General features: G+C 70.8%; 52 protein-coding genes and 6 pseudogenes (1 of these 58 running past the window's edge). 52 read left to right on the top strand and 6 right to left on the bottom strand.

The annotated features are described in order from the left end of the window. Positions 1-1,137, bottom strand: partial view of a cell wall-binding repeat-containing protein gene (locus tag ACRAWB_RS17870; RefSeq protein ID WP_431354588.1) — the 5' portion only. It extends 1,131 nt beyond the left edge of the window; 1,137 of the gene's 2,268 nt are visible here — the first part of the coding sequence; the start codon lies at positions 1,135-1,137; the stop codon falls past the left edge of the window. Between the two features lie 204 nt (positions 1,138-1,341). Between ACRAWB_RS17870 and thrS the strand changes: the two genes are divergently transcribed. Both thrS and ACRAWB_RS17860 read left to right on the top strand, forming a co-directional pair. Next, complete coding sequence (gene thrS, locus ACRAWB_RS17865; RefSeq protein ID WP_431354587.1) at positions 1,342-3,324, top strand: threonine--tRNA ligase; 1,983 nt, start codon at positions 1,342-1,344, stop codon at positions 3,322-3,324. Next, on the top strand, positions 3,312-3,905 hold the full coding sequence (locus tag ACRAWB_RS17860; RefSeq protein WP_431354586.1) for an HIT family protein: 594 nt from the start codon (positions 3,312-3,314) through the stop codon (positions 3,903-3,905). The genes thrS and ACRAWB_RS17860 overlap by 13 nt, the downstream gene beginning before the upstream one ends. Here ACRAWB_RS17860 and pdxY read toward each other — a convergent pair. Both pdxY and ACRAWB_RS17850 read right to left on the bottom strand, forming a co-directional pair. Next, entirely contained in the window at positions 3,902-4,753 is an 852-nt protein-coding gene (gene pdxY / locus ACRAWB_RS17855) for a pyridoxal kinase PdxY (RefSeq protein WP_431354585.1), read from the bottom strand. The genes ACRAWB_RS17860 and pdxY overlap by 4 nt on opposite strands. 28 nt (positions 4,754-4,781) lie before the next feature. Further along, positions 4,782-6,091, bottom strand: a pseudogene (locus ACRAWB_RS17850) (aminotransferase class I/II-fold pyridoxal phosphate-dependent enzyme). A 113-nt stretch (positions 6,092-6,204) separates the two neighbouring features. On the opposite strand from ACRAWB_RS17850, the gene pdxS reads away from it, so the two are divergent. The 12 genes from pdxS to ACRAWB_RS17790 all read left to right on the top strand — a co-directional run bounded on the left by pdxS (position 6,205) and on the right by ACRAWB_RS17790 (position 17,311). After that, positions 6,205-7,104, top strand: coding sequence for a pyridoxal 5'-phosphate synthase lyase subunit PdxS (gene pdxS / locus ACRAWB_RS17845; protein ID WP_363809237.1), 900 nt, complete (start codon positions 6,205-6,207; stop codon positions 7,102-7,104). Then, positions 7,094-7,705, top strand: coding sequence for a pyridoxal 5'-phosphate synthase glutaminase subunit PdxT (gene pdxT, locus ACRAWB_RS17840; protein WP_431354584.1), 612 nt, complete (start codon positions 7,094-7,096; stop codon positions 7,703-7,705). Before pdxS ends, pdxT begins: the two co-directional genes overlap by 11 nt. Further along, on the top strand, positions 7,702-8,226 hold the full coding sequence (locus ACRAWB_RS17835; RefSeq protein WP_431354583.1) for an AAA family ATPase: 525 nt from the start codon (positions 7,702-7,704) through the stop codon (positions 8,224-8,226). The genes pdxT and ACRAWB_RS17835 overlap by 4 nt, the downstream gene beginning before the upstream one ends. Before the next feature lie 78 nt (positions 8,227-8,304). Continuing rightward, the gene (locus ACRAWB_RS17830) at positions 8,305-9,069 is read left to right on the top strand and encodes a YebC/PmpR family DNA-binding transcriptional regulator (RefSeq protein ID WP_431354582.1); all 765 of its coding nucleotides are present in this window, start codon (positions 8,305-8,307) and stop codon (positions 9,067-9,069) included. A 15-nt stretch (positions 9,070-9,084) separates the two neighbouring features. Beyond that, positions 9,085-9,672, top strand: a complete 588-nt coding sequence (ruvC, locus tag ACRAWB_RS17825) for a crossover junction endodeoxyribonuclease RuvC (protein WP_431354811.1) — start codon at positions 9,085-9,087, stop codon at positions 9,670-9,672. After that, the gene (gene ruvA, locus ACRAWB_RS17820; RefSeq protein ID WP_431354581.1) at positions 9,669-10,289 is read left to right on the top strand and encodes a Holliday junction branch migration protein RuvA; all 621 of its coding nucleotides are present in this window, start codon (positions 9,669-9,671) and stop codon (positions 10,287-10,289) included. Before ruvC ends, ruvA begins: the two co-directional genes overlap by 4 nt. Then, a complete protein-coding gene (ruvB, locus tag ACRAWB_RS17815) occupies positions 10,286-11,323 on the top strand; it encodes a Holliday junction branch migration DNA helicase RuvB (protein ID WP_431354580.1) in 1,038 nt (345 codons plus the stop codon). The genes ruvA and ruvB overlap by 4 nt, the downstream gene beginning before the upstream one ends. A 58-nt stretch (positions 11,324-11,381) precedes the next feature. After that, the gene (gene yajC, locus ACRAWB_RS17810) at positions 11,382-11,807 is read left to right on the top strand and encodes a preprotein translocase subunit YajC (RefSeq protein ID WP_431354579.1); all 426 of its coding nucleotides are present in this window, start codon (positions 11,382-11,384) and stop codon (positions 11,805-11,807) included. A gap of 62 nt (positions 11,808-11,869) precedes the next feature. After that, positions 11,870-13,600 (top strand): protein translocase subunit SecD, encoded by a 1,731-nt coding sequence (gene secD / locus ACRAWB_RS17805; protein ID WP_431354578.1) that lies wholly within the window; start codon positions 11,870-11,872, stop codon positions 13,598-13,600. Beyond that, entirely contained in the window at positions 13,600-14,619 is a 1,020-nt protein-coding gene (secF, locus tag ACRAWB_RS17800) for a protein translocase subunit SecF (RefSeq protein ID WP_431354577.1), read from the top strand. Before secD ends, secF begins: the two co-directional genes overlap by 1 nt. 9 nt (positions 14,620-14,628) lie before the next feature. Then, on the top strand, positions 14,629-14,997 hold the full coding sequence (locus ACRAWB_RS17795; protein ID WP_431354576.1) for a rhodanese-like domain-containing protein: 369 nt from the start codon (positions 14,629-14,631) through the stop codon (positions 14,995-14,997). A 67-nt stretch (positions 14,998-15,064) separates the two neighbouring features. After that, on the top strand, positions 15,065-17,311 hold the full coding sequence (locus tag ACRAWB_RS17790) for a RelA/SpoT family protein (RefSeq protein WP_363809228.1): 2,247 nt from the start codon (positions 15,065-15,067) through the stop codon (positions 17,309-17,311). A gap of 18 nt (positions 17,312-17,329) precedes the next feature. On the opposite strand, the gene ACRAWB_RS17785 is transcribed toward ACRAWB_RS17790, so the two are convergent. The 3 genes from ACRAWB_RS17785 to ACRAWB_RS17775 all read right to left on the bottom strand — a co-directional run bounded on the left by ACRAWB_RS17785 (position 17,330) and on the right by ACRAWB_RS17775 (position 20,128). Continuing rightward, positions 17,330-17,938, bottom strand: coding sequence for a type IV toxin-antitoxin system AbiEi family antitoxin (locus ACRAWB_RS17785; RefSeq protein WP_431354575.1), 609 nt, complete (start codon positions 17,936-17,938; stop codon positions 17,330-17,332). 107 nt (positions 17,939-18,045) lie between these two features. Beyond that, a complete protein-coding gene (locus ACRAWB_RS17780; RefSeq protein WP_431354574.1) occupies positions 18,046-19,275 on the bottom strand; it encodes a DUF349 domain-containing protein in 1,230 nt (409 codons plus the stop codon). 79 nt (positions 19,276-19,354) lie between these two features. Further along, complete coding sequence (locus ACRAWB_RS17775) at positions 19,355-20,128, bottom strand: peptidylprolyl isomerase (protein WP_431354573.1); 774 nt, start codon at positions 20,126-20,128, stop codon at positions 19,355-19,357. A 202-nt stretch (positions 20,129-20,330) separates the two neighbouring features. Between ACRAWB_RS17775 and ACRAWB_RS17770 the strand changes: the two are divergent. The 38 genes and pseudogenes from ACRAWB_RS17770 to ACRAWB_RS17585 all read left to right on the top strand — a co-directional run. Next, positions 20,331-21,616, top strand: a pseudogene (locus tag ACRAWB_RS17770) (replication-associated recombination protein A). 171 nt (positions 21,617-21,787) lie between these two features. After that, positions 21,788-22,411 (top strand): 30S ribosomal protein S4, encoded by a 624-nt coding sequence (gene rpsD / locus ACRAWB_RS17765; RefSeq protein ID WP_431354572.1) that lies wholly within the window; start codon positions 21,788-21,790, stop codon positions 22,409-22,411. 122 nt (positions 22,412-22,533) lie between these two features. Further along, positions 22,534-22,911, top strand: a complete 378-nt coding sequence (locus tag ACRAWB_RS17760; RefSeq protein WP_431354571.1) for a DUF948 domain-containing protein — start codon at positions 22,534-22,536, stop codon at positions 22,909-22,911. 79 nt (positions 22,912-22,990) lie between these two features. Further along, positions 22,991-23,182, top strand: coding sequence for a hypothetical protein (locus tag ACRAWB_RS17755; protein ID WP_431354570.1), 192 nt, complete (start codon positions 22,991-22,993; stop codon positions 23,180-23,182). Positions 23,183-23,224: 42 nt separating this feature from the next. Further along, positions 23,225-25,882 carry an alanine--tRNA ligase gene (alaS, locus tag ACRAWB_RS17750; RefSeq protein WP_431354569.1) on the top strand — a complete coding sequence of 886 codons (2,658 nt, stop codon included), beginning with the start codon at positions 23,225-23,227 and terminating at the stop codon, positions 25,880-25,882. A gap of 6 nt (positions 25,883-25,888) precedes the next feature. Further along, positions 25,889-26,356: a Holliday junction resolvase RuvX gene (gene ruvX / locus ACRAWB_RS17745; RefSeq protein ID WP_431354568.1), complete on the top strand. Its 468-nt coding sequence runs from the start codon at positions 25,889-25,891 to the stop codon at positions 26,354-26,356. 112 nt (positions 26,357-26,468) lie between these two features. Continuing rightward, positions 26,469-27,989, top strand: coding sequence for an endolytic transglycosylase MltG (gene mltG, locus ACRAWB_RS17740; RefSeq protein ID WP_431354567.1), 1,521 nt, complete (start codon positions 26,469-26,471; stop codon positions 27,987-27,989). Continuing rightward, entirely contained in the window at positions 27,982-29,112 is a 1,131-nt protein-coding gene (locus ACRAWB_RS17735) for a shikimate dehydrogenase (protein WP_431354566.1), read from the top strand. The genes mltG and ACRAWB_RS17735 overlap by 8 nt, the downstream gene beginning before the upstream one ends. 41 nt (positions 29,113-29,153) lie before the next feature. Then, positions 29,154-30,362, top strand: coding sequence for a chorismate synthase (gene aroC, locus ACRAWB_RS17730; RefSeq protein WP_431354565.1), 1,209 nt, complete (start codon positions 29,154-29,156; stop codon positions 30,360-30,362). A gap of 4 nt (positions 30,363-30,366) precedes the next feature. Further along, positions 30,367-30,881, top strand: a pseudogene (locus ACRAWB_RS17725) (shikimate kinase). Next, the gene (gene aroB, locus ACRAWB_RS17720; RefSeq protein ID WP_431354564.1) at positions 30,878-31,954 is read left to right on the top strand and encodes a 3-dehydroquinate synthase; all 1,077 of its coding nucleotides are present in this window, start codon (positions 30,878-30,880) and stop codon (positions 31,952-31,954) included. The pseudogene ACRAWB_RS17725 and the gene aroB overlap by 4 nt, the downstream one beginning before the upstream one ends. Further along, a complete protein-coding gene (locus ACRAWB_RS17715; RefSeq protein WP_431354563.1) occupies positions 31,951-32,334 on the top strand; it encodes a hypothetical protein in 384 nt (127 codons plus the stop codon). Before aroB ends, ACRAWB_RS17715 begins: the two co-directional genes overlap by 4 nt. 1 nt (position 32,335) lies before the next feature. After that, positions 32,336-32,773, top strand: coding sequence for a type II 3-dehydroquinate dehydratase (locus tag ACRAWB_RS17710; RefSeq protein ID WP_431354562.1), 438 nt, complete (start codon positions 32,336-32,338; stop codon positions 32,771-32,773). Positions 32,774-32,843: 70 nt separating this feature from the next. After that, on the top strand, positions 32,844-33,407 hold the full coding sequence (gene efp, locus ACRAWB_RS17705; RefSeq protein ID WP_064109199.1) for an elongation factor P: 564 nt from the start codon (positions 32,844-32,846) through the stop codon (positions 33,405-33,407). Beyond that, a complete protein-coding gene (nusB, locus tag ACRAWB_RS17700) occupies positions 33,408-33,836 on the top strand; it encodes a transcription antitermination factor NusB (RefSeq protein ID WP_431354561.1) in 429 nt (142 codons plus the stop codon). Then, complete coding sequence (locus ACRAWB_RS17695; RefSeq protein ID WP_431354560.1) at positions 33,833-34,546, top strand: DsbA family protein; 714 nt, start codon at positions 33,833-33,835, stop codon at positions 34,544-34,546. The genes nusB and ACRAWB_RS17695 overlap by 4 nt, the downstream gene beginning before the upstream one ends. A gap of 98 nt (positions 34,547-34,644) precedes the next feature. After that, entirely contained in the window at positions 34,645-35,205 is a 561-nt protein-coding gene (gene pyrR, locus ACRAWB_RS17690) for a bifunctional pyr operon transcriptional regulator/uracil phosphoribosyltransferase PyrR (protein WP_431354559.1), read from the top strand. Continuing rightward, entirely contained in the window at positions 35,202-36,170 is a 969-nt protein-coding gene (locus ACRAWB_RS17685) for an aspartate carbamoyltransferase catalytic subunit (protein ID WP_431354558.1), read from the top strand. The genes pyrR and ACRAWB_RS17685 overlap by 4 nt, the downstream gene beginning before the upstream one ends. A 1-nt stretch (position 36,171) precedes the next feature. After that, positions 36,172-37,491 (top strand): dihydroorotase, encoded by a 1,320-nt coding sequence (locus ACRAWB_RS17680; protein ID WP_431354557.1) that lies wholly within the window; start codon positions 36,172-36,174, stop codon positions 37,489-37,491. Next, positions 37,484-38,026, top strand: a complete 543-nt coding sequence (locus ACRAWB_RS17675) for a hypothetical protein (RefSeq protein WP_431354556.1) — start codon at positions 37,484-37,486, stop codon at positions 38,024-38,026. The genes ACRAWB_RS17680 and ACRAWB_RS17675 overlap by 8 nt, the downstream gene beginning before the upstream one ends. A 22-nt stretch (positions 38,027-38,048) precedes the next feature. Continuing rightward, complete coding sequence (gene carA / locus ACRAWB_RS17670) at positions 38,049-39,191, top strand: glutamine-hydrolyzing carbamoyl-phosphate synthase small subunit (RefSeq protein WP_431354810.1); 1,143 nt, start codon at positions 38,049-38,051, stop codon at positions 39,189-39,191. Then, positions 39,191-42,478: a carbamoyl-phosphate synthase large subunit gene (gene carB, locus ACRAWB_RS17665; protein ID WP_431354555.1), complete on the top strand. Its 3,288-nt coding sequence runs from the start codon at positions 39,191-39,193 to the stop codon at positions 42,476-42,478. The genes carA and carB overlap by 1 nt, the downstream gene beginning before the upstream one ends. Beyond that, complete coding sequence (gene pyrF / locus ACRAWB_RS17660; protein ID WP_431354554.1) at positions 42,475-43,338, top strand: orotidine-5'-phosphate decarboxylase; 864 nt, start codon at positions 42,475-42,477, stop codon at positions 43,336-43,338. The genes carB and pyrF overlap by 4 nt, the downstream gene beginning before the upstream one ends. Beyond that, a complete protein-coding gene (gmk, locus tag ACRAWB_RS17655) occupies positions 43,331-44,272 on the top strand; it encodes a guanylate kinase (protein ID WP_431354553.1) in 942 nt (313 codons plus the stop codon). Before pyrF ends, gmk begins: the two co-directional genes overlap by 8 nt. Before the next feature lie 106 nt (positions 44,273-44,378). Beyond that, positions 44,379-44,639, top strand: coding sequence for a DNA-directed RNA polymerase subunit omega (gene rpoZ, locus ACRAWB_RS17650; protein ID WP_064109190.1), 261 nt, complete (start codon positions 44,379-44,381; stop codon positions 44,637-44,639). Between the two features lie 85 nt (positions 44,640-44,724). Then, complete coding sequence (locus ACRAWB_RS17645; RefSeq protein ID WP_431354809.1) at positions 44,725-46,026, top strand: bifunctional phosphopantothenoylcysteine decarboxylase/phosphopantothenate synthase; 1,302 nt, start codon at positions 44,725-44,727, stop codon at positions 46,024-46,026. Between the two features lie 35 nt (positions 46,027-46,061). Continuing rightward, positions 46,062-47,255, top strand: coding sequence for a methionine adenosyltransferase (gene metK, locus ACRAWB_RS17640; protein WP_363809194.1), 1,194 nt, complete (start codon positions 46,062-46,064; stop codon positions 47,253-47,255). A 2-nt stretch (positions 47,256-47,257) separates the two neighbouring features. After that, complete coding sequence (locus ACRAWB_RS17635) at positions 47,258-49,327, top strand: primosomal protein N' (RefSeq protein WP_431354552.1); 2,070 nt, start codon at positions 47,258-47,260, stop codon at positions 49,325-49,327. A 530-nt stretch (positions 49,328-49,857) separates the two neighbouring features. Next, a complete protein-coding gene (gene fmt, locus ACRAWB_RS17630; protein WP_431354551.1) occupies positions 49,858-50,778 on the top strand; it encodes a methionyl-tRNA formyltransferase in 921 nt (306 codons plus the stop codon). Beyond that, a pseudogene (locus ACRAWB_RS17625) lies at positions 50,775-52,194 on the top strand (RsmB/NOP family class I SAM-dependent RNA methyltransferase). The gene fmt and the pseudogene ACRAWB_RS17625 overlap by 4 nt, the downstream one beginning before the upstream one ends. A 10-nt stretch (positions 52,195-52,204) precedes the next feature. Continuing rightward, positions 52,205-52,867, top strand: a complete 663-nt coding sequence (gene rpe, locus ACRAWB_RS17620) for a ribulose-phosphate 3-epimerase (RefSeq protein ID WP_431354550.1) — start codon at positions 52,205-52,207, stop codon at positions 52,865-52,867. Positions 52,868-52,888: 21 nt separating this feature from the next. Next, the gene (locus ACRAWB_RS17615) at positions 52,889-53,152 is read left to right on the top strand and encodes a phosphoribosyl-ATP diphosphatase (RefSeq protein ID WP_431354549.1); all 264 of its coding nucleotides are present in this window, start codon (positions 52,889-52,891) and stop codon (positions 53,150-53,152) included. Positions 53,153-53,195: 43 nt separating this feature from the next. Beyond that, positions 53,196-54,034, top strand: a pseudogene (hisG, locus tag ACRAWB_RS17610) (ATP phosphoribosyltransferase). Beyond that, positions 54,034-54,798, top strand: a complete 765-nt coding sequence (gene hisF, locus ACRAWB_RS17605) for an imidazole glycerol phosphate synthase subunit HisF (protein ID WP_431354548.1) — start codon at positions 54,034-54,036, stop codon at positions 54,796-54,798. Before hisG ends, hisF begins: the two are co-directional and overlap by 1 nt. Continuing rightward, positions 54,795-55,190 (top strand): phosphoribosyl-AMP cyclohydrolase, encoded by a 396-nt coding sequence (gene hisI / locus ACRAWB_RS17600; RefSeq protein WP_431354547.1) that lies wholly within the window; start codon positions 54,795-54,797, stop codon positions 55,188-55,190. Before hisF ends, hisI begins: the two co-directional genes overlap by 4 nt. A 5-nt stretch (positions 55,191-55,195) precedes the next feature. Further along, a pseudogene (locus tag ACRAWB_RS17595) lies at positions 55,196-56,727 on the top strand (anthranilate synthase component I). Beyond that, positions 56,717-57,412 (top strand): Trp biosynthesis-associated membrane protein, encoded by a 696-nt coding sequence (locus ACRAWB_RS17590; RefSeq protein WP_431354546.1) that lies wholly within the window; start codon positions 56,717-56,719, stop codon positions 57,410-57,412. Before ACRAWB_RS17595 ends, ACRAWB_RS17590 begins: the two are co-directional and overlap by 11 nt. Before the next feature lie 69 nt (positions 57,413-57,481). Continuing rightward, positions 57,482-57,671: HGxxPAAW family protein (locus tag ACRAWB_RS17585; RefSeq protein ID WP_431354545.1), on the top strand; the 190-nt coding region annotated here is incomplete at its 3' end.

Here is a 57,671-nt window from a genome sequence, read left to right as displayed (position 1 = left end):
GGGCGTGCTCCACGAGACCTGGATCTGGACGGCCGACGCGAGGTTCGTCAGGTCGAACGCCCATCCCGTCACGCGGAACGGCTGGCCGGAGGTGACGGTCGCGGTGTCGTACGCGCCGACCGGCGGGTGGCTGTTCGCGCCGAACGCGAAGGCCTGCAACTGGGCATAGTTGCCGTTGAAGATGTCCTGGTCACCCGCGAACACGCCGGAGCTCGCGAACTGCCACATGGTCCAGTTCAGCCAGCTGGCCGGCAGCGCACCCGGGGTGGAGGTGCCGTAGCGGGCGACGAACAGCGGGTAGGCGCCGAAGGTGTTGTTGGAGCCGGTGCACTGGTTCCACCAGTTGGCGGTGGAGTAGATGGCCGGCTCGATGCCGGTGAGGGCCTTCATGGTGCCGACGAAGTCGCGGATCCACTGGCTCATCGCAGCCGGGGAGAGACCCCAGCAGGTGCCGCTGCCGTCGGTCGCGTACTCGATGTCGAGCAGCGGCGGGAGGGTCCGGCCGTCCGGCGCCCACGTGCCGCCGTGCGCGACGAAGTAGCGGGCCTGCGTCGCGCCGTCCGTCGTGTTCGGGGTGGCGAAGTGATAGGCGCCGCGGATCATCCCGACGTTGGTCGCGCCGGCCCACTGCGACGGGAAGTGGGAGCTCACGTAATCGGTGCTCTCGCTCGACTTGATGTAGACGAACCGGGCGCCGTTGGCCCACATCGCGTTCCAGTCGACCGTCGGCTGCCAGCCGCTCACGTCCATCCCGAGGACGCCGCCGACGCCGAGGGACGCCTTCGGCGTGATCGTGCGGGCGCCGGCCGCCGGGCCCTCGACGGCCTCGATGGTGGAGCCCATCGCGTGGTCGCCGGCGGCGTTCTGCACGGCGAGGCTCGGGTCGGCCGCGGGCGTCGACGTCGACGGTGCGGGGGAGGCGGGGGCAGCGGGCTCCGCAGGCGCGGCCTGGTCCGCGGAGGCGGCCGGGTCCGCGGGCGCCGCCGGGTCAGCGGTGGGCGCAGGCGTGCCGGTGGGCGCCGGCGTGCTGGTGGCTGTGGGAGTCGGCTCCGGTTCCGGCGTTGCAGCCAGAGCGGGAGAGGCTCCGATGAGGGACAGGAGCAGGGCTCCGGTCGTCGCAAGGGTACCGATTCTCATGATGGACATCCGCTCGTGTGGGGGAGGTAGTGGTGTCCAGTCGGTCGGGTCCGTCCGGAAGCATTCGGGCAGGGCAGTACGGGCAGTCTACGACGGGCGCCCATGCGCGCGCATGCACCCGTATGGGCCACAAGAGGTGTCGCACTCCGGCACCCGGCTAGAGTTGGAGGGTTCCCTGATGACCAGAACCCTAGGAGTGGACAGGTGGCCGACGGCTTCGAGCTCTTCACTGACCGTTCCGTTGTCGCGATGCGCGTCAACGGCGAGCTGAAGGACCTCGCGACCACCGTCACGACGACCGACGTCGTCGAGCCGGTCACCATCGACTCGCCCGACGGCCTCAACATCCTGCGTCACTCCACCGCGCACGTCCTCGCGCAGGCGGTCCAGGCGATCAACCCGGAGGCGAAGCTGGGCATCGGCCCGCCCATCACCGACGGCTTCTACTACGACTTCGACGTGCTCGAGTCCTTCACCCCGGAAGACCTGAAGGCGCTCGAGAAGGAGATGCAGCGCATCCAGCGGGCGGGCCAGCGGTTCGTCCGCCGGGTCGTCACCGACGACGAGGCGCGCGCCGAGCTCGCGGACGAGCCGTACAAGCTCGAGCTGATCGGCCTCAAGGGCGGCGTGCAGCACGGCGACACAGCCGCGTTCGACGAGAGCGAGAGCGTCGAGGTCGGCGGCGGCGAGCTGACGATCTACGACAACGTCGATCCGAAGACGGGCGAGACCGTCTGGAAGGATCTCTGCCGCGGCCCGCACCTCCCGAACACGCGCATGATCGGCAACGGCTGGGCGCTCACCCGCGTCGCCGCCGCCTACTGGCGCGGCAACGAGAAGAACAAGCAGCTGCAGCGCATCTACGGCACGGCGTGGCCCAGCAAGGACGAGCTGCGCGCGTACCAGACCCGCATGGAGGAGGCCGCCAAGCGCGACCACCGCAAGCTCGGCGCCGAGCTCGACCTGTTCTCCTTCCCCGACGAGATCGGCTCGGGCCTCGCGGTGTTCCACCCCAAGGGCGGGATCATCCGCAAGGAGATCGAGGACTACATGCGCGATCGCCTGATCGCGAACGGCTACGAGATGGTGAACACGCCGCACATCACCAAGGCGCACCTGTTCGAGACCAGCCAGCACCTCAACTGGTACAAGGAGGGCATGTTCCCCCCGATGCACCTCGACGAGGAGCGGGACGCCGACGGCAACATCACCCGGCAGGGGCAGGACTACTACCTCAAGCCGATGAACTGCCCGATGCACAACCTGATCTACCGGGCGCGCGGCCGCAGCTACCGCGAACTCCCGCTCCGCCTCTCGGAGTTCGGGACCGTGTACCGCTACGAGAAGTCGGGCACCCTGTCCGGCCTCACCCGCGTCCGCGGACTGACGCAGGACGACGCGCACATCTACGTGGCGGAAGACCAGATCAAGGACGAGGTCGCACGGCAGCTGGAGTTCGTGCTCGAGACCCTGCGCGGCTACGGCCTGACCGACTTCTACCTGGAGCTGTCGACCAAGGACCCGGACAAGTACGTCGGCAGCGACGAGTCGTGGGAGACCGCGACCGAGACACTGCGTCAGGTCGCGATCGAGTCCGGCCTCGAGCTCGTGGCCGACCCGGGCGGGGCGGCGTTCTACGGCCCGAAGATCTCGGTGCAGGCGCGCGACGCGATCGGCCGCACCTGGCAGCTGTCCACAGTGCAGCTGGACTTCAACCAGCCGGAGCTGTTCCAGCTGGAGTACAACGCCGCAGACGGCACGCGCAAGCAGCCGGCGATGATCCACCGGGCGCTGCTCGGCTCGATCGAGCGGTTCTTCGCCATCCTGCTGGAGCACTACGCCGGGGCGTTCCCGGTGTGGCTGTCGCCGCTGCAGGTGGTCGGCATCCCGGTCGCGGACCAGTACGCGCCGTTCCTCGACGACGTGATCGCGCGGCTCCGCGCCCGCGGCGTGCGCGCCGAGGTCGACCACTCCGACGACCGGATGCAGAAGAAGATCCGCACGCACACCAAGGCCAAGGTGCCGTTCCAGCTGATCGTCGGCGAGGAGGACGCGGCGGCGGGCACCGTCAGCTTCCGCTTCCGCGACGGCACGCAGCGCAACGGCGTGACGGTCGACGAGGCGATCGAGCGCATCGTCGAGAGCATCCGCTCCCATGAGCTGGTCGACACAGCATGGCACGACTGAACCTCGGTTCGTACGACGACGGCGGCGGCGCGGACGGAGCGGACGCTCCCGTCCGCGTCGACGACCCGTCGTACCTGGTCGGGGTGCCCGACGAGTTCCAGCGGCTCTGGACCCCGCACCGGATGGTCTACATCCAGCAGGGCGACCCCGGCCACGACGACTGCCCGTTCTGCGTCGCGCCCAGCATGAGCGACGAGGACGCGCTGATCGTCGCGCGCGGCACCCACGCGTACGCGCTGCTCAACCTGTTCCCATACAACAGCGGCCACCTTCTGGTCGTCCCGTACCGCCACATCGCCCTGTACGACGAGGCGACGCCGGAGGAGGTCGCCGAGATCGGCAGCATCACCCAGACGGCGATGCGCGTGATCCGCGAGGTGTCGCACAACGACGGCTTCAACATCGGCATGAATCAGGGTGCGGTCGCAGGCGCCGGCATCGCGGCCCACCTGCACCAGCACATCGTGCCGCGGTGGGCTCAGGATGCGAACTTCTTCCCGATCATCGCGCGCACGAAGGCGCTGCCCCAGCTGCTGGGCGAGGTCCGGCAGGCGATCGCCGACGCCTGGCCGAAGTCCTAGCGGACCTTCGTCACCGCGAACTGCTCGCGCGGGTGGGCGTAGGACTCCTGCGACTCGACGAGCTGCAGTTCGCGCTCACCGGACTCGAGGGTGCGGGTGAGCAGGTCGAAGACGCTCGACACGGTCTTGCGCAGCGCCAGCTCGGCGTCGCCGGTGCGGACGTAGTGTGCGGTGAACAGCGCCGCCGTCACGTCGCCGGAGCCGTTGGCCTTCATCGGGAGGCGCGGCGTCTGCACGAGCCACGCGCCCGCGCCGTCGACGGCCAGCATCTCGATCGTGTCGGCCGGCGCGTCCGGACGCTCGACACTCGTCACGAGCACCGTGCGCGGGCCCATCGCGCGCGCCGCATCCACCGACTCCAGGGTCGACTCCAGGGTGTCGGGCGACGTCTCGGTGAGGAAGCCGAGCTCGAACTGGTTCGGCGTGATGATGTCCGCGACCGGCACCACGCGCTCGCGCAGCAGCACCGGGATGGCCGGCGCGACGAAGCAGCCGGACTTCGCGTTGCCCATCACCGGGTCGCAGGCGTACACGGCGTTCGGGTTGGCGGCCTTGACGCGTGCGACCGCGTCGATGATGACGTCGCCGATGCCCTCGCTGCCCTGGTAGCCGGACAGAACCGCGTCGATCTGCCCCAGGACGCCGCGCTCCTCGATGCCCGTGATCACGTCGCGGACGTCGTCCGGTGCGATCAGCGGCCCGCGCCAGGCGCCGTAGCCGGTGTGGTTGGAGAAGTTGACCGTGTACACGGGCAGCACCTCGACGCCGATGCGCTGCAGCGGGAAGACGGCGGCGGAGTTGCCGACGTGACCGTAGGCGACCGCGGACTGGATCGAGAGGATCTTCATCCCTCGATCCTCTCATCCGATCGGGTGGTCACTTCACGGCGTCGGCCAGGTCGGCGACCAGTCGTTCGGTCTCGTCCTCGTCCAGGTCGTGCACGGTCAGTCGCAGATGCCGGGAGGGCGCGGGATGCTCGCCGAGCACGAACTCGTCGCCGGTGCGGGCGAGCCAGCCGCGCCGCATCAGCTTGTCGGCGACGACCCGCGCCTCGACCGGCAGTTCGACCCACAGGTTGAGGCCGTCGCGGGCCTCGGTGGGCAGACCGCGCTCGGTCAGGCGCGCGGCGAAGGCGGCGTTGCGCTCGGCGTAGTGGCGACCGGCCGCCTCCACCTGCGCGACTACGGCGTCGTCTGTCAGCTGCGCGAGCACGAGGCGCTGCAGGATGTGGCTGACCCAGGTCGTCCCGGGGAGAGCCGGAACGCGAGCCGTTCGGCCGTCTCGGGGTCGGTCGCGGCGACGGCCAGGCACATGTCCGGCCCGAGCGATTTCGACACGGAGCGGACCAGCGCGTACCGCCGGTGCTCCGGTCCGATCAGGGTCTCGTAGGGCCGCTGCGACAGCATGGAGAAGTGGTCGTCCTCGATCACGAGCACGTAGGGATGGTCGGCCAGCACCGTGCGCAGGGCTGCGGCACGGGCGGGGGAGAGCGTCGCCCCGGTCGGGTTCTGCGCGCGCGGAGTGCAGATGACGGCGCGGACGCCCGCGTCGAGCGCGGCGCGCAGGCCCTCGACGGTCATGCCCTCCGCATCCACTGGCACCGGGACGGCGCGGTAGCCGCCCAGCCGGACGGTGTGGATGCTCGCCAGGAAACACGGGTCCTCCAGGGCGACCGCGTCGTCGCGGAGCAGGGCCTGCGCGAGCAGCCGCTCGACCGCATCCACCGCTCCGTTGGTGACCGTGATGCGCACCGGGCGGTCGGGGAGGTCGGCGCTGATCCACGCCAGCGCGCGCTCCTCGAGCGCCGGGTCGATGACCGGCTCGCCGTAGAGGACCGGACGGCCGATGGCCGACGCGAGCGCGCCAGAGAGGTCGGGGATGCGCGCCGGGTCGGGGTTGCCCGTCCCGATGTCGCGCAGCACGCTGTCGGGCGCGTAGCCCTCCTGCGCGACCGCGGTGACGCCGGCGACGACCGTGCCCGCCCGGCCGCGCGCGGTGACGACGCCGGCCTGTGCGAGCAGGCGGTAGGCGGCGACGGCGGTGTTGCGGTTGACGCCGAGCTGCGCGGCGAGCTCGCGGACGGGAGGAAGGGCATCCCCGGTCCGCAGCGCGCCGCGTTCGTGCAGCGCGCGCACGCTCGCCGCGATCTCGGACGCCGTGGCGCCCGTGATGGTCTGCTGGTCCATGTCCCTCCCGAGGCTCCGAGTCTATCGAGCGGCGGCGACAGTGCTATCTTCGGCATAGGCCAAAACAGATTTCGTACCGCACGTTGCTGCGCGTACCGCACGAGAGGGCGACCATGACGGACAGCGAGCAGAGCACCATCGGATCGAGCCGGGTCAAGCGCGGCCTCGCCGAGATGCTGAAGGGCGGCGTCATCATGGACGTCGTCACCCCCGAGCAGGCGCGCATCGCCGAGGACGCCGGCGCGGTCGCCGTCATGGCGCTGGAGCGCGTCCCCGCCGACATCCGCGCGCAGGGCGGCGTCGCCCGCATGAGCGACCCGGACCTGATCGAGGCGATCATCGCCGAGGTGTCCATCCCGGTCATGGCGAAGGCGCGCATCGGCCACTTCGTCGAGGCCCAGGTGCTGCAGGCGCTGGATGTGGACTACATCGACGAGTCGGAGGTGCTGTCGCCCGCCGACTACGTCAACCACATCGACAAGTGGCAGTTCACCGTCCCCTTCGTCTGCGGCGCGACCAACCTCGGCGAGGCGCTGCGCCGCATCAACGAGGGCGCGGCGATGATCCGCTCGAAGGGCGAGGCGGGCACCGGCGACGTGTCGGAGGCGACCAAGCACATCCGCAAGATCACCTCGGAGATCAACGCGCTGAAGTCGATGACCAAGGACGAGCTGTACGTCGCGGCCAAGGAGCTGCAGGCGCCGTACGAGCTGGTGCGCGAGATCGCCGAGACCGGCAAGCTCCCGGTCGTGCTGTTCACGGCGGGCGGCGTCGCCACCCCGGCCGACGCGGCGATGATGATGCAGCTCGGCGCGGACGGCGTGTTCGTCGGCTCCGGCATCTTCAAGTCGGGCAACCCGGCGCAGCGTGCGGCCGCGATCGTCAAGGCGACGACGTTCTACGACGACCCGTCGGTCATCGCGGAGGTGTCGCGCGGCCTCGGCGAGGCCATGGTCGGCATCAACGTCGGCGACCTCCCCGCCCCGCACCGCCTGGCCGAGCGTGGCTGGTAACGGACAGAAGGTCGGCGTCCTCGCCCTGCAGGGCGACTTCCGCGAACACCTCGTGGTCCTGCGCGGCCTGGGCGCCGACGCGGTCCCGGTGCGTCGGCCGACCGAGCTCGACGAGATCGGCGGCCTGGTCATCCCGGGCGGCGAGTCGAGCGTGATGGACAAGCTGTCGCGCACCTTCGGCCTGGCCGAGCCGCTGCGCGATGCGATCACGGGCGGCCTGCCGGTCTACGGCACGTGCGCCGGCCTGATCATGCTGGCCGACCGCATCCTCGACGGCATCGCCGGTCAGCAGAGCCTCGGCGGTCTGGATGTATCGGTGCGGCGCAACGCGTTCGGCTCCCAGGTGGACTCGTTCGAGACCGACCTCGACATCCCCGCCGTGGGCGACGAGCCGATGCACGCCGTGTTCATCCGCGCCCCCATCGTGGAGGAGGTCGGCCCGGCCGCGACCGCCCTCGCCCGCGTGGCCGACGGCCGGGTCGTCGCCGTGGAGCAGGGCAACCTGATCGGGACGTCGTTCCACCCCGAGATCACGGGGGACACGCGCTTCCACGAGTACTTCCTGTCCAAGGTGCGCGACGCCGCCAGGCTGGCCGCGTGAAGCTGATCGTCCTGCGCGGCCCCTCCGGGTCGGGCAAGTCGACGGTCGCGCGGATGCTGCGGGACCGGCTCGGCAGCGGGATCGCGCTCGTGCAGCAGGATCAGCTCGGCCGGACCGTGCTCGGGCGGCGACTCACCGATGACGGTGCGAGCGCCGGCCTGGTCGACGCGCTGACGCGGGCCGCGCTCGCCGCTGCGCCGGCCGTGCTGCTGGAAGGCATCCTGTCCACCGAACGGTATGGGGATGTCCTGCGCGGTCTCCGCGGTCTCCGGGACGTCGAGTCCTGGTTCTATCGCTTCGAGCTGCCGTTCGCGGTGACCGCCGAGCGGCATACGACCCGCGACAAGGCGGGGTCGTTCGGCGAGGACGAACTGCGCCGGTGGTGGCGCGGGAGTGATCCCCTCCTCGAGATTGACGGGTCGCCGCTCGAGCAGCCGGTCGACGCGGCCGTGAGCGCCGAGGCGTTGGTCGAGCGCATCATCGCCGAGGCGGGACTGACCGCCGGCGACCTTCCCGCCTAGCGAGCGTCGGTGGGGGAGGGCGGCGGCGAGTCGTCCTACAATGGTCAGGATCTTCAGACGTACGACGAGGGAGCACCAGTGTCCGGGCATTCCAAGTGGGCAACGACCAAGCACAAGAAGGCGGTGATCGACGCCCGCCGCGCGAAGTCCTTCGCCAAGCTCATCAAGAACATCGAGGTCGCGGCGAAGACCGGCGGCGCCGACCTGTCCGGCAACCCGACGCTCGTCGACGCGGTCCAGAAGGCCAAGAAGACCTCGGTCCCCAACGACAACATCGACCGCGCCATCAAGCGCGGGGCCGGCCTCACCGGTGAGTCGATCGACTACACGACGATCATGTACGAGGGCTACGGCCCGGGCGGCGTCGCCCTCCTGATCGAGTGCCTGACCGAGAACAAGAACCGCGCGGCCGCCGAGGTGCGCACGGCGATGACCCGCAACGGCGGCACCATGGCCGACCCGGGCAGCGTCGCGTACAACTTCCACCGCAAGGGCGTCATCGTGGTGCCGCACGCCGACGGCGTGGATGAGGACACCGTCCTCACCGCGGTGCTCGACGCGGGCGCGGAAGAGGTCACCGACCGCGGCGAGAGCTTCGAGGTGCTGACCGAGGCGTCCGACCTGGTCGCCGCGCGCACCGCGCTGCAGGAGGCCGGCATCGACTACGACTCCGCCGACGCCGAGTTCGTCGCCACGGTCAACGTCGAGGCCGACGTCGAGGTCGCCCGCAAGGTCTTCCGCCTGATCGACGCGCTGGAGGACTCGGACGACGTGCAGAACGTCTACACCAACCTCGACATCAGCCCCGAGGTGCAGGCGCAGCTCGACGACGACGACGAGTAGGCCGAGGCCGTGACGATCCGGGTGCTCGGTATCGACCCGGGTCTGACGCGCTGCGGCGTCGGGATCGTGGACGTGCGCCCCGACCGCCGCGCGACCCTGGTCGACGTCACCGTCATCCGGACGCCGCCCGGCATGGCGCTCGAGGAGCGGCTGCTCGCCGTGGGCACCGGGATCGAGGCGCTGCTCGACGAGCACGGCCCCGCTGTGGTCGCGATCGAGCGCGTCTTCGCACAGCACAACCTGCGGACCGTCATGGGCACGGCCCAGGTGAGCGGCGTCGCGCTGCACTCCGCCGCCAAGCGCGGTCTCCCGGTCGGGCTGCACACGCCGAGCGAGGTCAAGGCGGCGATCACCGGCTACGGCTCCGCCGACAAGAAGCAGGTGCAGACGATGGTCGCGCGCATCCTCGGACTCGACGAGGCGCCGAAGCCGGCGGACGCGGCGGACGCGCTCGCCATCGCGATCTGCCACGCCTGGCGCGGCGGCCCGGTCGCGCCGGACGCCGGGGGAGCGGCCGGTTCGCTCACGCCCGCGCAGGCCGCGTGGCGCGCCGCGGAGCGCTCCAGCCGAGCGTCGGCGGCTCCCCGTAGGCTTGCACGGTGATCTCCTCCCTCCGCGGCACCGTCCTCTCGGCTGTCGGCGGCACCGCCGTCATCGAGGTCGGCGGCGTCGGCTTCTCCGTGCAGTGCACGCCTGACCACGTGCTCTCGCTGCGCACCGGTGAGGAGGCGTTCCTCCACACCTCGCTCATCGTGCGGGAAGATGCGCTGCAGCTGTTCGGCTTCGCCGATCGGGAGCAGCTGGAGGTCTTCGAACTGCTCAACGGCGTCTCCGGCGTCGGCCCGAAGTCGGCGATCGGCGTTCTCTCGGTGCTGTCGCCGGACGACATCGCCGCCGCGGTCACCGCGGACGACGACGCGCCGTTCCGCAAGGTGTCCGGAATCGGTCCTAAGACGGCGAAGCTCATCGTCGTGTCGCTGACCGGCAAGCTGGCGGCCGCACGGCGTCCGGCTCCGGTCGCGAAGAGGGCCGGCGCCCCGTCGTCGGTCGCCGACAGCGTGCTCGTCGCGCTCGTGGGGCTCGGCTGGCCGGAGCGCATCGCCTCCGACGCCGTCGCCGAGGTGGTCGCCGACACAGCCGAGTCCGAGCGCGACAGCGTCCAGACGCTGCTGCGGCTGACGCTCGCCCGCCTCGGCCCGGCGCAGCAGGCGGCGCGATGAGCGACGACCTGACCACGCCCGAGCTCGAATCGGAGTCCGAGCTCGCCTTCGAGGGCGCCCTCCGGCCGCGCAACCTCGCCGAGTTCGTCGGCCAGGCGAAGGTCCGCGGGCAGCTGCAGCTGCTGCTCACGGCCGCCCGGATGCAGGAGCGCACGGCCGATCACATCCTGCTCGCGGGCCCTCCGGGGCTCGGCAAGACGACCCTCGCGATGATCGTCGCCCACGAGAGCGGCCGGCCGCTGCGCCTGTCGAGCGGACCGGCGATCCAGCACGCGGGCGATCTCGCCGCGCTGCTGTCGTCGCTGACGCCCGGAGAAGTGCTGTTCATCGACGAGATCCATCGCATGGCGCGCTCGGCGGAGGAGATGCTGTACCTCGCGATGGAGGACTTCCGCATCGACATCATGGTCGGCAAGGGAGCGGGCGCCACGTCCATCCCGCTCGACCTTGCGCCGTTCACGCTGGTCGGCGCCACGACCCGCTCCGGCCTGTTGCCGAACCCTCTGCGTGACCGCTTCGGCTTCACCGCCCACCTCGAGTTCTACGACGACGCCGAGCTGACGCAGGTGCTGTCGCGCGCGGCCGCGATGCTGGAGTTCGACATCGACCGCGAGGCGCTGGCCGAGATCGCCGGCCGCTGCCGCGGCACCCCGCGCATCGCCAACCGGCTGCTGCGGCGGGTGCGCGACTACGCGCTCGTGCACGGCGGCCGGGGTGACGTGGATGCGGTACGCGCGGCGCTCGAACTGTACGACGTCGACCCGCTCGGGCTCGACCGTCTCGACCGGGCCGTCCTGCACGCGATCCTCGAGCGCTTCGACGGCGGACCGGTCGGCCTGAGCACCCTCGCGGTCTCTGTCGGCGAAGAGGCCGAGACGATAGAATCGGTGGTCGAACCGTTCCTCGTGCGCATCGGTCTCCTGTCCCGGACCCCGCGTGGGCGGGTGGCGACGCCGGCGGCGTGGCGGCACCTGGGGATCCCCAGCCGGGGGCAGGGCTCCTCCCAGCCTCCGACGCTGATCGATGACATATAATCCAACCTGGCCGTTCGGCCAACCCCTTGCCCCCCATTGAAAGGTTCGGCAAAGCCTCATGGCCTTTGACCCGTTGACCATCCTGATGGTCGTCATCCTGGCGGCCCTCGTCTTCTTCATGTTCCGGAACAGCCGGAAGCGCCGCAAGGAGCAGGAGGAGACCCGTTCCAAGATGGTGCCCGGCGCCGAGGTCATGACGAACTTCGGCCTGTACGGCACCCTCCTGTCGGTGAACGAGGACGACAACTCGGCCGTCATCGAGACGAGCCCCGGCCACACCGTCAAGGTGCACCGCCAGGTGCTCGCCCGCGTGGTCGAGCCGAAGGACGCCGTCGACGCGACCGAGACCGGCGACGCCGCCGCGCCGGCCGTCGAGCTCAACGAGGACCACGCCATCCCGGCCGACGGCACCGAGGCCGCGACTCCGGAGTACGGTGAGCGCCTCGACGACGCGTCCAAGAAGCGCTCGCAGAACGACGACTGACACATTCCCTGTGCTCCGGCGCCCGACCGCGCCGGAGCACTCGTAGAAAGCTGAGTACCTAGGTGGCAAAGTCGACCCCGGTCAAGAAAGCCTGGCGTTCGCTGACGTGGCTCGGCGTCATCGTGGTGGTGCTCCTCGGCACCCTCACGGCCGGCGTCCTGTTCAGCAATGCGACGTGGCTGCCCAAGCTCGCGCTCGACCTCGAGGGCGGGACGCAGATCATCCTCGCCCCGCAGGTGGAGAACGGTCAGGCGGTCCAGCAGCAGCAGCTCGACCAGGCGGTCTCGATCATCCGGCAGCGCATCGACGCGTCCGGCGTGTCCGAGGCGCAGATCTCGACCGAGGGATCGCGCAACATCGTCGTCTCGCTGCCGGGCAAGCCGGACCAGGCGACGCTCGACCGCGTGAAGTCGTCCGCCCGCCTCGACTTCCGCCCGGTGCTCGTCGCCGGCGGCCCGACCAACGAGGTCGTCGGGGCCGACGGCAAGTCGACGCCCGCTCCGACGCCGGCCCCGGGTCTCCAGTCGACGCCGTCCACCAAGCCGACCAACGGCAGCGACCTCGCGTGGGTGACGCCGAAGCTCCAGGCGGAGTTCGACGCGTACGACTGCAAGGCGAACGCGAGCAAGACCTCCAGCTCGGCTCCGACCGATCAGCCGCTCATCACCTGTGACGACCAGAACCAGGTCAAGTACCTGCTGGGACCCGTCGAGGTGAAGGGCCAGGACATCAAGGACGCGTCGGCCGGGCTCGTACAGAGCTCGCAGGGCGTGACCACCGGCCAGTGGGCCGTCAACATCGTCTTCAACGACGCGGGCACCAAGGCGTTCTCGGACGTCACCACCCGCCTGGTCGCGCTGCAGGGCTCGCAGAACCAGTTCGCGATCGTGCTCGACGGCAAGGTCATCTCCGCGCCGACGACACAGGCGGCGATCACGGACGGCAAGCCGCAGATCACGGGTAACTTCACCGAGACGACGGCGAAGGCGCTCGCCGACCAGCTGAAGTTCGGCGCGCTGCCCTTCAGCTTCAAGGTGCAGAGCCAGGACACGATCTCGGCGACCCTCGGAACCTCGCAGCTCCTCAGCGGTCTGCTCGCGGGTCTGATCGGCCTCATCCTGGTCGGCATCTACACGTTCTTCCAGTACCGCCTACTCGGCTTCGTGACGATCTTCTCGCTCGTCGTCGCCGGCGTTCTGACCTGGCTCACGATCTCGTTGCTGTCGTGGCACTACGACTACCGCCTGTCGCTCGCCGGCGTCGCGGGTCTGATCGTCGCGATCGGCTTCACGGCCGACTCCTTCATCGTCTACTTCGAGCGAATACGAGACGAGTTGCGCGATGGGCGCGGTCTCGAGGGTGCCGTCGAGGCAGGCTGGGGACGCGCGCGGCGCACGATCTACGCGTCGAAGGCCACCAACCTGCTCGCCGCCATCGTGCTCTACGTGCTGACGGCCGCCAACGTGCGCGGTTTCGCGTTCACGCTGGGATTGACGACGATCATCGACGTCATCGTGGTGCTGCTCTTCACCCACCCGACCCTGCAGCTGCTGGCGCGCACGCGCTTCTTCAGCTCGGGGCACCCGCTCTCGGGCCTCGATCCTGAGGCGCTGGGCGCCGTGTACCGCGGTGCGGCGAAGTTCCGCACGCCGGCGGCGACCGTGGGCGCCGGAACGGCCGCTCGCAGCAGCAAGGAAGCGGCCCGCCGCCAGACGATCGCCGAGCGCAAGGCGGCGGAGCTCGCCGGCGCGTCGACGTCCTCCGATCGTGGCTCCGAGGGGAAGGACTCCTGATGGCCAGCCGTCTCGTCAAGTTCGGTAACGACCTCTACACCGGCGCCCGATCGATCGACTTCGTCGGCCGACGGAAGATCTGGTACACGATCGCCGCCGTCATGGTGGTGATCTCGATCCTGATCCCCGTGGTCAAGGGCGGGTTCAACTTCTCGATCGAGTTCCGTGGCGGCTCGCAGTTCCAGGTGAGCGACGTCTCGACCACCGACACCTCGAAGGCGCAGAGCGCGGTCGCGAGCGTCGTCCCCAATGCGGTGACGCACGTGAGCGTGGTGGGCAACAACGCCGTCCGCGTCCAGACCGACCAGCTCTCCGAGTCGCAGACCCGCGAGGTGTCGGACGCGCTGGCGAAGTCCTACGACGTGGACCCGTCGGAGGTCTCGGCGACCTTCATCGGCCCCTCGTGGGGTGCGGACGTGACGCAGCAGACCATCCAGGGCCTCGTCGTCTTCCTGCTCCTGGCGTTCATCGCCATGGCCCTGTACTTCCGCACCTGGAAGATGTCGGCCGCCGCGATCATCTCGCTGTTCCACGACCTGATCATCACCGCGGGCGTGTACGCGCTCGTCGGCTTCGAGATCTCGCCGGCGACGATGATCGGCTTCCTGACCATCCTCGGGTACTCGCTCTACGACACCGTCGTGGTGTTCGACAAGGTGCGTGAGAACACCAAGGAAGAGCTGGAGCTGACCCGTCGGACCTTCGCCGAGTCGGTGAACCTCGCGGTCAACCAGACCCTGGTGCGCTCGATCAACACCGCCGTGGTCGCGGTGCTGCCGGTCGCGTCCATCCTCTTCATCGGCGCCTACGCCCTCGGTGCGGCGACGTTGCGCGACATCTCGCTCGCGCTGCTCATCGGCATCATCGTCGGCACGTACTCCACCATCTTCCTGGCGGCGCCGATGTACTCGCAGTTCCGCGAGAAGGAGCCGGCGATCCGCAAGCACGACCAGAAGGTCCTCTCGATCCGGCCCAAGGCCGCGGTCAAGCGGGACGTCGTCGCGACGGCCGCGGAGTAGCCCACCCGCATGACCGCCGCCTCCGCCCCCACCGGGTTCCTGCCCGAGGACGAGGTGTCGGCCGCGCGTGCGCGCGAGCTCGCCGACGCGGGCTCCGCCTGGCTGCTCGACGTCCGCGAGCCGTTCGAGTGGGAGGCGGGCCACGCGCCCGGCGCCCACCACATCCCGCTGGGCGAGCTGGGGGAGCGGCAGCACGAGCTCCCCGAGGACCAGCAGATCCTGGTCGTCTGCCGGAGCGGCCACCGCTCGCGGATGGTGACGGACGCGCTGAACCAGGCCAACTATCCGGCGGCCAACGTCGCGGGCGGAATGGGCGCGTGGCAGGCGTCCGGAGGTCCGATCCAGCGCGACGACGGTACGCCAGGAGCGATCGCGTAGCCTGCGGAACGTTCACCGTGACAGAACGGTGAGTTTCAGCGGCCATAATGGACGGAAGGAGGCGCGCATGGTTGACACGACGACATCGCAGAGCGCTTCCCTGCGCCGTCTGGTTCCCCGCATCTTCTCGCGGGCGCAGCCGTCGGGCGCGGTCGACACCCTGATCCGCACGGTGCGCATGCACCACCCGAAGGCCGACCTGTCGCTGATCGAGCGCGCGTACGCCACCGCAGAGCGTGCCCACCGCGGCCAGAAGCGTCGCTCGGGCGAGCCGTACATCACGCACCCGGTCGCCGTCGCCCAGATCATCGCCGACCTCGGCATCGGCGCGAAGACTATCGCCGCGGCGCTCCTGCACGACACCGTCGAGGACACCGAGTACACGCTCGACGAGCTGCGCGACCAGTTCGGCGACGAGATCGCCATGCTCGTCGACGGCGTCACCAAGCTCGACAAGGTCAAGTACGGCGACAGCGCTCAGGCCGAGACCGTCCGCAAGATGATCGTCGCGATGTCGAAAGACATCCGGGTGCTGATCATCAAGCTGGCCGACCGCCTGCACAACGCCCGCACCTGGGGCTTCGTGCCTGCGGCGTCCGCGACGCGCAAGGCCACCGAGACCCTGGAGATCTACGCCCCGCTTGCGCACCGCCTCGGCATCCAGGCGATCAAGTGGGAGCTCGAAGACCTCTCGTTCGCCGTGCTCTACCCGAAGCTCTACGCCGAGATCGAGAGCCTGGTGAAGCAGCGCACGCCGGAGCGCGAGCGCCTGGTGCAGCAGGTCATCGACGCGATCAACGACGACCTGAAGTCCGCCAAGATCCGTGGCAAGGTCGTGGGCCGGCCGAAGCAGTACTACTCGATCTACCAGAAGATGGTCGTCCGCGGCCGCGAGTTCGACGACATCTACGACCTGGTCGGCATCCGCGTGCTCGTCAACACCGTGCGCGACTGCTACGCGGTGCTGGGCCAGATCCACGCCCGGTGGACGCCGATGCCCGGTCGCTTCAAGGACTACATCGCGACCCCGAAGTTCAACCTGTACCAGTCGCTGCATACGACCGTCATCGGTCCGCAGGGCCGTCCGGTCGAGATCCAGATCCGCACCGAGGAGATGCACCAGCGGGCGGAGTTCGGTGTCGCGGCGCACTGGAAGTACAAGGAGCAGACCACAGGCAAGAGCACCGGAGGGCCGGGCAAGGTCGACACCGACCTCGCCTGGCTCGCCCACATCTCCGACTGGCAGGCCGAGACGGCCGATCCGAGCGAGTTCCTGGATTCGCTGCGGTTCGAGATCGGCGCCAAGGAGGTCTACGTCTTCACGCCGAAGGGCCGGGTCATCGGGTTGCCCGCGGGCGCGACGCCGGTCGACTTCGCGTACGCCGTCCACACCGAGGTCGGTCACCGTACGATGGGCGCGAAGGTCAACGGCCGTCTCGTTCCGTTGGAGAGCAGCCTCAACACCGGCGACGTCGTCGAGATCTTCACCTCGAAGAACCCGGACTCCGGCCCCAGCCAGGACTGGTTGAACTTCGTCAAGAGCCCGCGTGCGCGCAACAAGATCCGCCAGTGGTTCACCAAGGAGCGTCGCGACGAGGCGATCGAGCAGGGCAAGGATGCGATCGCGCGCGCGATGCGCAAGCAGAACCTGCCGCTGCAGAAGCTGATGACGCAGGACGCGCTGGTCGAGGTCGCGTCGTCGCTCAAGTACCCGGACGTCTCGGCGCTCTACGCGGCGATCGGCGAGGGGCACATCTCGACGCAGTCTGTGATCGAGAAGATCCTGGCGTCGCTGCAGACCGACGTCGAGTCGGACGGCGAGCTCGAGATCCCGGTCAAGGGCCGCCGGCAGCTGCGCAACAGCGACTCGGGTGTGCTGGTGCGCGGTGCGCCCGACATCCTGGTCAAGCTCGCGAAGTGCTGCACGCCGGTGCCGGGCGACCCGATCGTCGGCTTCATCACCCGCGGCCAGGGCGTGTCCGTGCACCAGGCGACATGTCACAACGTGCAGTCGCTCCTGCAGGAGCCGGACCGCATGATCGACGTGGAGTGGGCGCCGAGCTCGAAGAGCGTCTTCCTGGTGCAGATCCAGGTGGAGGCGCTGGACCGCTCCGGACTGCTCAGTGACGTGACCCGCGTGCTCTCGGAGCACCATGTGAACATCCTTTCCGCGACGGTGACCACGTCGAACGATCGACTGGCCCTGAGCCGCTTCGTGTTCGAGATGGGCGACACCACCCACCTCGACCGCGTGCTGAACGCCGTGCGGCGCATCGACGCCGTCTACGACGTGTACCGCGTCAGCGCCGGCTGACCGCGGCGACAGGCGACGTCAGCGCGGGCCGACCGCCGCGACCGGCGACGTCAGCGGCGCGACGTCCGGCAGGCGCGCGATGTCGGGCAGGCGCCCGCGCGCCAGGTCTGCGCCTTTGCGCGGCCGAGCGTCCAGCCGTTCGGAGAACTCATCCACGCCCGCGGACGAGAGCGCCAGCAGTTGCCGCACCTCCCGTGCCTGCGGCATCCCGAACCGCCCCGGTTCGCAGACGAGGTCGAGCGCCGTGCGCAGCGGAGTCGTGACCAGCGCCGGCCCCACGGTGACCGTCTCGTCGGCCGCCAGCGTGCGGTGGCAGGCGTCGACGACCGCCGAAGACACGCGACCGCGCCGCGCGCCCGGAACGCACACCTGTGGCAACGGCGGGGAGGACCCGCGCGTGCCATGGATCCACGCCGCCGAGCCGCGGTCGGCCACGGTCCAGCCCGGGGCCGAGCGCGCGAACGCGGCCGCGCGCAGTTCCGGACCGTCGGGCGTGCCGATCGCGGCGAACGCGTCACCGACGCGGAACAGCTGACCGTCGAGGCACAGCGCGAACAGCTCCGCCAAGGGGAGCACATCCGCATCGAGCAAAGACGAGGCGAGCAGGGGAGAGGTGATCGAGGACATGCGTCCAGCCTCGCCGCTCGGCGTCCGGCGCGCCCGGTGATCGTCAGATCAGTGGAGAACTCGTGTGGAAACCGTCCTGTGGACGACTCCGCCTGTGCCGCCGGACGTCAGCCCAGCGCGTCCAGCCAGATCTTGCGCGCGTCCAGAGCCTCCTGAGCCGCCTTCACCTTGGCGCTGTCGCCGGACGCCTCCGCCTCGGCCAACTCCTGCTCCAGCTTCGCGATCGCGGCGTTGAGCTGGCTCGCCAGCCCTTCGGAGCGCGCCTTCTTCTCCGGGTTGTTCTTCTCCCAGTGCTCCTCGTCGAGGCGGCGCACGGCGGCCTCGATCTTGCGCAGGCGGTCTTCGATGGGACGCACCTGCTCGCGCGGCACGCGACCGATGGCGTCCCAGCGCTCCTGGATCGACAGGAGCTCCGCACGGGCCGCCTCGCGGTCGGTCGCCTTGAGCAGCGGCTCCGCCTCGTCGAGGAGGGCGAGCTTCTGCTGCAGGTTGACCTCGTACTCGGCGTTGTCGCGCGCGTCGACCTCGGCCTTGGCCGAGTAGATCGCGTCGCCCGCGGCCTTGAACCGCGCCCACAGCGCGTCGTCGTTCTTCTTGCCCGCGCGGCCGGCGGCCTTCCACTGATCGAGAAGGCGGCGGTACTCCGGCACCCCGTCGGCGCCGAGCGGGATGAGCTTTTCGGCCTCCTCGATGAGCGCGTTCTTGCGGTTGCGCACGTCGCGGTGCTGCGTGTCGAGTTCGGCGAAGAACGCCTTGCGGTTGTGCTCGATGGTCGAGCGCGCGGCGCGGAACCGCTTCCACAGCTCGTTCGCCTCGTTCTTGGGGATGCGCGGTCCGTCGTGCTGGTGGGCCTGCCACCGCGCGAACAGCGCGTCGAGAGCGGTGCTGGTGTTCTTCCACTGCGTGCGAGCCGGGTCTTGCGCGGCCAGCGCCTCCGCCTCCTCGACGATCGCGGTGCGCTCGGCGACAGCGGCCTCGAGCGCGGCCTTCGCCTCGGCGCTCTGCTGCTCGGTGAGCTCTTCCACCGTGCCGCCCAGCGCGTCCAGACGCTTCAGCAGGGAGGCCAGGTCGCCGACGGCGTTCGCGCCCTCGACCGAGGACCGCAGGTTGGCCACCGACTTGGCGATGTCGCTCGCCGGTGCGCCGCGGCGGGCGCGCTGCTCCAGCAGACCGACCTGGCCGGCGAGGTCGGTGTACTTGCGCTCGAAGTACGCAAGCGCCTCCTCCGCCGTCCCGTCCGGGTACTCGCCGACGACGCGTTCGCCGTCGCCCTCACGGACATAAACGGTCCCGGTCTCGTCGACACGACCCCAGGGGTGCTGTTCAGAAGTAGCCAAGAGCCTCACCTTGCTGCTGCGCGATGCGGGCGGGATGCCGCCCGAACGTTTGGGAATTAGCCTATTGCACCGGCCGCGATCACTGCAGGGTGAAGGTGTCGATGGTGGTGGGCACGGCGGGCTTGCCGTCGCTGCCGCCGCCTTCGACGCCCTTGTCGGCGACCTGCGTCTTGAGCTGGTCGAGCCCCGAAGTCACCTGCCCGATCACGGTGTAGCCGCCGGCGTCGTCCGAGGGGATGGTCGTGTCCTCGTACACGATGAAGAACTGGCTGCCCTGGCTCTCGGCGTTGTTGCTCTGGCGCGCCATGGCGATGGTGCCGGCCTTGTAGACGTTGTCTGCCGGCGCGTTCTCCACCGGGCCGTAGGAGTAGCCGGGGCCGCCCTGTCCGTTGCCCTGCGGGTCGCCGCACTGCAGCACGTAGAAGCCGCCGTTCGTCAGGCGGTGGCAGGTGAGTCCGTCGTAGAACTTCTTCTGCACCAGGGACACGGTGGAGGCGACCGCCTGCGGGGCCTTGGCGCCGTCGAGCGAGACGCCCAGCGGGATGCCGTTGATGGTCATCGTCCCGGTCCAGGTGCGGTCCTCGGCGAGCGACTTCGGCGGAACCGTCGCAGCGCTCGACGACGCGGAGGGCTGTGCCGACGACGACGACTTCGCGGCGCCCGGTCCGGCGGAGAAGTAGAGGAGCTGCGTCCCGACCGCGAGGGCGACGATCACGATGGCCGCGATTCCGGCCACCCAGTTGTCACGGCGGCGGCGCTTGGCCTTGTGCACGTGCACGGTCTGGCGCGCCTGATAGGCGCGCAGCCGCTCGCGGGCGAGTCGCGCGTCGCGGTCGTTCTGCTTCGGTGCCACGTGTGTCCTCCGGCGGTCCGTACGGGGGATGTCCGCGAGGCCGTGCCCGCTGGATCATGGAGAACCCTACCGACCGCGCCTATGGACGACAAACCGGCGGTTCCCAGGGAACGGCCGCAGTGTCGGTGCTCGCGACTACGCTTATGTGGTGGTCGATGTGCAACCTGGGCTCCGGACGGGAGCGACGCCGCTCGCTGTCCGCATGCGCCCGAAGTCGCTCGACGAGGTGGCCGGTCAGCGCCATCTGCTCAAGCCCGGGTCGCCGCTTGTCGCGCTCGCCTCTGACAAAGAGGGACAGTCGGGCTCCGTCTCCGTCATCCTGTGGGGCCCTCCCGGCACGGGCAAGACGACGCTGGCGCAGGCGATCGCGCACTCGTCCGGGCGCCGTTTCGTCGAACTCTCGGCGGTGACGGCCGGCGTCAAGGATGTCCGCCTTGTCATGGACGAGGCGCTTTCCACCCGCGACCTCTACGGCGTCTCGACCGTGCTGTTCCTCGACGAGATCCACCGCTTCACCAAGGCCCAGCAGGACGCTCTGCTCCCGGGCGTCGAGAACGGCTGGGTCATCCTCGTCGCGGCGACCACCGAGAACCCGTCGTTCTCGGTCATCTCGCCGCTGCTCTCGCGCAGCCTCCTGCTCACGCTCGAGACGCTGAGCGACGACGACCTCGGTGTGGTGATCGACCGCGCGGTCGCCGACGAGCGCGGCCTCGGCGGGCAGTACACGCTCGACCCGGAGGCGCGGGCCGCCCTCATCCGGCTGGCGTCGGGGGATGCGCGCCGCGCGCTCACGGCGCTCGAGGCGGCGTCCGTCACCGCCGCGTCGTCCACGCCGGCGACGTCCAAGAAGAAGCCCGTGATCACGGCCGAGCTCGTCGCGCAGGCCGTCGACCGCGCGCTGCTTCGCTACGACCGCAACGGCGACGAGCACTACGACGTGATCAGCGCATTCATCAAGTCGGTGCGCGGCTCCGACGTCGATGCCTCGTTGCATTACCTGGCGCGGATGATCGAGGCGGGGAGGACCCGCGATTCATCGCCCGCCGCATCATCGTGCTGGCGTCGGAGGACATCGGCATGGCCGACCCGACGGCGCTCGGCGTCGCCATCGCAGCCGCCGACGCCGTCCAGTACATCGGGATGCCCGAGGGTCGCATCCCCTTGGCGCAGGCCGTCGTGCACCTGGCGACAGCGCCGAAGTCGAACGCCGCCTACATGGCTCTGGACGCGGCGATCGCCGACGTTCGCGCCGGCAACATCGGCCGCGTCCCGAAGCATCTGCGCGACGCGCACTACCCGGGCGCCAAGCGCCTCGGCCACGGCAAGGGCTACAAGTACCCGCACGACGACGCGCTCGGGGTGCTGCAGCAGCAGTATCTGCCCGACGAACTGAACGGGACGACGTACTACACGCCGACCGAGCACGGGAACGAACGGGACGTGTCCGCGCGCCTCGCGAAGCTGCGCCGCATCGTGCGCGGACGATGACCCGCCTCTGCTATTATTGATCCGCCTAGAAGCGTGTGCGTGGTCGGCTGCCGAGTGCACGATTCGACGGGAACAGCCCTGTAGCCGGGCATCCCTGGCGACAATCCCTCTCTCTAGGCGCGACTGTGCGCGCCCGTAACCACTACTTCAGAGAGAAACCGAAAGGAAATCGTGTCTTCACGTTCCCGCAGCAAGACCCGCGAGTCGCGGGCCCTGGGCATCCCGCTCACCCCGAAGGCCGCGCGCTACATGGAGAAGCGCCCCTACGCTCCGGGTGAGCACGGCCGCACCAAGCGCAAGGCCGACTCGGACTACGCGGTGCGTCTGCGCGAGAAGCAGCGTCTGCGCGCCCAGTACGGCATCCGCGAGAAGCAGCTCCGCATCGCCTTCGAGGAGGCCCGTCGCACCCAGGGCCTTACCGGTGAGAACCTGGTCGAGCTCCTTGAGATGCGTCTCGACGCCCTCGTGCTCCGCGCCGGCTTCGCCCGCACCATCACGCAGGCCCGCCAGTTCGTCGTGCACCGCCACATCCTCGTCGACGGCAACATCGTCGACCGCCCGTCGTTCCGCGTGAAGCCGGGTCAGCTCATCCACGTCAAGGCCCGCTCCGAGGGCACCGAGCCCTTCCAGGTCGCGGCCGCCGGCGGTCACCTCGACGTCCTCCCGAAGACCCCGGGCTACCTCGAGGTCGAGATCGACAAGCTGCAGGCGCGCCTGGTGCGCCGCCCGAAGCGTGCCGAGGTCCCCGTGACCTGTGAGGTCCAGCTGGTCGTCGAGTACTACGCGGCCCGCTAAGGCGGTTCTCACTCCCGGACGGGGTCGTGGCTTTCGAGCCACGGCCCCGTTTCCGTATCCCCACGGGGCCTCGGACGACTACGCTTGTCCCGTATGCCGGGGGCGGAATGGAAGGAGCGCACATGTCCGGAGGAGACATCGCGGGGTTGATCGCGGCCGTCGTGTTCGCGGTCCTCGTCGGCTTCATCGCCATCCCGCTGATCAAGCTCGGGCGCGTGCTCGACTCGACGCGCGATGCCATCAAAGAGGCGAGCGACGGCATCACGCCGATCCTCGACGAGACGGCGACCACGCTGCAGGAGACCAACAAGCAGCTCGCCCGCGTCGACGTGATCACCAAGAACGTCGCGGATGTGACCGGGAACGTGTCCTCGCTCGTCGCGCTCTTCGCGGCGACCGTCGGCGGTCCGCTGATCAAACTGGCCGGTTTCAGCGCCGCCGCCCGTGCCGCTTTCAAGGCCGCCGGTGGGTTCGCTTCGAAGAAGTCCGCATCCCGATAACGCTCCGGCTCCTCCCACTAGACTTGATCGGGTGCGCCGGGCGTCCGCGCCGGGCCCCATCCGCAGAGGGAGGATCAGCATGAAGAGTTTCCTGTGGCTGCTCATCGGCGTGGGCATCGGCCTCGCCGTCGCCCACAAGGTGAACGAGACCCCCAAGGGTCGTGAATTCTTCAGCAACATCGACCGGAAGGCGCGCGACTTCGGCGACGCCGTGACCGATGGCTACCGCCAGCGCGAGGCCGAGATCCGCTCGGCCATCCAGGGCGACTGACGCCCCCTTCTCCTTTTCGCACACCTCGATCGACCGGAACCCATGCAGACCGCTGAAATCCACCGCCGCTGGCTCGACTTCTTCGCGCAGCGCGGCCACACCGTCGTCCCCTCCGCCTCCCTGGTCAGCGACGACCCGTCGCTGCTCTTCACGGTGGCCGGGATGGTGCCCTTCGTGCCGTACCTCACGGGCGTCGTGCCCGCGCCGTTCCCGCGCGCCACGAGCGTCCAGAAGTGCATCCGCACGCTCGACATCGAGGAGGTCGGCAAGACCCCGCGTCACGGCACCTTCTTCCAGATGGCGGGCAACTTCTCGTTCGGCGACTACTTCAAGGAGCAGGCGATCACGTTCGCGTGGGAGCTGCTGACCACGTCGGAGGACGAGGGCGGACTCGGCTTCGACCCGAAGGACCTCTGGGTCACCGTCTACGAGGACGACGACGAGGCACGCGAGATCTGGGAGCGCGTCTCCACCCTGCCGCCGGAGCGCATCCAGGGCCTCGGCAAGGACACGAACTACTGGTCGACCGGTCAGCCCGGCCCGGCCGGCCCCTGCTCGGAGATCTTCTTCGACCGCGGACCGGCGTACGGCATCGACGGCGGCCCCGCCACCGACGACGACCGCTACGTCGAGATCTGGAACCTCGTCTTCATGCAGTACCTGCGCGGCGAGGGCGACGGCAAGAAGGACTTCGAGATCCTCGGCGACCTGCCGAAGAAGAACATCGACACCGGCCTGGGGCTGGAGCGCGTCGCGTTCATCAAGCAGGGCGTCGACAACATGTACGAGATCGACCAGGTGCGGCCGGTCCTCGACCGCGCGGCCGAGCTGGCGAACAAGCCCTACGGCAACGAGGCGCACGAGGACGACGTCCGCCTGCGCGTCGTCGCCGACCACGTACGCAGCGCGCTGATGCTCATGACCGACGGCGTGACCCCGTCGAACGAGGGCCGCGGCTACGTGCTCCGCCGCCTGCTGCGCCGCACGATCCGCTCCATGCGGCTGCTCGGCGTCGAGACGGCCACCTTCCCGGAGCTGTTCCCGGTGTCGCGCGACGCGATGAAGGCGGCGTACCCCGAGGTCGCGACCGAGTTCGACCGCATCTCGCAGCTGGCGTACGCCGAGGAGGAGACCTTCCTCCGTACGCTCGCGGCCGGCACCAGCATCCTGGACACCGCGGTGACGAACACGCAGAAGGACGGCCGGAAGCAGCTGGCTGGCGACACCGCCTTCCTGCTGCACGACACGTACGGCTTCCCGATCGACCTGACGCTCGAGATGGCGGAGGAGGCCGGCCTCAGCGTCGACCGCACCGCGTTCGACAAGCTCATGGCCGACCAGCGCGCCCGCGCGAAGGCCGACGCGAAGGCGAAGAAGACCGCGCTGGCCGACTTGTCGGTCTACAGCTCGTTCCGGTCGCTCGGCGAGACCGTGTTCACCGGGTACACCGAGCTCACGACCGAGTCGAGCGTGCTCGGCCTGATCGTCGACGGCAACTCGGTCGATCGCGCCCGCGAGGGCCAGGTGGCCGAGATCATCCTCGGCGCCACCGCGCTCTACGCCGAGTCCGGCGGTCAGGATGCGGACGCCGGCACGATCGTCGGTCCCGGCTACGAGCTCGACGTGCTCGACGTGCAGAAGCCCGTGAAGGGCCTGATCAGCCACAAGGTCCTCGTGCGCAGCGGCGAGGTCGGCGTCGGCGCGCCCGCGACGAGCATCGTGGATGCGGACTACCGCCGCGGCGCGCGCCAGGCGCACTCCGGCACGCACATCATCCACGCGGCGCTCCGACAGGTGCTCGGTTCGAACGCGCACCAGTCCGGCTCGTACAACAAGGCCGGCTACCTGCGTCTCGACTTCTCGTGGAACCAGGCGCTCTCGGCTGAGACGCGCAGCGAGATCGAGGAGATCTCGAACAACGCGATCCGCCAGAACCTCGAGGTCACCACCCGCGAGCTGCCGCTCGCCGAGGCCAAGGCGCTCGGCGCGATGGCGCTGTTCGGCGAGAAGTACGGCGACGTCGTGCGCGTCGTCGACATCGGCGGCCCGTGGTCGCGCGAGCTGTGTGCCGGCACGCACGTGTCGACGAGCTCCGAGATCGGGATGATCAACCTGGTCAGCGAGTCGTCTGTCGGCTCGACGAATCGACGCGTCGAGTCGCTGGTCGGCCTCGAGGCGTTCAAGGACCTCGCGGTGGAGCGCACCATCGTGTCCCAGCTGTCCAGCTCGCTCAAGACGCCGCGCGAGCAGTTGCCCGAGAAGATCGCCGATCTCATGGCGAACCTCAAGGCGGCCGAGAAGCGCATCCAGGCGTTCGAGGCGCGCGCGGTGCTCGACAAGGTGCCCTCGCTGCTCGAGTCCGCGACGCGTCGCGGCGCCGTGACGGTGGTCGCCGAGGATGCGGGCAGCCTGAACACGGCCGACGACCTGCGGCTGCTGGTCACCACGGTCCGCGAGCGTCTGGGATCCGACGCGGCGGCGGTCGCCCTCGCGGCGCGCGCCGGGGGCAAACCGGTCGTGATCGTCGGCACCAACCAGGCGGCGCGCGACGCCGGCGTCAACGCCGGCGCCCTCGCGAAGACCGCGGCCGGCGTGCTCGGCGGCGGTGGCGGCGGCAAAGCCGACCTCGCCCAGGGCGGCGGCACCGACGCGGACGCGATCCCGGCGGCGCTGAGTGCGGTCGTCTCGGCGATCGGGTAGCACCCGATGCGCAGCGGGGTGCGCGTCGGTATCGACGTGGGAAAGGTCCGGATCGGCGTCAGCCGGTCCGACCTCCACGGGATGCTGGCGACCCCGGTCGAGACGGTCGCACGCTCCGAAGACGGTGTGGATCGGCGCCGGATCGCCGAGATCGTCGGGGAACTCGGAGCCTTCGAGATTATCGTCGGACTGCCGTTGGCGCTTTCGGGCGCCCACACCGCCTCCACCGGCGACGCGATCGGTTTCGCCGAAGCGCTGGCGGCTGAGGCGGGTGTTCCGGTACGACTGGTGGACGAACGGCTCACCACAGTGTCGGCGTCCCAGGCGCTGCGGGCGTCGGGCAGGAACACGAAGAAGGCGCGTCCGGTCGTGGATCAGGTCGCCGCCACGATAATTTTGCAGCACGCCCTCGACGCGGAACGGGCCACCGGCCGTCCGCCGGGCGATCCCGTCGAAACGAGCATTGGACACTAGCTTGTCTCAGAACCCCCAGGAGCGGCCGGAGCCGCCCTCGTTCCCGGCCGTGAACCGCCCGCCGGCGGTTCCGCAGCCCGGCGAGGCGCCCGGTGACGGACAGCGTCCGCATATGACCCGCCGCGAGGCCCGCGCCGCCCGCGAGGCGGAGGAGCGCGGCCAGGTCGGCGAGCCGCAGGAGCAGGGGGAGCTGCAGCAGCCGGGGGAACCGCACGTGCCCTCGCAGCCGGTGTCGGCCGCCGGGTCGCCGTCCGCCGCAGGCTGGTCCCTGAACGACGGCTCGCCCATCTCATCCCCGACCCCGACGCAGGAGTCGCCGGCGGACGTCGCCGCCCTCGCCGGGCTCGACTTCGACGCCGTGGTCACCGGTCCGGTCGCACAGGTCGAGGAGCCGCAGCCGGTCGGCGCCGCCGCCCGTCACGGGGTGGACGAGCGCTCGCACTCGCACCACGACCATCCTGCGCGTACTCTCTTCGGCGTGCTGGACACCGATGACGCGTCAGCCCAGGACGAGCACCCCCTCGTCTGGCGGCAGCAGAACTACCTGTCCCACGAGGAGCCCCCGAAGAAGCGCCGCTGGGTCAAGCGGCTCATCGTCACCGTGGTCATCCTCGCGGTTCTCGGCGGCATGGCGGGTGGCGCCTACGCCATCTTCCAGCCTCAGATCGCCAAGGTGCAGAACGCCCTCTTCCCGCCCGAGAACGACTACAAGGGCAACGGGTCGGGCGAGGTCATGTTCACCATCGCGTCCGGCGACGACGGCTCGGCGATCGCGAACAAGCTCGCCAAGGCGGGCGTGGTGAAGACCTACGAGGCCTTCTACACGCTGCTGCTGCGGCAGAAGCCGGAGCCCGAGTTCCAGCCGGGCGTCTTCAAGCTCGCCAAGAAGATGAGCGCGGCCGCGGCCCTCGCGGCGCTGCAGGATCCCGCCTCCCGTGTCGAGAACACCGCCGTCATCCCGGAGGGGACGGTCGAGAAGGACATCCTGCAGACGGTCGCCGACTCCACGAAGATCCCGCTGGCCGACCTCCAGGCCGCCGCCGCGAACCCCGCCGCTTACGGGCTGCCGCCGCAGGCTAAGTCGCTCGAGGGCTTCCTGTTCCCTGCGACCTATACGTTCGCGCCGGGCACGACCGCCCAGCAGGCGATCAAGACGATGGTCGACCGGATGTTCCAGTCGCTCGATGAGGCAGGCGTCGCCCCGGCGAACCGCTGGAACACGGTCGTGCTGGCCTCCATCGTTCAGCGCGAGGCCGGGCTGAAGGACGACTACCCCAAGGTCGCCCGCGTCTTCCTCAACCGCATCGCGCAGGGCTGGGACCTGCAGTCCGACGCGACGGTCGCCTACGGCACCGGCCACACGGACCGCGTCGAGACCACCGACGCCGAGCGCGCCGACGCCGGCAACCCGTACAACACCTACGTGCACCCCGGCCTCCCGGTCGGCCCGATCTCGAACCCGGGCGACCTGGCGATCAACGCGGTGCAGAAGCCCGCGGACGGCCCGTGGATGTACTTCGTGACCTGGAACCTGCAGACCGGCGAGACGATCTTCTCGACGACGCAGGCGGAGCACGAGGCCGCGGTGGAGAAGTGGCAGCAGTGGATGAAGGACAACCCCAACTATGGCTGAACCCCGCAAGCGACCGACGAAGGACGAGCTGGGCGTGGAGGACGGCGTCTCCGAGGCGTCGGCCGAAGCGCTGATCGCCGAGCTCGTGGAGGCCGAGCGCGAGGCGGAAGCCGAGGAGGCTGCGGTCGCGGAGGCCGAGGAGGCGGCTGAGCGGGAGGAGCCGGACGACAGCGACGACGTCGAGCCGGAGCCGGAGCCCGAACCTGCGCCTGCGCCCGCCGCCGAAAAAGCGGCCAAGAAGGGGACGCCCCGCACATCCAAGGCTCCCAGCCGCCGTCTCGCGGTGCTGGGTTCGCCGATCGGCCACTCCCGCTCGCCCGAACTGCACCGCGCTGCCTACGACGCGCTCGGGCTCGACTGGTCGTACGAGGCCATCGAGGTCACCGAGGACGGCCTCCAGGCGTTCATCGACGGACTCGGCCCGGAGTGGCGCGGCCTGTCGCTGACCATGCCGCTGAAGAAGGCCGTGCTCCCGCTCCTCACGGAGACCGACCGGATCGCCGACCAGACCGGCGGCGCCAACACGGTCCTGCTCGACGGCGAGGACCTGCGCGGCTTCAACACCGACGTGGCCGGGATCGTCCGCGCGCTGCAGGCCGCGGGTCTCCAGGAGGCGCGGTACGTCCACATCCTGGGCGGGGGAGCGACCGCGGCGTCCGCCCTCGTCGCCGCCGCCGAGCTGGGCGCGGAGCGCGTCGACGTGTACGTCCGCGACCTGGCCCGCAGCGCCTGGATCGAGCCGCTGGCGAACGACCTCGGCCTGCGCGTCCGCATTCGTCCGTTCTCCCAGGCGGACCGATCGCTCGACGTCCCGGACCTCGTGATCAGCACGCTGCCGGGCGGCACGACGACGGAGGCTGTCTACACCGACTCCACCCGGCGCCGCTCCATGCTGTTCGATGTGGCGTACGAGCCGTGGCCGACTCCGCTCGCCCGTCAGTGGGAGGCCGTCGGCGGCCGCGCGGTGTCCGGCCTCGCCATGCTGGCGCACCAGGCGCTGTTGCAGGTCCGCGTCTTCGTCTCCGGCGACCCGCTGCAGCCCCTGGAAGACGAGCCGGGCGTGCTCGCCGCCATGCTCGAAGCGGTCGGGATCGACGAACAGGGTGAGTTGCTGACGGACTGAGAGCGGCCGAGCTCCACCGGCCGATATGCCAGAATCGAAGCATGCTTCGTTGGCTCACGGCCGGGGAATCCCACGGTCCCGAACTCATCGCCGTCCTGGAGGGTCTGCCCGCCGGGGTCCCGGTGTCGCTCGACGCCATCCGCGCCGACCTCGCGCGCCGCAAGCTCGGTTACGGCCGCGGCGCGCGCATGAAGTTCGAGCAGGACGCGCTGGACATCTCCGGCGGTGTGCGCCATGGCTTCAGCATGGGCAGCCCCATCGCGCTCCGCATCGGCAACACCGAGTGGCCCAAGTGGGTGGATGTCATGAGCGCCGAGCCGGTCGACCCCGAGGTCCTGAACTCGGGCCGCGGCGCCGCGTTGACCCGTCCGCGTCCCGGCCACGCCGACCTCGTCGGCATGCAGAAGTACGGCTTCGACGAGGCACGTCCGGTCCTGGAGCGCGCGAGCGCCCGTGAGACCGCCGCGCGCGTCTCGCTGGGCGCCGTCGCGAAGGCGTTCCTCAATGAGCTCGGGATCACCCTGGTCAGCCACACGCTCTCGATCGGCCCGGTCCGCGTGCCCGAGGACGCTCCGCTGCCGCGCCCGACCGACGTCGACACGCTCGACGCCGATCCGCTGCGCTGCTTCGACCCCGCCACCTCCGAGCGCATGGTCGCCGAGGTGGATGCCGCCCACAAGGACGGCGACACCCTCGGCGGCGTCGTCGAGGTTCTGGCCTACGGTCTCCCGCCGGGGCTCGGGTCGCACGTCCACTGGGACCGCAAGCTCGACGCGCAGCTCGCGGCCGCGCTCATGGGCATCCAGGCGATCAAGGGCGTGGAGATCGGCGACGGCTTCCTCACCACCACCCGCCGTGGGTCCGAGGCGCACGACGAGCTGCTGGCCGAGGACGGCACGATCGTCCGCACCAGCGACAAGGCGGGCGGCACCGAGGGCGGCATGAGCACCGGCGGCGTGCTCCGCGTCCGCGCCGGGATGAAGCCGATCGCGACCGTCCCGCACGCGCTCCGGACCGTGGATGTGGCCACCAGCGAAGTCGCGCCGGCGCACCACCAGCGCTCGGACGTCTGTGCCGTGCCCGCCGCGGGCGTGGTGGCGGAGGCGATGGTCGCGCTCGTGCTCGCGAACGCGGTGCTCGAGAAGTTCGGCGGCGACTCCGTGGCCGAGACGGCGCGCAACCTGCGCGGCTACCTCGACGCGATCCCGCAGAACCTCACCACAGAGCGCGTCCACGCGCCCTACGCCTGACGCCGTGACGTCGCCCGACACGATCGCGCTGATCGGTCCGCCGGCGGCGGGCAAGTCGCGCGTCGGCAAGCGGCTCGCGAAGCTCCTGCACCTGCCGTTCGTCGACACCGACGCGGTCGTCGTCGCGCTGCACGGCCCCATCCCGGAGATCTTCGCGACCCACGGCGAGCCCTACTTCCGCGAGCGGGAGCGCGCGGCCGTCGCCGACGCGCTGCGGCACCCCGGCATCGTCTCGCTGGGCGGGGAGCGGTGCTCGACCCGGCCACGCAGGCCGACCTCGCCGAGGCCCGCGTCGTGCTGCTGACCGTGCAGCCGGAGGCGATCGCCGCGCGGATCACCAACGGCAAGCGCCCGCTCATCACCGACCTCGACTCGTGGAAGCGCCTGGTCGCCTCCCGCAGCGAGCTGTACCAGTCGCTCGCCGACTACACGGCCGACACCTCGACCCGCCCGATCGACACCATCGCGGCGGAGATCGCCGCCTGGGTCCGCGACGGCGCCACGGAAGGACACGCATGACCGACGCCACCGAGATCATCGTCACCGGACGGGAGCCGTACCCGGTCGTCGTCGGCCGTGGTATCCGTTTCGGCCTCGAGCCCTACCTGGGCACCAGCGTTCGGAAGATCCTGCTCGTGCACCAGCCCACGCTGGGCGCGGCGGCCGCCGAACTGCGCGAGTCGCTGGTCGACCGCTACGAGGTGCTGCTCGCAGAGATCCCGGATGCGGAGGCGGCCAAGCGCGTCGAGGTCGCGTCGTTCCTCTGGCAGATCATGGGGCAGGCCGACTTCACGCGCTCCGACGCGGTGATCGGCTTCGGCGGCGGCGCGGTCACCGATCTCGCAGGCTTCGTCGCGGCGACCTGGCTGCGTGGCGTGAAGCTCATCCAGGTGCCGACGACGCTGCTCGGGATGGTGGATGCGGCGGTCGGCGGCAAGACCGGCATCAACACCGCCGAGGGAAAGAACCTCGTCGGCGCGTTCTATGCGCCCGCCGCGGTGATCTGCGACCTCGACACCCTGTCGTCGCTCCCGCGCAACGAACTGCTCGCCGGGTTCGCCGAGGTCGTCAAGTACGGCTTCATCGCGGAGCCCGAGATTCTGGACATCCTGGAAGCGGATGTCGATCGGGCGACCGACCCGGAGAGCCCCGAGTTCCGCCGGCTGGTGGAGCTGTCCATCGGCATCAAGGCGCGGGTCGTGGGGGAGGACTTCACCGAGCAGGGGCTGCGCGAGATCCTGAATTACGGCCACACCCTGGGCCACGCGATCGAGCACGCCGAGCGGTACCAGTGGCGCCACGGCGCGGCCGTCTCGGTCGGCATGGTGTTCGCGGCCGAGCTCGCCCGGCTGAGCGGGAGGCTGAGCGATGAGGTCGTCGAGCGGCACCGCCGCATCCTGGAATCCCTCACCCTCCCGGTCTCCTACCCGGCGGGCCGTTGGCAGACGCTCCTCGCGACCATGCAGCGCGACAAGAAGGCGCGGGGCAGTATGCTCCGATTCATCGTGCTCGACGATGTGGCGCGCCCGACGGTGCTGGCCGGCCCGGACCAGAGCCTGCTGTTCGCCGCATACCAGGAGGTGGGTTCGTGACCGAGAAGACGGTGCTGCAGCGGTTCCAGGCGAAGCCGGGCGACGGCGTCGCGCTGGTGACCGCCGACGGCGACGACCGCGCGCTGCTCGGCCCGCTGCCGGAGGGAGCGACGGTCGCGGAGGTCGCCGACGCCGCGGTCGTCGCGACGGTCGTGCGCACCCGCGACGAGCTGCTGGCGCGCTACGCCGAGCAGCTGCCCGTGGCAGCCGGCGCCCGCGCGGTCTGGGTGGTGTACCCGAAGGGCGGCCGCGCCGACGTGAACCGGGACGTCGTCGCGGGAGAGGCGCGTGCCTACGGCTGGCGCGGGGTCAGCAACATCGCGGTCGACGAGACCTGGTCGGCGGTGCGCGTGCGCCCGCTGAAGGACGGGGAGGAGTGACGTGGCCGACATCCTGGTCCTGAACGGCCCCAACCTCGGTCGCCTCGGCACCCGGGAGCCCGACGTGTACGGCTCCGGGACGCTCGACGACCTCCGCGCCGTGCTGCAGGAGGACGCGGGCGACGACACCATCGACCTGCGCCAGACGGACGACGAGGCGCAGCTGCTCGGCTGGCTGCACGAGGCCGCGGATTCCGGCGCGCCGGTCATCCTGAACGCCGGCGCGTGGACGCACTACTCGTATGCGCTGCGGGACGCGGTGTCGCTCGTCACGAAGGCCGGCGGCACCGTGATCGAGGTGCACCTGTCGAATCCGCACGCCCGCGAGGAGTTCCGGCACACCAGCGTGCTGACCGCCGTCTCCACCGGCGTCATCGCGGGCTTCGGCTTCGAGTCGTACCGGCTGGCGCTGGCGTTCATTCGCCGAAACCGGCGCTGACGTCTAGAATCTTCTGGGGCCTTCTGCGCTCCCCGCATCTTTCTCTCACCCAACGAAACGGAACATCCTCTTGGCTTCTACCGCTGACATCAAGAACGGCGTCGTCCTCAGCATCGACGGACAGCTCTGGACCGTGATCGAGTTCCAGCACGTCAAGCCGGGCAAGGGCGGTGCGTTCGTCCGCACCAAGCTCAAGAACGTCACCACGGGCAAGACGGTCGACCGCACCTACAATGCCGGCGCCAAGATCGACATCACCAACGTCGACCGCCGCGACTACCAGTACCTGTACCAGGACGGCGCGGACTTCGTCTTCATGGACACCTCCGACTACGACCAGATCACCATCCCGGGCCCGGTCGTCGGCGACGCCGCCAACTTCATGCTCGAGAACCAGAACGTGACCGTCGCGCTGCACGAGGGCTCGCCGCTCTACGTCGAGCTCCCGGCCTCCGTCGTGCTCGAGATCACCTACACCGAGCCGGGCCTCCAGGGCGACCGCTCGACCGGCGGCACCAAGCCCGCGACCGTCGAGACCGGCTACCAGATCCAGGTCCCGCTGTTCCTCGAGACCGGCACGAAGGTCAAGGTCGACACCCGCACGGGCGACTACCTCGGCCGCGTCAACGACTAGATGAGCGCGCGCACCAAGGCCCGTAAGCGCGCCCTCGACGTCCTCTACAGCGCCGACCTGCGGCAGACGCCGCTGCGTCAGGCGCTCGCGACCGAGGCCGAGCGCGCGGCGTCCCAGCCCGCCCGCGAGGCGTCGTGGCTGTACGCCCGCGAGATCCTGGACGGGGTCATCGAGCACCAGGACGAGATCGACGAGCAGATCGAGACGTACGCCCAGGGGTGGACGCTCGCCCGCATGCCCGCCGTCGACCGCGCCATCCTGCGCATCGGCGTCTGGGAGGTCCTGTACAACGACGAGGTGCCGGACGGCGTCGCGATCTCCGAGGCGGTCGAGGCCGCGACGGTGCTCTCGACGGACGACTCGGCCGGGTTCGTGAACGGCCTCCTCGCCAAGATCGCCCAGGCCAACGGCACGGCGAACCGCGGATGAGCGCCCGCCTGCGCCGGATCGCGGCGGCCGTGGCGCTGGCCGTCGGCGTCGCGGTGGCGGCGGCGGGATGCTCGCTGCTCGGCGGCGCGTCGAATGTCCCGGTCGCGACGGACGCGCCCCCGAAGGGCACCGACGGCGCCGTCGACTTCGACGGCGGCTTCATCGTCGCGGGCAGCGGCGACAAGAAGGTCGACATCTGGTTCGACGCGATGTGCCCGGTGTGCGGCGCGTTCGAGCAGGCCAACGGCACGACGCTCGCGGACGCGGTCGACAACGGGGACATCACGCTGCGGCTGCATCCGCTGACGTTCCTCGACGCGCTCTCCAACGGCACGGGCTACTCGACCCGCGCGGCCGCCGCGCTGACGTGCGTCGCGGTCACGGACGAGAACGCGGTCCTGCCGTTCTACCAGGCGCTGTTCACCGACCAGCCGGAGGAGAACTCCGACGGGCTGACGGACAAGGAGCTGGCGAAGCGGGCGAGCGCCGCGGGCGCGGGCGACATCTCCGCCTGCCTCGCCGACAGCGGACCGTACCAGGCCTGGGCGCAGCAGAACACGAAGGACTCCCAGAAGGGCCCGATCGTGGTCGACGGCAAGAAGGTGCTGGACGTGATCAAGGGCACCCCGACCGTCCTCGTGAACGGAGAGCAGTATCCCGGCGGCGTGAGCGACAAGAAGGCGTTCACGACGTTCCTGAACGACCACTGACCCGCGCGCGGCTGCCGGCGCCCTCGGCGGCGGCTGGTAGGGTGGTGGTCGTAGGCATCCTTTAAGAGCCGTCCTGTGAGGCGGGGAAGGAGGTCGGCATGACAGCGCGCACCGTGCTGCAACAGGCTGACATCGCCCGGGCGTTGACTCGGATCTCCCACGAGATCCTGGAGTCCAATCGGGGAACGGACGAACTGGTGATCCTCGGGATCCCGACCCGCGGCGTCGTGCTCGCGCGGCGGATCGCCGAGAACATCCAGCGCATCGAACCGGCGGCGGTCCATTCGCCTGCCGACATCGTGGGCGCGCTCGACGTGACCATGTACCGCGACGACCTGTCGCGCCACCCCACCCGCACCCCGCAGCCGACCTCGCTGCCCGGGCCGATCGACGGCAAGACCGTGGTGCTGGTGGACGACGTGCTCTTCTCGGGCCGGACCATCCGTGCCGCGCTCGACGCGATCAGCGACCTGGGCCGCCCGCGGGCGGTGCGCCTCGCGGTGCTGGTCGACCGCGGCCACCGTGAGCTGCCCATCCGCGCCGACTTCGTGGGCAAGAACCTGCCGTCGGCGGCCTCCGAGCGCATCTACGTGCGGCTCGACGAGACCGACGGCGAGGAGTCGGTGACCATCGAGGAGCCGGCGGGGGTGGACGCATGAGGCACCTCCTCTCCACCCGCGGCCTGTCGCGCGACGACGCCATCCAGCTGCTCGACGTCGCCGAGGACATGGCGGACGTGCAGGAGCGCGAGGTCAAGAAGCTCCCGACCCTGCGGGGCAAGACGGTCGTCAACCTGTTCTTCGAGGACTCGACCCGCACCCGCATCTCGTTCGAGGCCGCGGCCAAGCGGCTCTCGGCCGACGTGATCAACTTCTCCGCAAAAGGCTCCAGCGTGAGCAAGGGCGAGAGCCTGAAGGACACCGCACAGACGCTGCAGGCGATGGGCGCGGACGCGGTGGTCATCCGCCACGGCTCCTCAGGCGCTCCGCAGACGCTCGCGACGAGCGGGTGGATCGACGCCGGCATCCTGAACGCGGGCGACGGCACGCACGAGCACCCGACGCAGGCGCTGCTGGACGCATTCACCATGCGCCGCCGGCTGCACGGCTCCGCGTCGCGCGGCAAGGACCTCGCCGGAGTGTCCGTCGCGATCGTGGGCGACATCCTGCACTCCCGCGTCGCGCGGTCGAACGTGTGGCTGCTGCAGACCCTCGGAGCCCACGTGACGCTGGTCGCGCCGCCGACGCTGCTCCCGGTCGGCATCGACGGCTGGCCCGTCCGCGTGCGCTACGACCTCGACGAGGCGATCGCCGACGGAGCGGACGTGGTGATGATGCTGCGCATCCAGGCCGAGCGGATGAACGACGCGTTCTTCCCCAACTCCCGCGAATACGCGCGCACCTGGGGACTGGACGAGGAACGGCTCGGCCGTCTCAAGGCCGATAGCATTGTGATGCACCCGGGACCGATGAACCGCGGGCTGGAGATCTCGGCCGCGGCCGCGGACTCCCCGCGCTCGACGGTCCGGGAGCAGGTCGCCAACGGTGTCTCCGTACGGATGGCGGCCCTGTACCTGCTGCTCAGCGGCAGCGGCAGCGGCAGCGGTAGCGGGCAGGTGGTGTGAGGTGAGTGTGGAGAAGTTCCTGATCGTCGGCGCGACGCTGGCCGACGGCTCCCGTGCCGACCTGCTGGTCGACGAGGGCCGGATCGCCGAGGTCGGCAGCGGGCTGAGCGCCGTGGGCGCGACCCGGATCGACGCCGACGGCCTCCTGGCGCTGCCGGGCCTGGTCGACCTGCACACGCACCTGCGCGAGCCCGGCTACGAGCAGAGCGAGACCGTGCTGACCGGCACGCGGGCCGCCGCGGCGGGCGGGTTCACGGCGGTGTTCGCCATGGCGAACACGTCGCCGGTCGCCGACACCGCGGGTGTCGTGGAGCAGGTGCTGAGCCTGGGGGAGGCCGCCGGCTACGCCACGGTCCGCCCGATCGGCGCCGTGACCGTCGGACTCGCGGGGGAGCGGCTTGCCGAGCTCGGCGCGATGGCCGCGTCCCGCGCCCGTGTCCGTGTCTTCTCGGACGACGGCAAGTGCGTCTCCGACCCGCTGCTGATGCGCCGGGCGCTGGAGTACGTGAAGGCATTCGACGGAGTGATCGCCCAGCACGCGCAGGAGCCGCGGCTCACCGAGGGCGCCCAGATGAACGAGGGCGAGCTGTCCGGCGAGCTGGGACTGGCCGGCTGGCCGGCGGTCGCCGAGGAGTCGATCATCGCCCGGGATGTGCTGCTCGCCGAGCACGTCGGCTCCCGCCTGCACGTCTGCCACGTCTCCACCGCGGGCAGCGTCGACGTGATCCGCTGGGCCAAGGCCCGCGGCATCGACGTCACGGCCGAGGTCACGCCGCACCACCTGGCGCTGACCGAGGAGCTGGCCTCCGGCTACGACGCGCGCTACAAGGTCAACCCGCCGCTCCGCCGCCGCGAGGATGTGGAGGCGCTGCGCGCCGGCCTCGCCGACGGAACGATCGACATCGTCGCCACCGACCACGCTCCGCATCCCGTCGAGTCGAAGGACTGCGAGTGGGATGCCGCCGCGTTCGGCATGGTCGGCCTGGAGTCCGCGCTGTCGGTGGTCCAGGCGAGTGTGGTCGACAACGGGATGCTCGGCTGGACAGACGTCGCCCGCGTGCTCTCCGTGACTCCGGCCCGGATCGGGCGACTCGACGGCCACGGCGGCCCGCTCGAACAGGGAGCCGCGGCGAACCTGTTCCTGTACGACCCGACCGTGTCCCGGACCTTCTCGACCGGAGACCTCGCGGGCAAGGGCGTCAACTCGCCGTACCTCGGCCTCACCCTCCCGGGACGGGCCGTCGCGACCTTCCACCACGGCCGTCCGACCGTGCTCGACGGCGCCGTGCGCGACGCGGAGGAGGTGGGCGCGCGTGGATAAGCTGCTCCCCACCCTCGGCATCCTCGCGGTCGTCGTCATCGTGCTCGTCCTCGCGGTCGTCGGCTGGCGGCGCCGTGTGCGGCGCGACAGCGGCGCGGGCGCCGGCTACACCACGCCCGGGACGCTGAGCGCGCCGACCGCCGAGGCTGACGCCCTGTACGTCGCCACCACGAAGGCCGGCCAGCACCTCGAACGCCTGGCGCTCCCGGGGCTCGCGTTCCGCGGCAAGGCCGTCGTGACGGTACGGCCGGAGGGCGTCGCGATCGCGGTGACCGGCGAGACGCCGGTGTTCATCCCGGCCGCCGTCGTCACGGGCGTCGGCGCGGCGAGCGTCGCCATCGACCGTGCGGTCGAGCGCGACGGCCTGCTCCGCCTCGGGTGGACCACCAGCGGCGGCACGGCCGCCGACAGCTACTTCCGGGTCGTCGACCCGGCCGGCCGCGCGCAGTTGACCGCGGCCATCCATGAAATCGTCCCCGGAGCGGATGCTCCGGACGCGGCGGGCGCGCCCCGCCCGAACGACAAGGAGGTGTGACGTGCTCGCAACAGACCCCGCGGTGCTCGTCCTCGAAGACGGAACACGTTACGTCGGCCGGGCCTACGGCGCCCGCGGACGCACGCTCGGCGAGGCCGTCTTCGCGACCGGCATGACTGGCTACCAGGAGACCCTGACCGACCCGTCGTACGCCGGGCAGATCGTCCTGCAGACGGCGCCGCACATCGGCAACACCGGCACCAACGACGAGGACATGGAGTCGCGACAGATCTGGGTCGCCGGCTACGTCGTCCGCGAACCCAGCCGCGTCGTCTCGAACTTCCGTGCCCAGCGCAGCCTCGACGACGACCTCGTCGCGCAGGGCGTGGTGGGGATCAGCGGCATCGACACCCGCGCGGTCACCCGTCACATCCGCTCGGCCGGGGCGATGCGCTCCGGCATCTTCTCGGGCGACGACTTCGACCTGAGCGAGAGCGAGCAGCTGGAGCTGGTGCTCGCCGGCGAGAAGATGCGCGGCCGCAACCTGTCGGCCGAGGTCTCGACCGTCGAGCCGTACACGGTACCGGCCATCGGCGAGAAGGTCGGCTCGGTCGCCGTGCTCGACCTGGGCGTCAAGAAGTCGACCCTCGACAACCTCGCCGCCCGCGGCCTCGACGTGCACGTGCTCCCGCAGCAGGTGTCGGCACAGGATGTGCTCGGGCTCGGCGTCTCGGCGCTGTTCTTCTCGAACGGCCCCGGCGACCCTCAGGCGTCCGACAAGCACGTCGCTCTGCTGCAGGAGACGCTGCGTGCCGGCCTGCCGTACTTCGGCATCTGCTTCGGCAACCAGCTGCTGGGCCGCGCGCTCGGGCTCGACACCTACAAGCTGCCGTTCGGCCACCGCGGGATCAACCAGCCGGTGCTCGACAAGCGCACCGGCCGGGTCGAGATCACGGCGCAGAACCACGGCTTCGCGGTGAAGGCTCCCATCGACGCCGCCTTCGACTCGCCCGCCGGCTTCGGCCGCGTCGAGGTCAGCCACTTCTCGCTCAACGACCAGGTCGTCGAGGGGCTGAACTGCCTCGACCTGAACGCCTTCAGCGTGCAGTACCACCCGGAGGCGGCGGCCGGCCCGCACGACGCCAACTACCTCTTCGACCGCTTCCTGGACATGATCAGGGCCCAGCACAGCGAGTCGGCGACCAACGACCAGGAGAACAACTGATGCCCAAGCGCGACGACATCAACTCCGTCCTCGTCATCGGCTCCGGCCCGATCGTCATCGGCCAGGCGGTGGAGTTCGACTACTCCGGCACCCAGGCGTGCCGCGTGCTCAAGGCCGAAGGCGTGCGCGTCATCCTGGTCAACTCCAACCCGGCGACGATCATGACCGACCCCGACTTCGCCGACGCCACCTACGTCGAGCCGATCACCTGGCAGGTCATCGAGACGATCATCGCCAAGGAGAAGCCGGACGCCATCCTGCCGACCCTGGGCGGCCAGACCGCGCTCAACGCGGCCATGCAGCTGCACGAGCACGGCATCCTCGAGAAGTACGGCGTCGAACTCATCGGCGCGAAGTTCGAGGCCATCCAGAAGGGTGAGGACCGCCAGATCTTCAAGGAGTTGGTCGTCGAGGCCGGCGCCGAGGTCGCGCGCTCGCACATCGCCCACACGGTCGAGGAAGCGCTCGAGTTCGCGGAAGACCTCGGCTACCCGCTCGTCGTCCGCCCGTCGTTCACCATGGGCGGCCTCGGCTCGGGCTTCGCGTACACGCCGGAGGAGCTGCGCCGGATCGCCGGCGACGGCATCCACCAGAGCCCGACCAGCGAGGTGCTTCTCGAGGAGTCGATCCTCGGCTGGAAGGAGTACGAGCTCGAGCTCATGCGCGACACCGCCGACAACACGGTCGTCGTCTGCTCCATCGAGAACGTCGACCCGGTCGGCGTGCACACCGGCGACTCGATCACCGTCGCCCCGGCGCTGACGCTGACCGACCGCGAGTACCAGAAGCTGCGCGACATCGGCATCGACATCATCCGTGCCGTCGGCGTCGACACCGGCGGCTGCAACATCCAGTTCGCGGTGAACCCCGAGAACGGCCGCATCATCGTCATCGAGATGAACCCGCGCGTGTCGCGGTCGTCCGCTCTCGCGTCCAAGGCGACCGGCTTCCCGATCGCGAAGATCGCGGCGAAGCTGGCCATCGGCTACCGCCTGGACGAGATCCCGAACGACATCACCAAGGTGACGCCGGCGAGCTTCGAGCCCACGCTCGACTACATCGTCGTCAAGGTGCCGCGGTTCGCATTCGAGAAGTTCCCGGCCGCCGACCCCACGCTGACCACCACCATGAAGTCGGTCGGCGAGGCCATGGCGATCGGCCGCTCCTTCACCAGCGCCCTGCAGAAGGCTCTGCGGTCGCTGGAGAAGCGCGGGTCGTCGTTCCACTGGGGCGAGCAGACGCGCACGGTGGACGAACTCCTCGCCTCCATCGCGACGCCGACCGACGGCCGCATCGTCGACGTGCAGCAGGCCCTCCGCCTGGGCGCGACGCCGGAGCAGGTCTTCGAGGCCTCGAAGATCGACCCGTGGTTCATCGACCAGATCGTCCTGATCAACGAGGTCGCCGACCTGATCCGGGACGCGCCGACGCTCGACACCGAGACCCTGCGCTACGCCAAGGACCACGGCTTCTCCGACGCCCAGATCGGCGAGCTGCGCGGGTTCGGCGAGGCGGACGTGCGCGAGGTGCGTCACATCCTCGGCGTCCGCCCGGTCTACAAGACGGTCGACACCTGCGCAGGCGAGTTCCCTGCGCTCACGCCGTACCACTACTCCAGCTACGACCTGGAGACCGAGGTGGAGCCGAGCGACAAGCGCAAGGTCGTCATCCTGGGCTCCGGCCCGAACCGCATCGGCCAGGGCGTCGAGTTCGACTACTCGTGCGTGCACGCGTCGTTCGCGCTCCACGACGCCGGGTTCGAGACGATCATGATCAACTGCAACCCGGAGACGGTCTCCACCGACTACGACACCAGCGACCGGCTCTACTTCGAGCCGCTGACGCTGGAAGACGTGCTGGAGGTCATCCACGCGGAGTCGCAGACCGGCGAGCTCGTCGGCGTCGTCGTGCAGCTCGGCGGCCAGACCGCGCTCGGGCTCGCGAAGGGCCTGGAGGCCGCCGGCGTCCCGATCCTGGGCACCACGCCCGAGGCGATCGATCTGGCGGAGGAGCGCGGCCTGTTCGCCGGGATCCTCGAGAACGCCGGCCTGGTCGCCCCGCGCAACAGCACCGCGGTCGACTACCCGTCGGCGGCGCACGCGGCCGAGCAGATCGGCTACCCGGTGCTGGTCCGCCCGAGCTTCGTGCTCGGCGGCCGCGGCATGGAGATCGTGTACGACAACGCCTCGCTCGCCGACTACTTCGAGCGGGTCGCGGGCCAGGGGATCGTCGGGCCGTCGCATCCGCTGCTGGTCGACCGCTTCCTCGACGACGCGATCGAGATCGACGTGGACGCGCTCTACGACGGTGAGCGGCTGTACATCGGCGGCGTGATGGAGCACATCGAGGAGGCCGGTGTGCACTCCGGCGACTCGTCGTGCACCCTCCCGCCGATCACGCTCGGCCGCCGCGAGATCGACCGCGTGCGCGAAGCGACGCTGAAGATCGCCGAGGGGATCGGCGTCCGCGGCCTGCTGAACGTCCAGTTCGCGATCGGCGCCGGCGTGCTCTACGTGCTGGAGGCGAACCCGCGCGCGTCCCGGACCGTGCCGTTCGTGTCCAAGGCGCTCGGCATCCCCCTGGCGAAGGCCGCGTCGCGCCTCATGGTCGGCGAGACGATCGACGGTTTGATCGCCGAGGGCCTGCTGCCCGCCGAGGACGGCTCGCTCATCCCGATGGACTCGCCCGTCGCCGTCAAGGAGGCCGTGCTGCCGTTCAAGCGGTTCCGGACCAAGGAGGGGACGGTCGTCGACTCGGTGCTCGGCCCGGAGATGCGCTCGACCGGCGAGGTCATGGGCATCGACAAGGACTTCCCGACCGCGTTCGCGAAGAGCCAGTCCGCGGCCTACGGCGGGATGCCGCTGACCGGGACGGTCTTCGTCTCGGTGTCCGACCGCGACAAGCGCGCCGTCGTCCTGCCGGTCCTGCGCCTGGCGCAGCTCGGGTTCGGGATCGTCGCCACCGAGGGCACCGCCGAGGTGCTGAACCGCAACGGCATCGAGGCGCGTATCGTGCGCAAGCACAGCGACGCGCTGGAGTCCGGCGGAGACTCGATCGTCGACATCATCAACCGGTCCGAGGTGGATGTGGTGATCAACACCCCGAGCGGGCGCTCGGCGCGCGCCGACGGGTACGAGATCCGCGCCGCGGCCGTGGCGGCGGACAAGCCGCTGTTCACGACCATCGCCGAGTTGAGCGCCGCGGTCGCGTCGCTGGACGCGATCCGCGAGGGCTTCGATGTGAAGTCGCTGCAGGAGTACGCCGTGGAGAGGGCCGCACGCGTATGACGTTCGGCGACCGGCTCGCGCAGGTCTTCGCCGAGCGCGGCCGGCTCTGCGTCGGCATCGACCCCCACGCCCACCTTCTGGAGGCGTGGGGGCTGCCGGCGAGCGCCGATGGGTTGCGGTCGTTCGGGCTGACGGTCGTGGAGGCCGCCGCCGGACGCGCGGGGATCGTCAAGCCGCAGGTCGCGTTCTTCGAGCGGTTCGGCGCGGCCGGGTACGCCGCCCTGGAGGAGGTGCTGGCCGCCGCGCGCGAGGCCGGGCTGCTGGTGATCGCCGACGCCAAGCGCGGCGACATCGGCACGAGCGTCACGGCGTACGCCGAGGCCTGGCTGACTCCGGGTTCGCCCTTGGAGGCCGATGCGCTCACCGTCGCCGCGTACATGGGCGTCGGGTCGCTGGCCGACACGATGGCGCTGGGGGAGCGCGCGGGCAAGGGCCTGTTCGTGCTGGCAGCCACCTCCAATCCGGAGGCCGCGGCCGTGCAGCAGGCGATCGTGCAGAGCGGCCCGTGGACCGGGCGGTCTGTTGCTCGTGCGATCATCGAAGACGTGCATTCGTTCAACCAGGAGCAGCCGGGCCGGCGCCCGTTCGGCACCGTCGGGCTGGTGCTCGGCGCGACCGTCGAGCTCGCCGACTACGGGATCGACGTCCACACCGCGGGGGAGCGGACACCCGCCCTGCCCGTGCTGGCCCCGGGCTTCGGCCACCAGGGCGCGAAGGTCGAGGACGCGCCCCGGCTGTTCGGGTCGCTCGCGAGCGGCGTGATCGTGAGCGAGTCCCGCGGGCTGCTGAACGCGGGCCCGCAGGGCCTGGCGGAGGCGATCGACCGCCGCGCCGAGGAGGTGCGGGCCGCGCATGTCTGACGCCGCAGCATCCTCCGACCGCGCCGCCCGTCCCGCTCCGCCCGAGGTCGACCGGCAGGCCGCCTCGCAGGCCGCCGTGGCCGCACGCCGCGCACGCGCCGCCGTGAAGGCGACCATCGCGTCCCGTGAGGTCTCGCCGCTGACCGTCCTCGATCACGCCACCGCGGACCCGGAGGGCGTCGAGGGCCGTCTGCGGGTGACCGAATTCCTGCTCAGCGTGCCCGCGATCGGGCAGACCAAGATGCAGGATGCGCTGGACCGCCTCCAGATCTCGCCCGCCAAGCGGCTCGGCGGCCTCGGCCGGCACCAGCGGCTGCGCCTCCGCGAGTTCCTGATCGAACGTGAGAACCGGAGCCTGCGCCAGCGCAACCGCCTCGTCGTGCTCGCGGGCCCGACCGCGGTCGGCAAGGGCACGGTCTCGACCTACATCCGCGAGAACTACCCGGATGTGCTGCTCTCGGTCTCCGCGACCACCCGCAAGCCGCGTCCCGGCGAGGTGGACGGCGTCAACTACTACTTCGTCGACGACGCCGAGTTCGACCGGATGATCGTCGAGGGCGAGCTCCTGGAGCACGCGACCGTGCACAACGCCTACCGCTACGGGACGCCGCGGGCGCCCATCGAGAAGGCGCTGGCCGCCGGCCGCAGCGTCCTCCTCGAGATCGACCTGCAGGGCGCACGCCAGGTGCGGGCGTCGATGCCGGAGGCGCGGCTGATCTTCCTGCTCCCGCCGACGTGGGAGGAGCTGGTCCGCCGCCTCATCGGCCGCGGCACCGAGGACGCCGCCGAACAGCAGCGACGGCTGGAGACCGCGAAGGTCGAGCTGGCCGCCCAGGACGAGTTCGACTACAAGGTCGTCAACCACGACGTCGCGACCGCGGCCCGCGAGGTCGTAGACTTGATGAAGGTCCGCGCGGCGCCGTCGCGTCCGTGAGCCCTCTTCCCGCGCCCTCGCAGGCGCGCCCACCGTCCCCGGCCGCGTGACGCGGCCGTCGATCGGGTCACCGCGCCCGGTCGCCCAGAACAAGGAGCAGCCCGCAATGGCAACCAGCAACAACGGCATCATCGACCCGCCCATCGACGACCTCCTGTCGCGCGTCGAGTCGAAGTACGCGCTCGTGATCTTCGCCTCCAAGCGGGCCCGCCAGATCAACGACTACTACGCCGACCTGCACGAGGGCAGCCTGTTCGACAACGTCGGCCCGCTGGTCGACTCCTCGGTCGACGACAAGCCGCTGTCGGTGGCGCTGCACGAGATCAACGAGGACAAGCTCGTCATCAAGCCCATCTCCGCGGAGTAACGCGAGACCCAGCAGCAGTACAGCCGCAGACCGTCGCAGCCGGGGAGCCCCCGGCCGAGGAGAGGTGCCGCCGTTGAGCCCACGATTGACCGTCGTCGTCGGAGTGACCGGCGGCATCGCCGCATATAAAGCCGTCGGAGTCATCCGCGCGCTGGTCCTCGAAGGTCACTCGGTGCACGTGGTCGCCACCGAGGCGGCGCTGCGGTTCGTGGGGCGGCCGACGCTGGAGGCGATCAGCCGCAATCCGGTCGCGACCGACCTCTACGAGGGCGTCGCCGAGGTGCGGCATGTGGCGATCGGGCAGTCCGCAGACCTCATCGTGATCGCGCCGGCGACGGCAAACACCATCGCGAAGCTCGCCGCCGGCATCGCCGACGACCTCCTCGGCAACACGGTCCTCGCGTCCACCGCTCCGCTGGTGATCGCGCCGGCGATGCACACCGAGATGTGGCGCAACCCGGCGACCGTCGCCAACATCGCGACCCTGCGCGGCCGTGGCGTGACGATCGTCGGCCCGGCGAGCGGGCAGCTCACCGGCAACGACTCCGGCCCCGGCCGCATGGAGGAGCCCGAGGTCATCGTCCGCGCGGCCTTGCGCGCCGCCGGCGCCACCCCGCGCGCGGTCGAGGCGCCCGCCCCCATCGCGCTTCCGGCCGCATCCACGGTCAACGACGTGGTCGTGCTGTCCGAGCGCCGCCGGGCCAACGAGGCCGCCCGCCTCCCGCGCGGCGGTGTGGACCTCGCCGGCAAACGCGTGGTCGTGACCGCCGGAGGGACGCGCGAACCGCTCGACCCCGTGCGGTTCCTCGGCAACCGGTCCAGCGGGCGCCAGGGCGTCGCGATCGCCGCCGCCGCGCAGGCGCGGGGCGCCGAGGTCGTCCTCATCGCCGCTCACCTCGAGGTCGAGCCGCCCGAAGGCGTCGAGCTGATCGAGGTGCAGACGGCGCTGGAGCTGCAGGAGGCCGTGACCGAGGCCGCGCGCGCCGCCGACATCGTCGTGATGACCGCCGCCGTCGCCGACTACCGGCCGGCCGAGACCCGCGAGTCCAAGATCAAGAAGGCCGACCAGGGCGACACCCTGACGCTCGAGCTGATCGCCAACCCCGACATCCTCGCCGGGCTCGCCGCGAACCGTCGCGAGGGGCAGGTCGTCGTCGGCTTCGCGGCAGAGACCGAGCCGGACCCGCAGGCGCTCATCGAGCTGGGCCGCACCAAGCTCGAGCACAAGGGCAGCGACTTCCTGGTGCTCAACCAGGTGGGCTGGTCGCAGGGCTTCGCAACGGAGAGCAACGAGGTCGTGGTGCTCCGAAGGGGCGGCGATATAGTGATGGAGGCCTCGGGCAGCAAGCTGTCGGTGGCCGACCGTATCCTCGACGTCATCGCCTGACAGAGTCGGTCACACTCACCACCCAGGGAGAACCCATGGCAGATCTGCGTCTCTTCACGTCCGAGTCCGTCACCGAAGGTCACCCGGACAAGATCTGCGACCAGATCTCCGACAGCATCCTGGATGCGCTGCTCACGGTCGACCCGCACAGCCGGGCCGCGGTCGAGACGCTGGTCACCACCGGCCTCGTGCACGTCGCGGGCGAGGTGACGACGCGCGGCTACGTCGAGATCCCCGCGCTCGTGCGCAACAAGCTGGTCGAGATCGGGTACGACTCCTCCGACGTGAGCTTCGACGGCACCCAGTGCGGCGTGTCCATCTCGATCGGCGCGCAGTCGCCCGACATCGCGCAGGGCGTCGACAACGCGCTCGAGACCCGCGCCGAGCAGAGCCACGACGACCTCGACCGCCAGGGCGCGGGCGACCAGGGCATCATGTTCGGGTACGCCACCACCGAGACCCCGCAGTACATGCCGCTGCCGATCTGGCTGGCGCACCGCCTCGCCGAGCGCCTGGCCTCGGTGCGCAAGGACGGCACGCTCGACTACCTCCGTCCCGACGGCAAGACGCAGGTCACCATCGGCTACGAGGGCGCTGTGCCGAAGTCGGTGCAGACGGTCGTGCTGTCCACGCAGCACGCGCCGCACGTCTCCAACGAGCAGCTGCAGGCCGAGATCGTCGAGGAGGTCATCAACCCGGTGCTCCACGGCGCCGGGCTCGAGACGTCGCACATCCGGACGCTGATCAACCCGACCGGCCGCTTCGAGATCGGCGGTCCGAAGGGCGACGCCGGGCTCACCGGCCGCAAGATCATCGTCGACACCTACGGCGGCGCGTCCCGTCACGGCGGGGGCGCGTTCTCGGGCAAGGACCCGTCGAAGGTCGACCGCTCGGCCGCGTACGCCATGCGCTGGGTCGCCAAGAACGCCGTCGCCGCGGGCTTCGCCGACCGCCTCGAGGTGCAGATCGCGTACGCGATCGGCAAGGCGGCGCCGGTCGGCCTCTACGTCGAGACGTTCGGCACCGCGAAGGTGCCGGAGGAGCGCATCATCCGCGCCATCCAGGACGTCTTCGACCTGCGTCCGGCCGCGATCATCCGCGACCTCGACCTGCTGCGCCCGATCTACGCGCAGACCGCGACCTACGGTCACTTCGGCCGCGAGCTCCCCGAGTTCACCTGGGAGCGGCTGGACCGCGTCGACGACCTGCGCTCGGCCGCAGGACTCTGAGGGTGGCGGCGGCCGCACGGGTCGCCCGGGTCGTCATCGACTCCCCGCTCCCGCAGCTCGACCATCTCTTCGACTACGCCATCCCGGAGGAGCTTGCCGACGCCGCGGTGCCCGGGGTGCGCGTCCGCGTGCCGCTGCGCTCGGCCGGGCGGGTGGCCGACGGGTACCTCGTCGAGGTCGGTGCGCCGGACGACGCGTTCGAGGGGACGCTGAGCCCGATCGAGGCGGTCGTCTCGCCCGCGCGCGTCCTGACGCCGCAGGTCTGGAGGCTGGCGCGTCGCCTCGCCGACCGCAGCGCCGGCACGGCCAGCGACATCCTGCGCCTCGCGGTCCCGGGCCGGATGGTCCGGGTCGAAAAGGCCTGGCTCGCCTCCCGCGCTGCGTCGAGTGGTGACCCCATGTCTCCCTCCGCCTCCGATGGCGACGGGATGTCACCACCGACGGGAGCGATAGGGCCGGTCGTCCCCGTGCGCGGATACGGGGAGCGGGTGCTGGAGGATGCGGTGGCGCGCGACGAGCGGATCGCTCTGCGCGCCATCCCGCGGCTCGTGCCGCTTCCCGACGGGACATGGGTCGGGGAGTGGGCCGTCACCCTGGCCGCGTTGGCCGCGGACTGCTGGCGCGGCGGCCGCACCGCGATCATCGCCGTCCCCGATCACCGCGACCTGGAACAGCTCGCCGCCGCCCTCGCCGCCGTCGCGCCTCCCGAGGCCGTGGTGCGCGCCGACGCCGGCCAGGCGAACGCCGACCGGTACCGCGGATTCCTGGAGGCGCTGTCCGGGCCGCGCATCGTCATCGGCAACCGATCGGTGGTCTACGCGCCCGCGTCGCGGCTCGGGCTGCTGGTGGTCTGGGAGGACAGCGACCCGCTGCACGCCGAGCCCCTGAGCCCGTACGTCAACACGCGGGATGCGGCCCTGGTGCGCCAGGAGCTGGAGGGCTGTGCGCTCATCCTGAGCGGCAACATCCGGAGCGTCGAGGCGCAGCGGCTGCTCGAGCTCGGCTGGCTGCGCGACGTCGGCCCCGAGCGTGCGATCACCCCGAAGATCGTGCTCACCGCCAACCAGCAGGCGCCGGAGCCGATGGCGCGAGCGGCGCGCATCCCCTCGACCGCGTGGCGCACTGCCCGCGAGGCGCTGGACGGTTCGAGCGGGCGACCCCGCGGCCCGGTGCTCGTGCAGGTCGCACGCCCCGGCTACGCGCCCGTGATCGCCTGCGCGAACTGCGGGCAGGCGGCGCGCTGCATGCACTGCAAGGGGCCGCTCCACCAGACCCGGGCTGGTGCACCGCCGTCGTGCACGGTGTGCGGTCGCCTCGCCACCGACTGGCAGTGCGAGCACTGCGAGCACCGGCGGTTCCGGATGGTGACCGTCGGCTCCGGGCGCACCGCAGAGGAGCTGGGGCGCGCGTTCCCCGGGACGCGCGTCATCCTCGCCGACGGCGACCACCCCGTCCAGCGCATCGGCTCGGCCCCGGCGCTCGTCGTCGCGACCCGCGGCGCCGAGCCGATCGCCGAGGGCGGATACCAGGCCGTTCTGCTGCTGGACGGCGAGCGGATGCTGGCCCGCGAATCCCTCCACGTCGCCGAGGACTGCCTCCGCTGGTGGCAGAGCGCGGCCGGCCTCGCGGCGCCGGGCGCGCCGACCGTGCTTGTCGGGGTGTCCGGACCGCTCGCCCGCGACTTCGCGACCGGCCGCCTGGTCGAGTTCGCGCACGCCGAGCTGGTGGACCGCCGCGAGCTGCGCTTTCCGCCCGCCGTCCGCCTGGCGTCAGTGACCGGTGCCGAGGCGACCGTGACGGAGGTGCTGGAGGCGGTGGACGCGTCCCTCCTCATCGACGTGCTCGGCCCGGCGCCGGTGGAGCCGGACGGCGCGTCGGCACGGCGCGCCGGCCCGGACCAGGTGCGCGCGGTGCTGCGGTTCGAGTACGCGCACGGCACCGACGTCGCGGCCGCGGTACGCGCCGCCGTCGTCAAGAACGCGACCCGCCGCCGCCGCGCCCCCGCCGGCCGCCCCGGCTACCGCCCCGCGCCGACGCTCCGCGTCCGCTTCGACGATCCCGAGATCCTGTAGCCCTCCACCTACTCGTCCCAACACGCCGTTACGCCCGGCCCCATAACGGCGTGTCGGGCCGATTAGGTGCATCGATGGGACGCAACACGCCGTCATTCGCCCGCGCATGACGGCGCGTTGCGTCCCATGGATGGTCGGCTGCAGCCTTACCTACTGGTCCCAACACGCCGTTACGCCCCACCCCATAACGGCGTGTCGGGCCCATTAGGTGCATCCATGGGACGCAACACGCCGTCAGCCGGGACGAATAACGGCGCGTTGCGCCCCATGGATGGTCGGTTGCCGCCCCACCTACTGGTCCCAACACGCCGTTACGCCCCGGCCCATAACGGCGTGTCGGGCCGACCAGGTGCATCCGTGGGACGCAACGCGCCGCTACCGCCCGCGCATAACGGCGCGTTGCGTCCCGTGGATGGTCGTGCCTGTGTGGTCGCCGCAATGCAGGCACGGGGGACGGCGTGTTGCGTCACGCAGAGGGATGGCGCGGCGCGGAGTAGGCTGGGTGGCCGTCCCGAACCGAAAGAACCTTCATGCGCATCGTCTTCGCAGGCACCCCGGCCGTCGCCATCCCGTCGCTCGAGGCCGTCGCCGCGCGCCACGAGGTGGTCGCCGTCGTCACCCGCGAGGACGCGCCCCTCGGCCGCAAGCGCGTGCTCACGCCGTCGCCGGTCGCCGAGGCGGCCGAGCGAATGGGGCTGCCGGTGATCAAGGCGAACCGGCTGCGGGAGGAGGTCACCGACCGCATCCGCGACCTGGCGCCCGACCTCGGCGTCGTCGTCGCCTACGGCGGCCTCGTGCGCGAGCCGCTGCTCTCGCTGCCGCGCCTGGGATGGGTCAACCTCCATTTCTCGCTGCTCCCGCGCTGGCGCGGCGCGGCCCCGGTCCAGCACGCGGTGATCGCGGGCGATACGGAGACCGGGGCGGCGGTGTTCCGCCTCGTCCCCGAGCTCGACGCGGGCGACGTGTACGCCGAGCTGCGCCGTCCCATCGGCCCGGATGAGACCGCCGGCGAGCTGCTGGACGCCCTGGCCGTCGACGGCGCCGCGCTGCTCGCCGACACCGCCGACGCGCTCGCCGCCGGGACCGCCCGTGCCGTCCCGCAGCAGGGCGAGCCCCGCCCGGCCCCCAAGCTGACCCTCGACGACGCCCGCCTCGACCTCACCGAGCCGGCCCACCGCGTCTACGCCCGCCTGCGCGGCGTCACTCCCGAGCCCGGCGCGTTCGCGCTCCTCGGCGGCGAGCGCTTCAAGGTCCTCGCCGCCCGCCGCACCGACGGTGAGCCTCCACTCGACCCGGGGGTCGTGGAGACACGCGACCGCCGCATCCTGGTCGGCACCGGCACCGACCCGCTCGAGCTGGTCACCGTCCAGCCCGCGGGCAAGCGCGCGATGGCGGCGGCCGACTGGATGCGCGGCGCGGCACAGGGCGACGAAGGCGTGGTGCTCTCGTGACCCCGCGCCCCGACGCCCGCGGTCGCGGCAACCGCCCGCAGCAGACGCACGTCCAGCCTGCCCGCCGGGTCGCCTTCGACGTCCTCCAGGCGGTGCGCGAGTCCGACGCCTACGCCAACCTGCTCCTCCCGACCCGCATCTCCCGCGCCGCGCTCTCGCCCGCCGACGCGGCCCTCGCGACCGAACTGACCTATGGCACGCTCCGGATGCAGGGCTACTACGACCGCGTCATCCAGATCGCCGCGGGACGTCCGGTGGACAAGATCGACCCGCCGCTGCTCGACGTGCTGCGCCTCGGCGCGCACCAGCTGCTGTCCACCCGGGTCGCCGCGCACGCGGCGGTGAACGAGTCGGTCGGCCTGGCCCGCACCGTCGGCAGCCGCTCGGGCACCGGCTTCGTCAACGGCGTCCTGCGCGAGATCGGCCGCCACACCCCGGACGAGTGGAAGCAGCAGGTCTCCGGCCGCGCCAAGAACGAGGACGACCGGCTCGCCGCCCTGTACTCGCATCCGGTCTGGGTGATCCGCGCGTTCCGCCGGTCGCTCGACGCGGAGGGGCGCGGCGACGAGCTGGAGGCGCTGCTGGAGGCCGACAACACGGCCCCGCGCGTCAACCTCATCGCCCTGCCCGGTCTGGCCGAGGAGCCGGAGGGCGCGCGCCCGGACCGCTTCTCGCCTCCGGGGTTCACCACCGGCGGGGAGACCCGCAGCACCTGGTGGAGGAGGCGGACGGCCGCATCCGCGTGCAGGATGAGGGCTCCCAGCTGGCCGCCCTCGCACTGACGCGCGCGCAGCCCGTCGTGGCGGGCGAACGCTGGCTCGACCTGTGCGCCGGTCCCGGCGGCAAGGCGGCGCTGCTCGCGGCGGAGGCGCTGGCCGGGGGAGCGTCCCTGGTCGCCAACGAACTGGTGCCCGCCCGCGCCGAGCTGGTCCGCCGCGCGCTCGCGCCGGTCCCGCTCGAGGTCCCGGTGTGGGAGAAGGACGGCGTGGTCGTCGGGCAGGAGAATCCCGAGGCGTTCGACCGCATCCTGCTCGACGCGCCGTGCACCGGACTCGGCGCGCTCCGCCGCCGCCCGGAGGCGCGCTGGCGCAAGACTCCGCGTGACGTCGCGGAGCTGACCGTGCTGCAGGCCGCCCTGCTCGACTCCGCCGTCGCCGCGCTGAAGCCGGGCGGGCTGCTCGCCTACGTCACCTGCTCCCCCACCTCGCCGAGACGCGAGGGATCGTCCAGGATGCGCTCGACCGGCACGCGGGCGTCCTGCAGCTGGAGCCGACCGCCGAGCTCATGCAGGCGTTCACCGTCGAGCGGATGGACCTCGCCGGCGACGGGGACACGGTGCAGCTGTGGCCCCACCGCCACCTCACCGACGCCATGTTCATCGCCCTGCTGCGCAAGACCGCCGACGCCCCGGCCTAGGCTGGAACGCATGGGACACGTGCGCATCAACCCGAGCATCCTGGCCGCCGACTTCGTCAATATGCAGTCCGAGCTGCAGCGGATCGACACCGCCGACCTGGTGCACGTGGATGTGATGGACAACCACTTCGTGCCCAACCTGACCTTCGGCCCGCAGATGGTGGGCCGCATCCAGGACGTCAGCCCCATCCCGCTCGACGTGCACCTGATGATCGACGACCCCGACCACTGGGGCCTCGGCTACGCCGAGCTGGGCGCCTACTCGGTGACCTTCCACGCCGAGGCCGCCCACGACCCCATCTCGCTGGCGCGCCGCCTGCGCGCGATCGGCTCGCGGGCCGGCATCGCGCTGAAGCCGGGCACCGCCGTCGAGCCGTATCTCGACCTGCTGGAGGAGTTCGACCAGGTGCTCGTGATGACGGTCGAGCCGGGATTCGGCGGCCAGTCGTTCATGCCCGAGATGATGCCGAAGCTGGTCGCCCTCCGCGAGGCGGTCGAGGCGCGCGGCCTCGACGTGTGGCTGCAGGTCGACGGCGGGGTCACCGAGGAGACGATCGTCACCGCGGCCACCGCGGGCGCCGACACGTTCGTCGCGGGCTCCAGCGTGTTCCGCGGTGAGCCCGCCGACCGCATCCAAGCGCTCCGGGACGCCGCCTCGGCGCACGCGCACTGACGCGCCCGCTACGCTAGAACGGTGAAAACCTTCGACGACCTCTTCGCCGAGCTGAGCGACAAGGCGCGCACCCGCCCGGAGGGTTCCGGCACGGTCCGCGAGCTGGACGCCGGCGTGCACGCCATCGGCAAGAAGATCGTCGAGGAGGCCGCCGAGGTGTGGATGGCCGCCGAGTACGAGTCCGACGACGCGCTCGCCGAAGAGGCCTCCCAGCTGCTCTACCACCTGCAGGTCCTGCTTCTCGCGAAGGGCCTGACCCCGGCCGACGTGTACCGACATCTGTGATGGCTCGCCCCCATCCACGAATCGTCGACACGAAAGACCGAACATGCTGAAGATCGCCGTCCCCAACAAGGGATCCCTCTCCGAGACCGCGGCGCAGATGCTGCACGAGGCCGGGTACATCGGCCGCCGCGACCCCAAGGAGCTCATCGTCACCGACGCCCGTAACGGCGTCGAGTTCTTCTACCTGCGGCCGCGCGACATCGCGACCTACGTCGGCTCCGGGGCGCTCGACGTCGGCATCACCGGCCGTGACCTGCTGCTCGACTCCGGCTCACCGGCCGCCGAGATCGAGGCGCTGGACTTCGCCGCCTCCACCTTCCGCTTCGCCGGCCCCGCGGGGTCTTCACCGAGCTGGCCGACCTGGAGGGCAAGCGCGTCGCGACGAGCTACCCGGGCCTGGTCGGCGCCTTCCTCGGCGAGAACGGCGTCAGCACGTCCCTCATCAAGCTCGACGGCGCCGTGGAGTCGGCCGTGCGGCTCGGCGTCGCGGACGCGGTCGCCGACGTGGTCGAGACCGGCTCGACGCTGCGCAAGCAGGGTCTGGAGATCTTCGGCCCGGTCATCCTGGAGTCGGAGGCCGTGCTCATCTCGTCGCCCTCCGAGGCGGCGGGCGTCGACACGCTGGTCCGCCGGCTGCAGGGCGTCATGGTCGCCCGCCAGTACGTGCTCATCGACTACAACCTGCCGGTGGCACTCCTGGATGCTGCGGTCGCCCTCACGCCGGGCGTCGAGTCGCCGACGGTGTCGCCCCTCGGCGAGCCCGACTGGGTGGCCGTCCGCGTGATGATCAAGCGCGACCAGACCAACCACATCATGGACGCGCTGTACGAGCTCGGCGCGCGCGCCATCCTGGTCACCTCCATCCACGCCGCGAGGATCTGATGGGCGTCTCGGTCCGCGTCATCCCCTGTCTGGACGTGGCCGCCGGCCGCGTCGTGAAGGGCGTCAACTTCCAGAACCTGCGCGACCAGGGCGATCCCGTCGAGCTCGCCGCCCGCTACTTCGAGCAGGGAGCCGACGAGCTGACCTTCCTCGACGTGACCGCCACGGTCGACGAGCGCGCCACCACCTATGACGTGGTGCGCGCGACGGCCGAGCAGGTCTTCATCCCGCTCACGGTCGGCGGCGGCGTGCGCAGCCCGGAGGACGTGGCGAAGCTGCTCGGCCACGGCGCCGACAAGGTGGGCGTCAACTCGGCCGCCATCGCGCGACCAGAGCTGATCGCCGAGATCGCCGCGCGCTTCGGCGCCCAGGTGCTCGTGCTGTCGCTGGACGTGAAGCGCTCGGCGGCGACGCCGTCGGGGTTCGTCGTCACCACGCACGGCGGGCGCACCGAGACCGACCTCGATGCGCTGGAGTGGGCGCGCCGGGCGATCGAGCTGGGCGCAGGGGAGCTGCTGGTCAACTCCATCGACGCCGACGGCACCAAGGAGGGGTTCGACCTGGAGCTCATCCGCGAGATGCGCGCGCTGAGCACGGTCCCGGTGATCGCATCCGGCGGCGCCGGCAAGCTCGGCGACTTCGTGCCCGCGATCGAGGCGGGGGCCGACGCGGTGCTCGCCGCGAGCGTGTTCCACCAGGGCGAACTGACCATCGATCAGGTGAAGGACGAACTGGCCGCGGCCGGGATGGAGGTCCGACGATGAGCGACACCACGAGCACCACGAAGCCGGAGGCGGTGCTGGAGCGCATCCGCTTCACCGACACCGGCCTCGTGCCCGCGATCATCCAGCAGTACGACACCCGCGAGGTGCTGATGATGGGGTGGATGGACGCCGAGGCGTTCCGCCGCACCATGACCGAGGGACGCGTGACGTTCTGGTCGCGCTCGCGCCAGGAGTACTGGCGGAAAGGCGACACGTCCGGCCACGTCCAGTACGTCAAGGGCGTCGCGCTCGACTGTGACGGCGACACCCTGCTCGTGACCGTCGACCAGGTGGGCGCCGCCTGCCACACCGGGACCCGGACGTGCTTCGACGCGGACGTGCTGCAGCCCGAGGTCGGCGCGAGTCCCGACATCGAGGCGGCCGACCTGTGATCCGGATGCCCGCCGCCACGACCGAGCGCGAGGCGTTCGACGCGCTCGTGGCGGAGCATCGCGTGGTCCCTGTGGTCCGCGAGCTGTTCGCCGACGGGGAGACGCCGGTCGGCATCTACCGGAAGCTCGCCGCCGGCCGCGCGGGGACCTTCCTGCTGGAGTCGGCCGAGCAGGGCGGGATCTGGTCCCGCTTCTCGTTCGTGGGCGCCGCCTCCTTCGGCGTGCTCACGCAGCAGGGCGACGACGTGCGCTGGCTCGACTACGGCCTCTCCGCCGACCGCGCCCTCGGCACGGCGGCGACGCTCCGGCCGCTGGAGGCCCTTGCGGCGCTCCACGCCCGCTGGCAGACGCCGCGCATCCCGGGCCTGCCGCCCCTCACCGGCGGTCTGGTCGGGTTCATCGGCTGGGAGGCCATCCGCCAGATCGAGCGGCTGCCCGACGCGCCGCCGGCCGACCTCGACGTGCCGGGCCAGGCGCTCGCGTTCGTCGCCGACCTCGTCGTGATCGACCATAGATCCGGGTACGTGAAGCTCATCGCCAACGCCCTGGCCGACGGCACCGACGACACCGAGACCCTGTGGGCGGACGCGCAGGGCCGCCTCGACCGCATGCAGCGCGAGCTGTCGCAGCCGTCGGAGGCGTGGCTGGAGGAGGTCGATCTCCTCACGCCCGCCGAGCCCGTCTCCCGCACCCCACGCGAGGACTTCCTGGCTTCCGTCGTCACGGCGAAGGAGCGCATCGTCGACGGCGACATCTTCCAGGTCGTCATCTCGCAGCGCTTCGAGCTGGAGTGCACCGCTCCCGCGCTCGACGTCTACCGCGTGCTCCGCGCCCTGAACCCCAGCCCGTACATGTACCTGCTCTCCCTCGAGAAGCCGGACGGCGAGGCGTACCAGATCGTCGGATCGTCGCCCGAGGCGCTGGTGAAGGTGCAGGAGGGACGCGCGTTCACGCATCCCATCGCCGGCTCCCGTCCCCGCGGAGCGACCCCGAGGAAGACCTCGACCTCGAAGCGTCCCTCCTCGCCGACGACAAGGAGCGCGCCGAGCACCTGATGCTCGTCGACCTCGCCCGCAACGACCTGCTCAAGGTGTGCGAGGCCGGTACCGTCGAGGTGACGGAGTTCATGCGCATCGAGCGGTTCAGCCACATCATGCACATCGTGTCCTCGGTGGAGGGCGACCTACGTCCGGACGCGACCGCGATCGACGTGTTCCGCGCGACCTTCCCGGCCGGCACGCTGTCGGGCGCGCCGAAGCCGATGGCGCTGCGCATCATCGACGAGCTGGAGCCCGCGCAGCGCGGCGTCTACGGCGGCGTGATCGGTTACTTCGACTTCGCAGGGGACGCGGACCTCGCCATCGCGATCCGCACCGCGACGATCCTTGGCGGCGTCGCGCGCGTGCAGGCCGGCGGGGGACTGGTCGCCGACTCGGTGCCCGAGAGCGAGTTCCAGGAGTCCGTCAACAAGGCCGCGGCACCGCTGCGTGCGGTCGCGGTGGCGAACGCGATGAAGCGGGTGCCCAATGCCCGCTGATGTGGCAGCCGGGCGTCGGGTCAAGTACACGACGATGCTGCTCCTCGTCGTGGGGAGCGGCCTGGCCCTGCTCGCCGCGACGCAGACCTGGTTCAGCATCCGCCTGACCGACACCGCGAACCACTCCGCCACGATCAGCGTGGCCGGATCAGTGGCCGCCCCTGCGCTCACCGCCCTCGCGCTCGCGGGTCTGGCGCTGACCGCTGCGCTGGCGATCGCAGGTCCGGTGTTCCGGATCGTGCTCGCGCTGCTCGGCATCCTGCTCGGGGTCTCCGTCCTCCTGTCGGCGATCACCGCGGTGTCGGATGCGGTGGGCGCGTCCGCCTCGGCCATCACGTCCGCGACAGGCGTGGCCGGCGACGCCTCCGTCCGCCACCTCGTGCACTCCGTCGAGACGCAGTTCTGGCCGTGGCTCGCCATCGTCGCGGGTGTCGTGATCGTGCTCGCGAGCGCGGCCGTGATCGTGTTCTCCCGCCTGTGGCCCGGGCCGTCGCGCAAGTACCAGACCCGGTTCGCGGGGGAGGACGGCCGCCCGGCCGAGGAGGTCGTTTCGGAGGCCGCGGAGGACGATGAGTCTGCCGCGGACGCCGCAGACGACACGCCCGGGGGGCCCCAGACGCTCGACCGCGACACCGCCATCGACAGCTGGGACGAGCTGACGCGGGGCGACGACCCCACGCGCTGAACCACTAGACTGGGTGCGTTCCATCCCCCGTGCGCGCCCGGCGGCGTGCACCCGACGTGCAGGAGTCCCATGAGCAGCGAGTCAGTCGAACCAGGCCACGGTCACTCGCCGGCGGCGTGGACGGCCGTGATCATCATGCTGGTCGCCTTCACCATCGGCGCGATCGCGTTCTTCTTCGACGCCCCGATCATCGTGTGGGCGGCGGCGGGACTCGCGATCATCGGCCTCATCGTGGGCTGGGTCATGAAGCGTGCGGGCT

Origin of the sequence: Leifsonia poae (assembly GCF_050632865.1) — a bacterium.
In the GTDB taxonomy this organism is placed as follows: Bacteria; Actinomycetota; Actinomycetes; order Actinomycetales; family Microbacteriaceae; genus Leifsonia; species Leifsonia poae_B.
This window is presented reverse-complemented; position numbering and strand designations above follow the sequence as displayed.

Excerpts from the sequence above, each read along its gene's own strand:
- ACRAWB_RS17860 (WP_431354586.1), top strand. The coding sequence starts at position 3,312 with ATGGCACGACTGAACCTCGGTTCGTACGACGACGGCGGCGGCGCGGAC.
- pdxY (WP_431354585.1), bottom strand. The coding sequence starts at position 4,753 with ATGAAGATCCTCTCGATCCAGTCCGCGGTCGCCTACGGTCACGTCGGC.
- pdxS (WP_363809237.1), top strand. The coding sequence starts at position 6,205 with ATGACGGACAGCGAGCAGAGCACCATCGGATCGAGCCGGGTCAAGCGC.
- ruvB (WP_431354580.1), top strand. The coding sequence starts at position 10,286 with ATGAGCGACGACCTGACCACGCCCGAGCTCGAATCGGAGTCCGAGCTC.
- yajC (WP_431354579.1), top strand. The coding sequence starts at position 11,382 with ATGGCCTTTGACCCGTTGACCATCCTGATGGTCGTCATCCTGGCGGCC.
- secF (WP_431354577.1), top strand. The coding sequence starts at position 13,600 with ATGGCCAGCCGTCTCGTCAAGTTCGGTAACGACCTCTACACCGGCGCC.
- ACRAWB_RS17795 (WP_431354576.1), top strand. The coding sequence starts at position 14,629 with ATGACCGCCGCCTCCGCCCCCACCGGGTTCCTGCCCGAGGACGAGGTG.
- ACRAWB_RS17790 (WP_363809228.1), top strand. The coding sequence starts at position 15,065 with ATGGTTGACACGACGACATCGCAGAGCGCTTCCCTGCGCCGTCTGGTT.
- ACRAWB_RS17785 (WP_431354575.1), bottom strand. The coding sequence starts at position 17,938 with ATGTCCTCGATCACCTCTCCCCTGCTCGCCTCGTCTTTGCTCGATGCG.
- ACRAWB_RS17760 (WP_431354571.1), top strand. The coding sequence starts at position 22,534 with ATGTCCGGAGGAGACATCGCGGGGTTGATCGCGGCCGTCGTGTTCGCG.
- ACRAWB_RS17755 (WP_431354570.1), top strand. The coding sequence starts at position 22,991 with ATGAAGAGTTTCCTGTGGCTGCTCATCGGCGTGGGCATCGGCCTCGCC.
- alaS (WP_431354569.1), top strand. The coding sequence starts at position 23,225 with ATGCAGACCGCTGAAATCCACCGCCGCTGGCTCGACTTCTTCGCGCAG.
- ruvX (WP_431354568.1), top strand. The coding sequence starts at position 25,889 with ATGCGCAGCGGGGTGCGCGTCGGTATCGACGTGGGAAAGGTCCGGATC.
- mltG (WP_431354567.1), top strand. The coding sequence starts at position 26,469 with ATGACCCGCCGCGAGGCCCGCGCCGCCCGCGAGGCGGAGGAGCGCGGC.
- ACRAWB_RS17735 (WP_431354566.1), top strand. The coding sequence starts at position 27,982 with ATGGCTGAACCCCGCAAGCGACCGACGAAGGACGAGCTGGGCGTGGAG.
- aroC (WP_431354565.1), top strand. The coding sequence starts at position 29,154 with ATGCTTCGTTGGCTCACGGCCGGGGAATCCCACGGTCCCGAACTCATC.
- aroB (WP_431354564.1), top strand. The coding sequence starts at position 30,878 with ATGACCGACGCCACCGAGATCATCGTCACCGGACGGGAGCCGTACCCG.
- nusB (WP_431354561.1), top strand. The coding sequence starts at position 33,408 with ATGAGCGCGCGCACCAAGGCCCGTAAGCGCGCCCTCGACGTCCTCTAC.
- ACRAWB_RS17695 (WP_431354560.1), top strand. The coding sequence starts at position 33,833 with ATGAGCGCCCGCCTGCGCCGGATCGCGGCGGCCGTGGCGCTGGCCGTC.
- pyrR (WP_431354559.1), top strand. The coding sequence starts at position 34,645 with ATGACAGCGCGCACCGTGCTGCAACAGGCTGACATCGCCCGGGCGTTG.
- ACRAWB_RS17685 (WP_431354558.1), top strand. The coding sequence starts at position 35,202 with ATGAGGCACCTCCTCTCCACCCGCGGCCTGTCGCGCGACGACGCCATC.
- carB (WP_431354555.1), top strand. The coding sequence starts at position 39,191 with ATGCCCAAGCGCGACGACATCAACTCCGTCCTCGTCATCGGCTCCGGC.
- pyrF (WP_431354554.1), top strand. The coding sequence starts at position 42,475 with ATGACGTTCGGCGACCGGCTCGCGCAGGTCTTCGCCGAGCGCGGCCGG.
- gmk (WP_431354553.1), top strand. The coding sequence starts at position 43,331 with ATGTCTGACGCCGCAGCATCCTCCGACCGCGCCGCCCGTCCCGCTCCG.
- rpoZ (WP_064109190.1), top strand. The coding sequence starts at position 44,379 with ATGGCAACCAGCAACAACGGCATCATCGACCCGCCCATCGACGACCTC.
- metK (WP_363809194.1), top strand. The coding sequence starts at position 46,062 with ATGGCAGATCTGCGTCTCTTCACGTCCGAGTCCGTCACCGAAGGTCAC.
- fmt (WP_431354551.1), top strand. The coding sequence starts at position 49,858 with ATGCGCATCGTCTTCGCAGGCACCCCGGCCGTCGCCATCCCGTCGCTC.
- rpe (WP_431354550.1), top strand. The coding sequence starts at position 52,205 with ATGGGACACGTGCGCATCAACCCGAGCATCCTGGCCGCCGACTTCGTC.
- hisF (WP_431354548.1), top strand. The coding sequence starts at position 54,034 with ATGGGCGTCTCGGTCCGCGTCATCCCCTGTCTGGACGTGGCCGCCGGC.
- hisI (WP_431354547.1), top strand. The coding sequence starts at position 54,795 with ATGAGCGACACCACGAGCACCACGAAGCCGGAGGCGGTGCTGGAGCGC.
- ACRAWB_RS17590 (WP_431354546.1), top strand. The coding sequence starts at position 56,717 with ATGCCCGCTGATGTGGCAGCCGGGCGTCGGGTCAAGTACACGACGATG.